Origin of the sequence: Deinococcus sp. AB2017081, assembly GCF_034440735.1 — a bacterium.
Lineage (GTDB): Bacteria > Deinococcota > Deinococci > Deinococcales > Deinococcaceae > Deinococcus > Deinococcus rufus.
The window spans coordinates 3,662,201-3,717,435 of sequence record NZ_CP140098.1 but is presented as its reverse complement, the minus strand read 5'-3'; the positions used below and the strand labels follow the sequence as shown (position 1 = coordinate 3,717,435).

The 55,235-nt window shown below is 70.3% G+C and carries 56 protein-coding genes and 1 tRNA gene (2 of these 57 running past the window's edge); 32 read left to right on the top strand and 25 right to left on the bottom strand.

Going from position 1 to position 55,235, the window contains the following annotated elements:
• Positions 1-1,185, bottom strand: partial view of an ATP-binding protein gene (locus tag U2P90_RS18160; RefSeq protein ID WP_322473231.1) — the 5' portion only. 1,683 nt of this gene lie to the left of the window's left edge; the window shows 1,185 of its 2,868 coding nt (coding positions 1-1,185); it begins with the start codon at positions 1,183-1,185; its stop codon lies off the left edge, out of view.
• A gap of 151 nt (positions 1,186-1,336) precedes the next feature.
• On the opposite strand from U2P90_RS18160, the gene U2P90_RS18155 reads away from it, so the two are divergent.
• The 11 genes from U2P90_RS18155 (at position 1,337) to U2P90_RS18105 (ending at position 11,548) form a co-directional block, all read left to right on the top strand.
• Positions 1,337-2,359: a beta-ketoacyl-ACP synthase III gene (locus U2P90_RS18155; RefSeq protein WP_322473230.1), complete on the top strand. Its 1,023-nt coding sequence runs from the start codon at positions 1,337-1,339 to the stop codon at positions 2,357-2,359.
• Between the two features lie 92 nt (positions 2,360-2,451).
• Entirely contained in the window at positions 2,452-3,540 is a 1,089-nt protein-coding gene (locus U2P90_RS18150; RefSeq protein ID WP_322473229.1) for a beta-ketoacyl-ACP synthase III, read from the top strand.
• The gene (fabD, locus tag U2P90_RS18145; RefSeq protein WP_322473228.1) at positions 3,537-4,445 is read left to right on the top strand and encodes an ACP S-malonyltransferase; all 909 of its coding nucleotides are present in this window, start codon (positions 3,537-3,539) and stop codon (positions 4,443-4,445) included. Before U2P90_RS18150 ends, fabD begins: the two co-directional genes overlap by 4 nt.
• On the top strand, positions 4,442-4,984 hold the full coding sequence (locus U2P90_RS18140; protein ID WP_322473227.1) for a DinB family protein: 543 nt from the start codon (positions 4,442-4,444) through the stop codon (positions 4,982-4,984). The genes fabD and U2P90_RS18140 overlap by 4 nt, the downstream gene beginning before the upstream one ends.
• Entirely contained in the window at positions 4,981-5,580 is a 600-nt protein-coding gene (locus tag U2P90_RS18135) for a DinB family protein (RefSeq protein ID WP_322473226.1), read from the top strand. The genes U2P90_RS18140 and U2P90_RS18135 overlap by 4 nt, the downstream gene beginning before the upstream one ends.
• A 13-nt stretch (positions 5,581-5,593) precedes the next feature.
• Complete coding sequence (locus U2P90_RS18130) at positions 5,594-6,064, top strand: hypothetical protein (protein ID WP_322473225.1); 471 nt, start codon at positions 5,594-5,596, stop codon at positions 6,062-6,064.
• On the top strand, positions 6,061-6,813 hold the full coding sequence (gene fabG / locus U2P90_RS18125) for a 3-oxoacyl-[acyl-carrier-protein] reductase (RefSeq protein ID WP_322473224.1): 753 nt from the start codon (positions 6,061-6,063) through the stop codon (positions 6,811-6,813). Before U2P90_RS18130 ends, fabG begins: the two co-directional genes overlap by 4 nt.
• Before the next feature lie 139 nt (positions 6,814-6,952).
• Positions 6,953-7,183, top strand: coding sequence for an acyl carrier protein (gene acpP, locus U2P90_RS18120; protein WP_295815253.1), 231 nt, complete (start codon positions 6,953-6,955; stop codon positions 7,181-7,183).
• 101 nt (positions 7,184-7,284) lie between these two features.
• Positions 7,285-8,529: a beta-ketoacyl-ACP synthase II gene (gene fabF, locus U2P90_RS18115; RefSeq protein ID WP_295815251.1), complete on the top strand. Its 1,245-nt coding sequence runs from the start codon at positions 7,285-7,287 to the stop codon at positions 8,527-8,529.
• 146 nt (positions 8,530-8,675) lie between these two features.
• Positions 8,676-10,829, top strand: a complete 2,154-nt coding sequence (gene ppk1, locus U2P90_RS18110; protein WP_295815250.1) for a polyphosphate kinase 1 — start codon at positions 8,676-8,678, stop codon at positions 10,827-10,829.
• Between the two features lie 2 nt (positions 10,830-10,831).
• Entirely contained in the window at positions 10,832-11,548 is a 717-nt protein-coding gene (locus tag U2P90_RS18105) for a GNAT family N-acetyltransferase (RefSeq protein ID WP_322473223.1), read from the top strand.
• A 184-nt stretch (positions 11,549-11,732) separates the two neighbouring features.
• On the opposite strand, the gene U2P90_RS18100 is transcribed toward U2P90_RS18105, so the two are convergent.
• The 3 genes from U2P90_RS18100 to U2P90_RS18090 all read right to left on the bottom strand — a co-directional run bounded on the left by U2P90_RS18100 (position 11,733) and on the right by U2P90_RS18090 (position 15,476).
• On the bottom strand, positions 11,733-12,707 hold the full coding sequence (locus U2P90_RS18100; RefSeq protein WP_322473222.1) for an aldo/keto reductase: 975 nt from the start codon (positions 12,705-12,707) through the stop codon (positions 11,733-11,735).
• Position 12,708: 1 nt separating this feature from the next.
• Positions 12,709-13,566 (bottom strand): NAD-dependent epimerase/dehydratase family protein, encoded by an 858-nt coding sequence (locus U2P90_RS18095; RefSeq protein WP_322473221.1) that lies wholly within the window; start codon positions 13,564-13,566, stop codon positions 12,709-12,711.
• 140 nt (positions 13,567-13,706) lie between these two features.
• A complete protein-coding gene (locus U2P90_RS18090; RefSeq protein ID WP_295815244.1) occupies positions 13,707-15,476 on the bottom strand; it encodes a 30S ribosomal protein S1 in 1,770 nt (589 codons plus the stop codon).
• Positions 15,477-15,752: 276 nt separating this feature from the next.
• Here U2P90_RS18090 and U2P90_RS18085 point away from each other — a divergent pair.
• A tRNA-Gln gene (locus U2P90_RS18085) sits at positions 15,753-15,826 on the top strand.
• 337 nt (positions 15,827-16,163) lie between these two features.
• Here the strand turns inward: U2P90_RS18085 and U2P90_RS18080 are convergent.
• Both U2P90_RS18080 and dnaJ read right to left on the bottom strand, forming a co-directional pair.
• Positions 16,164-17,159 carry a ribose-phosphate diphosphokinase gene (locus tag U2P90_RS18080; RefSeq protein ID WP_295815243.1) on the bottom strand — a complete coding sequence of 332 codons (996 nt, stop codon included), beginning with the start codon at positions 17,157-17,159 and terminating at the stop codon, positions 16,164-16,166.
• 204 nt (positions 17,160-17,363) lie between these two features.
• Positions 17,364-18,485, bottom strand: coding sequence for a molecular chaperone DnaJ (gene dnaJ, locus U2P90_RS18075; protein ID WP_322474725.1), 1,122 nt, complete (start codon positions 18,483-18,485; stop codon positions 17,364-17,366).
• A 374-nt stretch (positions 18,486-18,859) separates the two neighbouring features.
• Here dnaJ and U2P90_RS18070 point away from each other — a divergent pair, with 374 nt between their 5' ends.
• A complete protein-coding gene (locus tag U2P90_RS18070) occupies positions 18,860-19,882 on the top strand; it encodes a GGDEF domain-containing protein (protein ID WP_322473220.1) in 1,023 nt (340 codons plus the stop codon).
• Here the strand turns inward: U2P90_RS18070 and trpS are convergent.
• Positions 19,861-20,937, bottom strand: a complete 1,077-nt coding sequence (trpS, locus tag U2P90_RS18065; RefSeq protein WP_322473219.1) for a tryptophan--tRNA ligase — start codon at positions 20,935-20,937, stop codon at positions 19,861-19,863. The two genes, U2P90_RS18070 and trpS, sit on opposite strands and share 22 nt — an antisense overlap.
• Positions 20,938-21,185: 248 nt before the next feature.
• On the opposite strand from trpS, the gene U2P90_RS18060 reads away from it, so the two are divergent.
• Complete coding sequence (locus U2P90_RS18060) at positions 21,186-21,527, top strand: hypothetical protein (protein ID WP_322473218.1); 342 nt, start codon at positions 21,186-21,188, stop codon at positions 21,525-21,527.
• Between the two features lie 28 nt (positions 21,528-21,555).
• Here U2P90_RS18060 and tdh read toward each other — a convergent pair whose 3' ends face one another.
• Entirely contained in the window at positions 21,556-22,587 is a 1,032-nt protein-coding gene (tdh, locus tag U2P90_RS18055; RefSeq protein WP_322474724.1) for an L-threonine 3-dehydrogenase, read from the bottom strand.
• 188 nt (positions 22,588-22,775) lie between these two features.
• Between tdh and U2P90_RS18050 the strand changes: the two genes are divergently transcribed.
• Positions 22,776-22,913 (top strand): hypothetical protein, encoded by a 138-nt coding sequence (locus U2P90_RS18050; protein WP_295815238.1) that lies wholly within the window; start codon positions 22,776-22,778, stop codon positions 22,911-22,913.
• 19 nt (positions 22,914-22,932) lie between these two features.
• The gene (locus U2P90_RS18045) at positions 22,933-23,361 is read left to right on the top strand and encodes a uracil-DNA glycosylase (RefSeq protein WP_295815237.1); all 429 of its coding nucleotides are present in this window, start codon (positions 22,933-22,935) and stop codon (positions 23,359-23,361) included.
• A gap of 13 nt (positions 23,362-23,374) precedes the next feature.
• Here the strand turns inward: U2P90_RS18045 and mqnB are convergent, their stop codons facing one another.
• Together mqnB and treS are read right to left on the bottom strand one after the other, a co-directional pair.
• Complete coding sequence (gene mqnB / locus U2P90_RS18040) at positions 23,375-24,034, bottom strand: futalosine hydrolase (protein WP_322473217.1); 660 nt, start codon at positions 24,032-24,034, stop codon at positions 23,375-23,377.
• A 2-nt stretch (positions 24,035-24,036) separates the two neighbouring features.
• Positions 24,037-25,695, bottom strand: coding sequence for a maltose alpha-D-glucosyltransferase (gene treS, locus U2P90_RS18035; RefSeq protein ID WP_322473216.1), 1,659 nt, complete (start codon positions 25,693-25,695; stop codon positions 24,037-24,039).
• 61 nt (positions 25,696-25,756) lie between these two features.
• Here treS and U2P90_RS18030 point away from each other — a divergent pair, with 61 nt between their 5' ends.
• From U2P90_RS18030 to U2P90_RS18010, 5 genes are all read left to right on the top strand, one after another.
• A complete protein-coding gene (locus tag U2P90_RS18030) occupies positions 25,757-26,224 on the top strand; it encodes a GNAT family N-acetyltransferase (RefSeq protein ID WP_322473215.1) in 468 nt (155 codons plus the stop codon).
• A gap of 33 nt (positions 26,225-26,257) precedes the next feature.
• On the top strand, positions 26,258-26,626 hold the full coding sequence (locus U2P90_RS18025; RefSeq protein ID WP_322473214.1) for a cupin domain-containing protein: 369 nt from the start codon (positions 26,258-26,260) through the stop codon (positions 26,624-26,626).
• The gene (locus tag U2P90_RS18020) at positions 26,616-26,948 is read left to right on the top strand and encodes a hypothetical protein (protein WP_322473213.1); all 333 of its coding nucleotides are present in this window, start codon (positions 26,616-26,618) and stop codon (positions 26,946-26,948) included. The genes U2P90_RS18025 and U2P90_RS18020 overlap by 11 nt, the downstream gene beginning before the upstream one ends.
• 85 nt (positions 26,949-27,033) lie before the next feature.
• Positions 27,034-28,539: a pyridoxal phosphate-dependent decarboxylase family protein gene (locus tag U2P90_RS18015; RefSeq protein ID WP_322473212.1), complete on the top strand. Its 1,506-nt coding sequence runs from the start codon at positions 27,034-27,036 to the stop codon at positions 28,537-28,539.
• Positions 28,540-28,556: 17 nt separating this feature from the next.
• On the top strand, positions 28,557-29,468 hold the full coding sequence (locus tag U2P90_RS18010) for a VOC family protein (protein WP_322473211.1): 912 nt from the start codon (positions 28,557-28,559) through the stop codon (positions 29,466-29,468).
• A gap of 147 nt (positions 29,469-29,615) precedes the next feature.
• Here the strand turns inward: U2P90_RS18010 and U2P90_RS18005 are convergent, their stop codons facing one another.
• Together U2P90_RS18005 and U2P90_RS18000 are read right to left on the bottom strand one after the other, a co-directional pair.
• A complete protein-coding gene (locus U2P90_RS18005) occupies positions 29,616-31,148 on the bottom strand; it encodes a tetratricopeptide repeat protein (protein ID WP_322473210.1) in 1,533 nt (510 codons plus the stop codon).
• Positions 31,149-31,286: 138 nt separating this feature from the next.
• On the bottom strand, positions 31,287-32,750 hold the full coding sequence (locus tag U2P90_RS18000; protein WP_322473209.1) for a hypothetical protein: 1,464 nt from the start codon (positions 32,748-32,750) through the stop codon (positions 31,287-31,289).
• Positions 32,751-32,864: 114 nt separating this feature from the next.
• Between U2P90_RS18000 and U2P90_RS17995 the strand changes: the two genes are divergently transcribed.
• From U2P90_RS17995 to U2P90_RS17980, 4 genes are read left to right on the top strand one after another with little or no spacing between them, the layout of a single operon-like run.
• Positions 32,865-33,737 (top strand): fructosamine kinase family protein, encoded by an 873-nt coding sequence (locus U2P90_RS17995; protein ID WP_322473208.1) that lies wholly within the window; start codon positions 32,865-32,867, stop codon positions 33,735-33,737.
• A gap of 48 nt (positions 33,738-33,785) precedes the next feature.
• On the top strand, positions 33,786-34,649 hold the full coding sequence (locus tag U2P90_RS17990) for a VOC family protein (protein ID WP_322473207.1): 864 nt from the start codon (positions 33,786-33,788) through the stop codon (positions 34,647-34,649).
• Between the two features lie 16 nt (positions 34,650-34,665).
• Positions 34,666-35,517, top strand: a complete 852-nt coding sequence (locus U2P90_RS17985) for a hypothetical protein (RefSeq protein ID WP_322473206.1) — start codon at positions 34,666-34,668, stop codon at positions 35,515-35,517.
• Between the two features lie 40 nt (positions 35,518-35,557).
• Positions 35,558-35,869, top strand: a complete 312-nt coding sequence (locus U2P90_RS17980; protein WP_295815221.1) for a Rieske 2Fe-2S domain-containing protein — start codon at positions 35,558-35,560, stop codon at positions 35,867-35,869.
• A 150-nt stretch (positions 35,870-36,019) separates the two neighbouring features.
• Here U2P90_RS17980 and U2P90_RS17975 read toward each other — a convergent pair whose 3' ends face one another.
• Positions 36,020-36,538 (bottom strand): hypothetical protein, encoded by a 519-nt coding sequence (locus U2P90_RS17975; RefSeq protein WP_322473205.1) that lies wholly within the window; start codon positions 36,536-36,538, stop codon positions 36,020-36,022.
• A 77-nt stretch (positions 36,539-36,615) separates the two neighbouring features.
• The gene (locus U2P90_RS17970; RefSeq protein ID WP_322473204.1) at positions 36,616-37,266 is read right to left on the bottom strand and encodes an ankyrin repeat domain-containing protein; all 651 of its coding nucleotides are present in this window, start codon (positions 37,264-37,266) and stop codon (positions 36,616-36,618) included.
• A 29-nt stretch (positions 37,267-37,295) separates the two neighbouring features.
• Here U2P90_RS17970 and U2P90_RS17965 point away from each other — a divergent pair, with 29 nt between their 5' ends.
• Positions 37,296-39,014 carry an alpha-glucosidase gene (locus tag U2P90_RS17965; protein WP_322473203.1) on the top strand — a complete coding sequence of 573 codons (1,719 nt, stop codon included), beginning with the start codon at positions 37,296-37,298 and terminating at the stop codon, positions 39,012-39,014.
• A gap of 330 nt (positions 39,015-39,344) precedes the next feature.
• Here U2P90_RS17965 and U2P90_RS17960 read toward each other — a convergent pair whose 3' ends face one another.
• The gene (locus U2P90_RS17960) at positions 39,345-40,514 is read right to left on the bottom strand and encodes an acetyl-CoA C-acetyltransferase (RefSeq protein WP_322473202.1); all 1,170 of its coding nucleotides are present in this window, start codon (positions 40,512-40,514) and stop codon (positions 39,345-39,347) included.
• 242 nt (positions 40,515-40,756) lie between these two features.
• On the opposite strand from U2P90_RS17960, the gene U2P90_RS17955 reads away from it, so the two are divergent.
• On the top strand, positions 40,757-41,440 hold the full coding sequence (locus U2P90_RS17955; RefSeq protein ID WP_322473201.1) for a hypothetical protein: 684 nt from the start codon (positions 40,757-40,759) through the stop codon (positions 41,438-41,440).
• A 39-nt stretch (positions 41,441-41,479) separates the two neighbouring features.
• On the opposite strand, the gene U2P90_RS17950 is transcribed toward U2P90_RS17955, so the two are convergent.
• From U2P90_RS17950 to U2P90_RS17940, 3 genes are all read right to left on the bottom strand, one after another.
• The gene (locus tag U2P90_RS17950; RefSeq protein WP_322474723.1) at positions 41,480-43,537 is read right to left on the bottom strand and encodes a single-stranded-DNA-specific exonuclease RecJ; all 2,058 of its coding nucleotides are present in this window, start codon (positions 43,535-43,537) and stop codon (positions 41,480-41,482) included.
• An 80-nt stretch (positions 43,538-43,617) separates the two neighbouring features.
• Positions 43,618-43,983 carry a lipopolysaccharide assembly protein LapA domain-containing protein gene (locus U2P90_RS17945; RefSeq protein ID WP_295815212.1) on the bottom strand — a complete coding sequence of 122 codons (366 nt, stop codon included), beginning with the start codon at positions 43,981-43,983 and terminating at the stop codon, positions 43,618-43,620.
• 174 nt (positions 43,984-44,157) lie between these two features.
• Positions 44,158-45,351 (bottom strand): S-layer homology domain-containing protein, encoded by a 1,194-nt coding sequence (locus U2P90_RS17940; RefSeq protein WP_322473200.1) that lies wholly within the window; start codon positions 45,349-45,351, stop codon positions 44,158-44,160.
• A gap of 388 nt (positions 45,352-45,739) precedes the next feature.
• Between U2P90_RS17940 and U2P90_RS17935 the strand changes: the two genes are divergently transcribed.
• The 3 genes from U2P90_RS17935 (at position 45,740) to U2P90_RS17925 (ending at position 48,492) form a co-directional block, all read left to right on the top strand.
• On the top strand, positions 45,740-46,483 hold the full coding sequence (locus U2P90_RS17935; RefSeq protein ID WP_322473199.1) for a purine-nucleoside phosphorylase: 744 nt from the start codon (positions 45,740-45,742) through the stop codon (positions 46,481-46,483).
• 4 nt (positions 46,484-46,487) lie between these two features.
• On the top strand, positions 46,488-47,285 hold the full coding sequence (locus tag U2P90_RS17930) for an enoyl-CoA hydratase/isomerase family protein (protein WP_295819032.1): 798 nt from the start codon (positions 46,488-46,490) through the stop codon (positions 47,283-47,285).
• A 112-nt stretch (positions 47,286-47,397) separates the two neighbouring features.
• Positions 47,398-48,492, top strand: a complete 1,095-nt coding sequence (locus U2P90_RS17925) for a phosphohydrolase (protein ID WP_295819029.1) — start codon at positions 47,398-47,400, stop codon at positions 48,490-48,492.
• A 59-nt stretch (positions 48,493-48,551) separates the two neighbouring features.
• Here U2P90_RS17925 and U2P90_RS17920 read toward each other — a convergent pair whose 3' ends face one another.
• Positions 48,552-48,887 (bottom strand): hypothetical protein, encoded by a 336-nt coding sequence (locus U2P90_RS17920; protein WP_295819028.1) that lies wholly within the window; start codon positions 48,885-48,887, stop codon positions 48,552-48,554.
• Positions 48,888-48,986: 99 nt separating this feature from the next.
• Here U2P90_RS17920 and U2P90_RS17915 point away from each other — a divergent pair, with 99 nt between their 5' ends.
• On the top strand, positions 48,987-49,457 hold the full coding sequence (locus U2P90_RS17915) for a GreA/GreB family elongation factor (protein WP_322473198.1): 471 nt from the start codon (positions 48,987-48,989) through the stop codon (positions 49,455-49,457).
• A 52-nt stretch (positions 49,458-49,509) separates the two neighbouring features.
• On the opposite strand, the gene U2P90_RS17910 is transcribed toward U2P90_RS17915, so the two are convergent.
• The 3 genes from U2P90_RS17910 to prfA are packed head-to-tail and all read right to left on the bottom strand — an operon-like array spanning position 49,510 to position 51,769.
• The gene (locus U2P90_RS17910) at positions 49,510-50,184 is read right to left on the bottom strand and encodes a hypothetical protein (protein ID WP_322473197.1); all 675 of its coding nucleotides are present in this window, start codon (positions 50,182-50,184) and stop codon (positions 49,510-49,512) included.
• Between the two features lie 15 nt (positions 50,185-50,199).
• Positions 50,200-50,685, bottom strand: coding sequence for an NUDIX hydrolase (locus U2P90_RS17905; RefSeq protein WP_295819020.1), 486 nt, complete (start codon positions 50,683-50,685; stop codon positions 50,200-50,202).
• Positions 50,672-51,769 (bottom strand): peptide chain release factor 1, encoded by a 1,098-nt coding sequence (gene prfA, locus U2P90_RS17900; RefSeq protein WP_295819018.1) that lies wholly within the window; start codon positions 51,767-51,769, stop codon positions 50,672-50,674. The genes U2P90_RS17905 and prfA overlap by 14 nt, the downstream gene beginning before the upstream one ends.
• A gap of 294 nt (positions 51,770-52,063) precedes the next feature.
• Here prfA and U2P90_RS17895 point away from each other — a divergent pair, with 294 nt between their 5' ends.
• Positions 52,064-53,026, top strand: a complete 963-nt coding sequence (locus U2P90_RS17895) for a homoserine dehydrogenase (RefSeq protein ID WP_322473196.1) — start codon at positions 52,064-52,066, stop codon at positions 53,024-53,026.
• A 534-nt stretch (positions 53,027-53,560) separates the two neighbouring features.
• On the opposite strand, the gene U2P90_RS17890 is transcribed toward U2P90_RS17895, so the two are convergent.
• The 3 genes from U2P90_RS17890 to U2P90_RS17880 all read right to left on the bottom strand — a co-directional run.
• Positions 53,561-54,295 carry a cytochrome c biogenesis CcdA family protein gene (locus tag U2P90_RS17890; protein ID WP_322473195.1) on the bottom strand — a complete coding sequence of 245 codons (735 nt, stop codon included), beginning with the start codon at positions 54,293-54,295 and terminating at the stop codon, positions 53,561-53,563.
• Positions 54,296-54,730, bottom strand: coding sequence for a peroxiredoxin family protein (locus U2P90_RS17885; RefSeq protein WP_322473194.1), 435 nt, complete (start codon positions 54,728-54,730; stop codon positions 54,296-54,298).
• Between the two features lie 80 nt (positions 54,731-54,810).
• A protein-coding gene (locus tag U2P90_RS17880) for a hypothetical protein (protein ID WP_322473193.1) crosses the window boundary here: on the bottom strand, positions 54,811-55,235 show its 3' end. It continues 781 nt past the right edge of the window; only the last 425 of its 1,206 coding nucleotides appear in the window; its start codon lies off the right edge, out of view — the gene reads right to left on this strand; it ends in the stop codon at positions 54,811-54,813.

Sequence of the window (55,235 nt, the reverse complement as noted above, 5' to 3'; positions counted from 1 at the left end):
CAGCGTCGTGACCCATTCGTCCTGCAGGCCCAGACGGATGCGGGACGTGGTGATCAGCTGCACGCCCGGCGCCGCGGCGAGCAGCCGGGTCAGCAGGGCCAGCAGGCCGTCTCGGGTCTCGCCGGCCAGCAAGTGCTCGAGATTGTCCAGGGCCAGCAGTGCCGGGCCGGCCTGCAGCGCGGCGATGACCTGCGTCTCCGGCACCTCGCTGCTGCCGGACGCCAGTCCCAGGGCGGCCGCCACGGCCGAGAGGACGGCCGGCACCGAGGTCGCGGCCTCGAGGGCAACGAGATGCGCTCCGACCGGCCGGGGGCTGCTCCGCCGCAGCAGTTCCAGCGCCAGCCGGGTCTTGCCGGCCCCCCCCGGCCCGGTCAGCGACAGCAGCCGGCACGCCGGATCGTCCAGCCGTGCCAGCAGGGTGCCCAGTTCCGCCTGGCGGCCGATCAGCGGCGTGCGGGGAGCGCCGGGTCTGGGGGGCTCCGTGGCCGCGACCCGCCCGGCGCGGACGGCCCCGTACAGCGCCGTGGTGGTCTCGGTGGGCACCACGCCCAGATCCCGGCGCAGCAGCGTGCGGAAACGTTCGTAGATCTGGGCCGCCCCCGGCACGTCCCCCAGCCGGGCGGCGCAGCGCAGGCTGAGCTGCACCGCGTCCTCGTGGTACGGACTCACCGCCATGACCTGCGCGAGCCACGGCTGGGCCGCCCCCGGCTGACCGCTGGCCTCCAGCGCCTCGGCGTGGCTGAGGGCCGCGTCGATCCACAGCTGCTGGAGGTCATCGCGTTCCAGATCCAGCCACGCCTCGAAGGCGGGCAGCCCGGCCGGCCGCCGCGTTCCCAGCAGGGGGCCACGGAACACGGCGAGCGCGTCTGCCCAGCGGCCGACCCGGCACGCCTCACGGAAGGTGCGGACGTCGCTGGAGGCGCGCCACTGCACGTCTCCAGGGGTGGCCACCACGCCCGCGCCCCACGGACGGGTGCGCGCCCGGTGCAGCGCCTGTCGCAGCCGGTTGCGGGCGGCGCCCTCCTCGGTGTCCGGGTACAGCAGTTCCAGGAGTTCCTCGCGGGGCACCGCCTCCGCCGCGCTGGCCAGCAGCGTGAGCAGCCACAGGGACGTGTCGGCCGCCAGGGGCTGCGCGTGACCGTCCACAGTGACGTCCGGCTCGCCCAGAAGGCGCAGAGAGATCATGGCTGTGAGAAGTGCGGCGTCCACGTGACCTCACCGTTGTCTGGAATGCCGGGAGTCTACCGCGCCGTCCGGGTAGGGCGGCGGCCCGGCACACGAAGTTCCGTCGGGAGATTCATTGAACGCCCGTTCAAAGAATGTTAGGGTGCAGGTCATGACCGTTCCGACCTCCGGCCCCCGCCCGCTGCGTTCCGGGATCGGCATCACGGCGCTGGGGGCCTACGTGCCCGACCGCGTCGTGCCCAACAGTTATTTCGAGGCCCACCTGGAGACCACGGCCGAGTGGATCGAGTCCCGCAGCGGCATCCGCGAACGCCGCTTCGCCGCGCCGGAGCAGACCACCAGTGGCCTGGGTGTGCTGGCGGTGCGCGACCTGCTGGCCCACCGGCCGGATGCGCTGGACGGAGTGGACAGCGTGATCTGCGCGACCAGCAGCCCCGACGCCATGTTTCCCAGTACCGCCGCCCTGATCGCAAAGGAGGTCGGACTGGCGGGGGCCGCGGCCATGGACGTCAGCGTGGCGTGCTCGGGCTTCGTGTACGCCCTGAGCGTGGCGTACGGACTGGTCGCGGGCGGCGTGGCCCGCCGTGTGCTGGTCGTGGGCGCCGAGGTCATGAGCCGCGTCGTCGATCAGCACGACCGCAACACCGCGATCCTGTTCGGGGACGGCGCGGGCGCGGTCGTCGTGGGCGCGGTGCCCGACGGCTGCGGCTTCCAGAGTTTCGAACTCGGTGCGGACGCGGCGGGCGGCCCCAGCCTGTTCCTGCGCGGCGCGGCCGACCGCCTGCCCGGCGGCATGCCCATGGGCCCGTACCTGACCCAGAACGGCCGCGAGGTCTTCAAATTCGCGGTGCGCATGCTGGGGGACTGCGCCGACGCTGCCATGCGCCGGGCCGGGCGGCAGGGCAGCGACATCGACTGGCTGATCCCGCACCAGGCGAACGTGCGGATCATCGAGGCGGCGGTGCAGCGGCTGGGCCTGCCCATGACCCGCACCGTCGTGAACCTCGACCGCTACGGCAACACCAGCGCCGCCAGCATCCCCCTGGCGCTGTGCGAGGGTGTGCGCGACGGCCGCGTGCAGCACGGGCAGCAACTGGTGCTGGCGGGTTTCGGCGGCGGCCTGTCGTGGGCGGCCGCGGCCCTGACATGGTGGGGTGGGGCCGCCGAGGCGTGATCCCGGCCGGGAGCCAACAGCCCATCCCGTCCGGTCACCCACGGCCGGGTGATTCATTGAACGCCTGTTCAGGGACTGTTACGGTGGACGCTATGGATGCACCCCCCGCCCCACGGCCCCGCCTGGGTATCACTGCGCTGGGCAGTTACGCGCCGCCCCGCATCGTCACGAACGCCGACTTCGAGGCGTATCTGGACACCACCGCCGAGTGGATCGAGTCCCGCACCGGGATCCGGGAGCGGCATTTCGCAGCTGACAGTGAATTCACGTCGCACATGGGGCTGGGCGCGGTGCGCGACATGCTGGAACGCGATCCCGACGCCCTGGAGGGCGTGGACATGGTCATTTGCGCGACGGCCACGCCCGACGCCATGTTTCCCAGCACCGCCGCGCTGATCGCCGGACAGGTCGGCCTGACCGGCAGCGGGGCCTTCGACCTCTCGACGGCGTGCTCGGGCTTCGTGTACGGCCTGAGCATGGCGCAGGGCCTGATCCTGGCCGGTACCGCCCGCCGCGTGCTGGTCATCGGCGGCGAGGTGCTGAGCAAGATCGTCGACCAGAATGACCGCAACACCGCCATCCTGTTCGGGGACGGCGCGGGTGCGGCGGTGGTCGGCCCCGTGCCAGACGGCTACGGCTTTCAGGAGTTCGTGCTCGGAGCCGACAGCGCGGGCGGCCCGGCCCTCTTCAAGGGCTGCATCGCCGACCGCCTGCCCGACGGCACCCCCATGGGGCCGAAGGCCGACATGAACGGCCGCGAGGTCTTCAAGTTCGCCGTGCGCGTGCTGGGCGATAGCGGCAACGCGGTGCTGCGCAAGACCGGCCTGAGCAGCGCAGACGTGGACTGGGTGATCCCCCACCAGGCGAACGTGCGGATCATCGAGGCGGCCATGCAGCGCTTCGGCATTCCCATGGACAAAAACGTCGTGAACCTCGACCGCTATGGCAACACCAGTTCCGCCACCGTGCCCCTGGTGCTGCGCGAGGCCGTGGACGACGGCCGCGTGCAGGACGGCCAGCAGCTGCTGCTCGTGGCCTTCGGCGGGGGCCTGAGCTGGGCGGCGGCCACCATGCGCTGGTGGGGCGGAGCTCCGTCGCTGGGAGTGAAGACGGCAGAGGGCACACAACAGAGCGCAGACGGCACGGAGCAGAGCGCAGAGGGCACGGAGGTCGGGGCATGAGGATCGCAGCGTTGTTTCCGGGGCAGGGGTCGCACAGTGTCGGTATGGGCGTGGACATCGCCGCCGCGTTCCCACCGGCGGGGGAGACCTACGCCACGGCCGATGCCACACTGCCGGGCCTGCGGGCCCTGATCGAGCAGGGGCCACCCGAAGACCTGACCCTGACCGCCAACCAGCAGCCCGCGCTGGTCGCGGCCAGTGTCGCGGCGTACCGGGCGTGGGCGGCGCACACCGGTCTGACCCCCGCCTTCGCGGCTGGGCACTCGCTGGGGGAATACTCTGCGCTGGTCGCCGCCGGGGCGCTGGATCTCGTAGATGCGCTGCGGCTCACCCGCCAGCGCGGCGAGCTGATGCAGGCGGCCGTGCCGGTCGGGGTGGGGGCCATGAGCGCCATCATGGGTGATCCGGCGGTGGTGCAGGAGGTCTGCGCGTCCATGACCGGCACGGTGCAGCCAGCCAACTTCAACGCGCCCACCCAGACCGTCATCAGCGGCGAGAAGGGCGCGGTCGAGGCCGCCGGGGCCGAGCTGAAATCACGCGGCCTGAAGGCCATTGCGCTGAAGGTCAGTGCCCCCTTCCACTGCGCCCTGATGCAGCCGGCCCAGGACGGCCTGACGCCGGCCCTGAATGCCGCTACCTTCCACGTGCCCGCCTTCCCGGTGTACGCGAACGTGACCGCGCAGCCGAACACCGCCGCCGCCGCCCTGCCGAACCTGCTCGCCCGGCAGATCACGGGTGCGGTGCGCTGGGTCGAGACCATCCACGCCCTGCACGCGGCCGGCACCGACGTGTTCATCGAGTTCGGCCCCGGCACGGTGCTCACGGGGCTGGTGAAACGGATCCTGCCCGACGCCCGCACCCTGAACGTCGGGACTGCCGCGCAGGTGCAGGACTTCGTGCTGTGACCACGCCGGAGCCCGTCACGCGGGACGACCTGATCGCGGCCTTCCACGCCGCCCGTGACGAGATCGGTGCTTATTTTGCTGGCCTGCCCGCGCCGGTCTTCCTGAACGGCACGGCCGAGCGCTGGTCGCCCGCCCACCATCTGGATCACCTGATCCGCTCGAACGCCCCGGTCACCGCCGGGCTGAACATTCCCCGCCATCTGCTCGCGCCGCGCGATCCGGGCGAGGGCTCGCGCTCCTATGCCGGGGTGCGGGCCGAGTATCACGCCGCCCTGGCCCGTGGTCAGAAGGCCTTCGGACGGTACCTGCCCGAGCCACGCGACGACCAGGCGGGTCTCGTCGCCCGCTACCGGGACGGACTGGACGCGCTGCTGGGCGCACTCGGGACGTGGGCCGACGGGGATCTCGACACCTGCAACATGCTCCACCCGGTGCTGGGGAACATCAGCGTGCGCGAGATGCTGTACTTCACGCTGTACCACAACTGGCACCACCAGGACGGCGTGCGCCTGCTGTTCGGCCAGGACGCCACGCGGTGACAGACCGCGATCCGGTCACGCGGGACGACCTGCGGGCCGCGCTGCACGCGGCCTGCGGGACAGTGGGAGGATTCTTCGAGGCCCTGGACGCGGCCACGTTCACGGCGGCCCCGCCGGGCCGGTGGTCGCCTGCCCAGCACCTCGATCACCTGATCCGCTCCAACGCCCCGGTCGCCACTGGTCTGCGTGTGGCCCGGCACTCGCTGCCCAGGCTGGCGGCGCGGCTGGGGCTGGCTCGGGGTCGCCTGGAACCCGCAGCAGCGGGCCGCGCACGCCTGACGTATCCGCAGCTGCGCGACACCTACCGCGCCAGGCTTGCCGCCGGTGCGAAGGCCCCTGGGCCCTACCTGCCGCGTGTCGGGAGCGACCAGACCGCCCTGGTGGCCCGCTACCGCACCGGCCTGAGCACCCTGAACTCGGCCCTGTCACGCTGGCCGGACTCCGACCTGGACGACTGGCAGGCCCGGCACCCGATCCTGGGCGATCTGACCGTGCGGGAACTGCTGTACTTCACCGTGTACCACAACCGGCACCACCGCGACGGCGTACAGGCGACGCTGCGCGGAGATGCGGCCACGGCCACGGGAGCGGGGTGACACGATGCGGCGTATGAAGCCAGTGCTGCCTGCGGTGATTCTGCTCGCCCTGCTGAGTGCGTGCCGGGGAGACCCGGTGCCGCCGGACACGCGCGAGGCGGTCGCGTTCGCCACGGATCCCCGGATCCTGCGGGGGGTGTGGACGGCTCAGCTCGCCCTGGGCGCCGGTGACCCCACGTCCCTGACGCTCGATCTGACCGCGACGTACCACAGCGAGTCGTCCTATACCGTCGCCGGCCGCAGCACCCTGGCCGGCCAGACCTCCGCCGTCGAGGGGTTCGTGAACGGCTCGTACCAGCACCGGTACCTCCAGGCCCAGCTCTCACCAGTTCCGGCCGGGCTGTGGCTGCGGTTTCCGGACTCGCCGAACGTCACCATCACCTGCCCGGCCGTGCGACAGACCGGCAGCGACGTCCGCTGGACGTGCCGGTATCTTCAGGGCATGGCCGCCACCGACTTCACCCTGACCAGAGGAACTCCATGACTGAGACCCCCACCCGCAGAGTCGCCCTGGTGACCGGCAGCAGCCGGGGCCTGGGCCGTGCCATGGCCCTTCACCTCGCCCGCGCCGGCTTCGATGTCGCCGTCCACTACGGCCGCAATGCCGAGGAGGCCGCGAAGGTCGCCGCCGAGATCCAGGCCCTGGGCGTGAGCGCCGGGGTGTTCGGGGCCGACCTGAGCACGCCCGCCAACGCCGGCACACTCGTCGAGGACGTGATCAAGTCCATGGGCCGCCTGGACGTGCTGGTCAACAACGCCGGGATCACCCGCGACGGGCTGGCGATCCGCATGAAGGACGAGGACTGGGACACCGTGCTCCAGACCAACCTGTCGAGCGCCTTCACCGCGTCCCGCGCCGCCATCAAGCACATGATGCGGGCCCGGACGGGCCGGATCATCAACATCACCAGCGTGGTGGGCCGCAGTGGCAATCCGGGGCAGGCCAACTACGTGGCGAGCAAGGCCGGGCTGATCGGCCTGACCAAGGCGCTCGCCAAGGAGTACGGCGGCCGGGGCATCACCGTGAACGCCGTCGCGCCGGGCTTCATCCAGAGCGACATGACGGCCGAGCTCGGGGACGACGTGCAGAAGGGCTACCTGGCCAGCATCCCGCTGGGCCGCTTCGGGCAGCCCGACGAGGTGGCCGCCGTGGTCGCCTTCCTGGCGTCCGACGCCGCCGGCTACGTGACCGGGCAGACCATCGGCGTGGACGGCGGCCTGTACCCGGGCTGACACTGGACGGTGGGGGAGAGGATGACACCACCTCGTGTGCCTGCCCTCCTGCCCGCCTTTGCACCCCGTTCAGAACCGGTGACTGTGGCGCTGCACACGTGTAGACTGGCGCAGACTTAAGGACAGGAGGTAAGAAACAATGGCGACTTTTGATGATGTGAAGGACGTGATCGTCGAGAAACTCGGCGTGGACGCAGACAAGGTGGTGCCCGAGGCCCGCTTCGTGGAGGATCTGGGCGCCGACAGCCTGGAGACCGTCGAGCTGATCATGGGTCTGGAAGACAAGTTCGGCGTGACCATCAGCGACGAGGATGCCGAGGGCATCCGCACCGTGCAGGCCGCCGTCGACTACATCGAGAACAAGCAGTAAACGCGCATTCCACGCGAAGCACGCGTGGAGGTGGACGGTCGGGGCGGAGGCGCGGTGTATACCGCACTCCGCCCTGATCCGCACAGGACAGGAGGGACGGCGTGAGCGTGACGGGATTAAAGCGGGTGGTGATCACGGGTCTGGGGCCGGTGACGCCCATCGGGATCGGGGCCGCCGCCTTTGCCGAGGCGCAGCGGGCCGGGAAGAGCGGGGTCGTGGCCATCACGCGCTTCGACGCGACGGACACGGCCAGCAAGATCGCCGGCGAGGTGCAGGGCAGCCTGGACGCGTGGCTCGATCCGCGTGAGGCCCGCAAGCTCGACCGCTACGTGCAGCTGGCCCTGGTCGGCGCGGAACTGGCCGTGCGGGACAGCGGCCTGACCGAGGATGAGCTGCGCGGCGAGCGCACCGGCACGGTGATCGGCAGCGGCATCGGCGGCATGAAGACCTTCGAGGATCAGGCGCGGGTGAACGTTGAGCGCGGCCCCGGACGGATCAGCCCGATGTTCATTCCCATGCAGATCGCCAACATGGGCGCGGGGCACGTCGCCATGCGCTTCGGCGCGACCGGCCCGAGCAGCACGGTGGTCACCGCCTGCGCGACCGGCACCGGCGCGATCGGGGACGCGGCGCGCTGGATCCAGCTGGGTCTGGCCGACGTCATGATCGCCGGCGGGGCCGAGGCCAGCATCACGCAGATGGCGGTGGGCGGCTTCTCGAACATGAAGGCCCTGTCGACCCGCAACGACGAGCCCGAGAAGGCCAGCCGGCCCTTCTCTGCCACCCGCGACGGCTTCGTGCTCGGCGAGGGCGCGGGCGTGCTGATCCTGGAGGAGTACGAGCACGCCGTGAAGCGCGGCGCGAGGATCTACGCCGAGATCGTCGGCTACGGCACCAGCGCCGACGCGCACCACATCACCATGCCGGCCCCCGAGGGGCGTGGGGCCCAGGTCGCCATGCGCATGGCGCTGGCGACCGGCGGCGCGAACCCCGAGCAGGTGGGGTACATCAACGCGCACGGCACCAGCACGTACTACAACGACCTGCACGAGACGCAGGGCATCAAGCACGTGTTCGGCGATCACGCGACCGCCCTGGCCATCAGCTCGACCAAGAGCATGACCGGACACCTGCTGGGCGCCGCCGGCGCCATCGAGGCCATCGCGGTCGCGCAGGCGCTGGCCGACGGGATCCTGCCGCCGACCATCAACCTGACCGATCCCGACCCGGAACTGGGGCTGGACTACATCCCGGAGGGGGCGCGGGAGAAGCAGGTCGAGTACGCCCTGTCGAACTCCTTCGCCTTCGGCGGCCAGAACGCCGCGCTGCTGTTCAAGCGGGTCTGAGGTGTGGTGGGCGGCGGGGCCAGGGTGCGACCAGGGCACCGGGCCCCGCCGCCCGCGTGTAGGCCCTGGTTTAATGGGGACAGATCGACTGGACGTGTCGCCGCTGACCGTCTCCTGACCCCCCGCTGCTCTTCTTCCAAGGAGTCATGACTGTGCCCCGCCAGACCACCGTTGCCCCCACCACCACAGACGAGTCCGCTCCGAAGTCACGCCGGAAGGGGCGCCGGGCCACGCGGGGTGTCCAGGCGGCGAGAACGGTGGGGAGCACGCACAGCACCGTCGCCAATCCGGGCAGCCGCTATCTGAACCGCGAGCTGTCGTGGCTCGCCTTCAACGAGCGGGTGCTGGCCGAGGCCCGTGATCCCCGGAACCCGCCGCTGGAACGTCTGAAGTATGCGGCGATCTGCGGCAGCAACCTCGACGAGTTCTTCATGGTGCGCGTGGCCGGCGTGCACCGCCAGCTCGCAGCCGGGGTCAGCACCCCGGGCCCGGACGGCCTGAGCCCCCGCGAGACGCTGGATCTGGTGCGCCACCGCACCCACGACATGCTGCGTGAGATCGAGAAGGCCGCCCGCAAGACCCTGAAGGAACTGGCCGCCGATGGCGTGAGACTCATGCGCGTGCAGGATCTGGGCAAGCGGGCCCGCGCGGCGCTGCGCGAGCAGTACCTGTCGCAGATCCAGCCCGTGTTGACTCCGCTGATCGTCGATCCCAGTCATCCCTTCCCGTACCTGAGCAACCTGAGCCTGAACCTGGCGGTGCTGCTCGACGCCGGCGAGGACGAACCGGACTTCGCCCGCGTGAAGGTGCCGGTGGGCGTGCTGCCGCGCATCGTGGTGGTCGGGGACGCCCTGCTGCTGTTGGAAGACGTGATCGCCACGCACATCGGCGACCTGTTCAAGGGCCGCCGCGTGCTCGCCGCGCACGTGTTCCGCGTGACCCGCAACACCGACTACGAGTTCGAGGAGGAGGAGGCCGAGGACCTCCTCGCCACCATCGAGGACGGCCTGCGCCGCCGCCGCTTCGGGGCGGCGGTGCGGCTGGAGGTGGTGCAGGGCACGTCGCCCGCGATCGTGACCTTCCTGCAGGAGCGCCTGCACCTGGCCCCCGACGACATCTTCCTGCTGGACGGCCCGCTGGGCACCGCCGACCTGATGGGCCTGCCCGTGAACCGGCCGGAGCTGGGCTACCCGCCCTACGTGCCGGCCGTGCCGGATCTCGACCAGGACGAGGAGGGCGGGATCTTCACCACCCTGCGCCGGGGGGACGTGCTGCTGCACCATCCCTACGACGGGTTCACCAACGTCCTGAACTTCCTGGAGGAGTCGGCCCGCGATCCGCAGGTGCTGGCGATCAAGCAGACGCTGTACCGCACCGGCGACGACCCCCGGCTCCTGGGTGCCCTGCGCGAGGCGGCCGAGAACGGCAAGCAGGTCGTGGCCATGATCGAGCTCAAGGCCCGCTTCGACGAGCAGCGCAACATCAGCTGGGCGCGCAAGCTGGAACATGCCGGGGCGCATGTCGTGTACGGCATGGCGGGCCTCAAGACCCACGCCAAGGTCGCGCTGGTCGTGCGGCGCGAGGAGGGTGGCCTGCGGCGCTACATGCACATCGGCTCCGGCAACTACAACCCCAAGACCGCGCGGCTGTACACGGACTTCAGTCTGCTGTCGGCCGACCCGGAACTGGGCGCGGACATTGCCGAGCTGTTCAACCACCTGACCGGCTACGCCGAGGCCGAGTATGCGCATCTGCTGGTCGCGCCGGATACCGCCCGCGCCGGCTTCGAGGCCCTGCTGGAGCGCGAGGCGCAGCACGCGGCGGCCGGACACGACGCCTGGGCCCGCGTGAAGGTCAACCAGCTGACGGATCCGGCCATGATCGAGGCGCTGTACCGCGCGTCGGAGGCCGGGGTGCGTGTGGAACTGATCATCCGGGGCGTGTGCTGCCTGCGCCCCGGCCTGGAAGGGCTGTCCGCCAACATCCGAGTGCGCAGCCTGCTGGGGCGCTACCTGGAGCATGCCCGGATGTACGCGTTCGGCAACGCCGGCCAGCCGCAGGTGTACTTCGGCAGCGCCGACTGGATGAGCCGTAACCTCGACCGCCGCGTCGAAGTGATCGCGCCGGTGCTCGACGACACCCACCGCGACGCGCTGCTGCGCGTGCTGGACACCGAGTGGTCGGATCAGCGCGGCTCGTGGGAACTGTGCACCGGCGGCGAGTACGAGAAGCTGGCGGGCGAGTTCAGCGCCCAGCAGGCCTTCGCGCACGCCCGGCACCCCGAACTGCCGGAGACCTGAGGATGGCCGTCCCCCTCACCCTGCGGCGCGTGACCGATCCGGATGACCCTGCCATCGCCGCGTTCGGGGTCTTGCAGAACCGCACCTACTTCGAGCCGGACATGCTCATTCCGGCCACGTATATCGCCCGCCTGCTGGAGTGGCAGAGCCCGGAGCGCGTGAACCTGCTGCTCGTCGCGGAGCAGGCCGGAGAGGTCGTGGGCGGCACGGTCTTCCACGCCTTCCCGCAGGTCGGCACCGGCTTCTCCAGCTACATGGCGACCGCGCCGGAGGTGCGCGGGCAGGGCGTGGCCCGGCTCCTGCACAACCGGAGGATGGAGGAGCTGGACGCGGCGGTGGGTGGTCGCGTGGCGGGCGTGTTCATCGACGTGGTCTCCCCCCAGCGCCTGAGCGAAGATGAACTGGAAGAGGAGCGCTCGGTCGGCTCCGATCCGGCCCGTCGCCGCGCCGTGTTCGCGCACCTGGGCTTCCAGCAGGTCGATGTGTCCTACCAGCAGCCGGCGGGTGGCGAGAACGGCGGCCCCGTGACCAACATGGATCTGCTGTACTGCCCGCGCGAGGCCGCCGACACCGTCCCGGCCGCCCTGGTGCTCGGCACCATGCAGGCCTACTGGCAGGCCTGGCTGGGCGAGAAGCGCACGCAGACAGCGCTGGCCGCCCTCGACGCCCAGGCGCAGGCCGACGGGACGTTCCGGCTGATCGATCCGACGGGTTCGTGAGTGGGCTTCTTGGAGGTGATGCGGCGGGCGAACCCCTCTGCTTCGCAGCTGTGCCAGCCAGTCGCCTTCGGCGCCAGCTCCCCCTGAGAGGGGCCGGCGAGCACATCCTTGCCTCCCCTTGAGGGGAGGTGCCCCGCAGGGGCGGAGGGGTTTAACCGCCGAGTGCCGCCCCTCCACCCTCTCTTCAACTCAGCGTATTCGCCCGCGTGACATACGGCTCTTCCAGCCTCCGTGCCTCGTCGTCGCCCAGCGCCAGATCCACGGCCGCCACAGCCTGCTCCAGATGGTGCAGCTTCGTCGCGCCGATGATCGGGGCGGTCACGCCCGGCTGCCGCAGCACCCACGCGAGCGCCACCTGCGAGGCCGTCACGCCCTTCTCGCGCGCCAGTGCCTCCACCCGGCCCACGATCTCCAGATCGGTGTCGCTGCCGAACAGGTTGCGGCTCATCACGTCGCTCTCGCCGCGCGTGGTCTGTCCCGCGCTGCCCCTGCGGTTCCCGGCCAGGAAGCCGCGGGCCAGCGGACTCCACGGCAGGAAGCCGATGCCCTCCTCTCGGCACAGGGGCAGCATCTCGCGCTCCTCCTCGCGGTACAGAAGGCTGTACTGATCCTGTACGCTCACGAACCGCGACCAGCCCCGCAGGTCGGCGAGGTACTGGGCCCGGGCCACCTGGTACGCGAAGTGGTTCGACACCCCGATGTACCGCACCATGCCCAGCCGAACGAGGTCGTGCAGCGCCCCCAGCGTTTCGTCCATGGGGGTGTCGGGATCGCGGCCGTGGATCTGGTACAGATCGATGTAGTCGGTGCCCAGCCGCTTCAGGCTGGCGTGCGCGCCGTCCATGATGTGCTTGCGCGACAGCCCGCGCTGGTTCACACCGTCGCCCATGGGGGCATGCACCTTGGTCGCCAGGACGATCTCATCGCGCCTGGCCAGGTCGCGCAGGGCCTGGCCGGTGATCTCCTCGCTGCGGCCGACCGAGTACATGTCGGCCGTATCGAAGAAATTGATGCCGAGGCTCAGCGCCTGCTCGAAGAAGGGCCGCGCGTGCTCCTCGGGCAGCACCCAGTCGCGCCACGCGGGATCGCCGTACGACATGCAGCCCAGCGCGATCCGCGAGACCTTCACGCCGCTTCTGCCCAGGGTCACATACTGCATGTCAGTGCCTCCGCCAGCTGTGCGTGGGCGTGAAGCCCAGCACCGACTTCGCCTTGCTGATGTCGTAGAAGGACTGCGTGCCCGGCACGTCCTGCGTGTACGGTACGCCGGGGAAGACCTCGGCCAGCAGGTCGCGGCTGGGACGGTGCATCACGCTGTCCTCGTTGGCGATGATGAACGCCTCCATGCCCGTGATCCTCGACTCCACGCCCAGGCGTACGGCCTGCACGGCGTCGCGCACGTCGATGTATGTCCACAGGTTCCACCTCCGGAGCTGCGCATCGTCCTGCCAGCCCTCCAGGCCGTCATAATCGCCGGCGTCCGGATCGAGGATGTTCGAGAAGCGCAGGCAGATCAGTTTCATGGCCGGGTGCTCGCGGGCGTACTGTTCGGCCAGCACCTCGCCCAGCAGCTTGGAATGCGCATACGAGACCCGGCTCTCGCGCACGTCCTCGGTGATGGGCACGTGGGCGGGCGGGCCGTCGAAGGGATAACCCAGCAGCGTCTCGCTGGAGGCCCACACGACATTCCCGATCCCCAGGCGCACGCAGGCCTCGAAGATGTTGTACGTGCTGACGATGTTCTCCGCGAAGGTCACGTGATCCGGGCGCTGGGTGGGCCCAGGGATGGCCGCCAGATGCACCACGGCGTCGATGGTGCCCCGCCGGTACTGCTGGTCGATGCCGGAGAGGGCGCCCATGACCTCGCCAAAATCGGTCAGGTCGACCCGGGTGAACGGCCCCTGTGCGTCTTTCGGGGGCGCGCTGTCCAGGTTCAGCACCCAGTGTCCGTGGGCCTGCAGTTCGCGGATCGCGGCCCGCCCGAGCTTGCCGCTGCCGCCGGTGACGATGATGTTCATGGATTCCTCCTGGAAACGGGTCGCAAGGACAGACTCGATCGAGCCCCCCGACTGTACTGCCCTGTCTGTGGTTCCCGGCCCAACATCAAGAAACTCCCCGGACGCACGCGGCGTCCGGGGAGTTTCAGGACAGTCCTGGCTTACGCCTGGGTATCTTCGGTCTTGGTGTCAGCGGTGCTGTCGGTGCTGGTATCCGCAGCGGTGTCGGCCGTGTCGGCCTTCTTGTCGCCGCCCAGACCGAACTGCGCGAACAGGTCGGCGTACACGTCGCCCAGCTTGGTGCTGATCTTGCCACCCTGCTGCGCGTCCTTGGCGTTGTACGCGTAGTCCGCGTCGCGGCCACGGCCACGGCCGCCACCACCGGGGCGCGAGCCGCCGCCTGCGCTGTAGCGGTCGCTGCGGGCACCGCCGCCCTGCGAGACGTAGTCGCGGCTGCCGCCACCCGCGCCACCCTGCGTGGGGGCCGGGCCACCGCCCAGGAAGCGGCGGCGGCTGAGGCTCGCGCGCTGCTCCACGGGATCGATGTTCAGGATCATGGCCTCGATCTCGTCGCCCTTCTTGAACAGGTCGGCGGGGTTGTTCACGCGGTTCAGGTCGAGTTCGCTGATGTGGATCAGGCCCTCGATGCCTTCCTCGATCTCCATGAACACGCCGAAGTCCGTCATGCCGGTGATCTTGCCCTTGACGGGCGTGCCGGGCGGGTACCGGTCAGGCAGCGCGCTCCAGGGATCGTCCGTGGTCTGACGGATACCCAGGGAAATCCGGCGCTCCTTGGGGTCGATCCGCAGGATGACGGCCTCAACCTCGTCGCCTTCCTTCATGACCTCGTTGGGATGACGGACGCGCTTGGTCCAGCTCATCTCGCTGACGTGCACGAGGCCTTCCAGACCGGATTCCAGTTCCACGAACGCACCGAAGTTGGTGAGGTTCGTGACCTTGCCCGTGACCTTCTGACCGATGTGGTAGCGCTCGGTGGCACCTTCCCAGGGATCCTGGGTCAGGGCCTTCATGCTCAGGTTGATGCGCTCGCGGCCCTCGTCGACGTCGATGACCTGCACCTGCACCTTGTCGCCGACCTTGACCACGTCGCGGGGGTGGTTGAAACGGCCGTAGGTCAGCTCGCTGCGGTGAACGAGGCCGTCGATGCCGCCCAGGTTCACGAACACGCCGAAGTCCGTGATCTCCACGACCTCACCCTCGAACTGCGCGCCGGGGGTGAGCTGGTGCACGGTCGCTTCACGGGCCTTGGCCTTCTCGGCCTCCATGATCGCGCGGTGCGAGATGATCACGCGGTTGCGCTTGCGGTTCAGCTCGATGAGCTTGACCTGCAGCGGCTTGCCCACGTAGGGGTCGAGGTCGTTCACGCGGCGGGTGTCCACCTGGGACGCCGGCAGGAACGCACGGATGCCCTCGACCTGGGCGACCAGACCGCCGCGCACCTTCTCGAGCACCTCGACCTCGAAGGCCTCGTCGGCCTCCTGCATCTTCTCGAGCACACGCCAGCCCTTGTCCTGATCGGCCCGCTTCTTGCTGAGCACGATCTGGCTGTTGGGGAGGTCGACGCGCACGACGTACGCCTCGATCTGCTCACCCTGCTTGTACATCTCCTGCGCCTGCTCGAGCGTGACACTCTCCTCGCCGAGCTGGTTGAGGGGAATGATGCCCTCGACCTTCGCGCCGATGTCGACAGCGATGCCTTCCTGGCCGATGAACACGATGGTGCCGTCCACGATGTCACCGCGCGTGACGCTCTGGGGCTCCTGCGCCTCACTGGCGAGGATGTCCTCCATGGTCATGGCGGGGTACTCGCGCTCCTCCACGGGGGTAGGAACGGGAGCAGCGGTGGGTGCGGTGCCCGTCGCGGGCTGAGTCCCGCCGTTCTCGGCGGGGGTCTGGGTGTTGTCTTCCATGAACTCTTGTCCTCCTGGGCACGCCGCCATCCGGCTGCGGACCCTGCCTGAATACCTGCCCGCGCGAGCCTTGGGACTCGACAACGGCGCGGCAACACCTCAGTGTACCAGACGGCGGGGCCCCTCACAAGCGCGATCTGTACGCAGTGCAGCGTGATTCTGACGCGGTTCTTGCTGGCCCGGTGATCTGGACGCCCCCCATGGGCGCCTTGACGCGTTGCTGGACACCCGATATACTCTCCGTCGCTCAGGTCAGTGCGACCAGGGCACACGTGATGGGGCATCGTCCAATGGCAGGACACCAGTCTCTGACACTGTCGATCTAGGTTCGAGTCCTAGTGCCCCAGCCACCACGAAGGCCCCCGCTGCAAGGCGGGGGTCTTGCTTGTCCACCTGTTGGGGGGATGTTCCTGCGGCGTTCCAGGGGCCACCGACACCCTGCGGGGCTGGAGCATGATCCCCACCGACCGGATCGGCCGGGGAACCCGCACACGGCGACGGTTCCCCCGCCGGCCGCCACCCCGAGCAGGGCCGACACGTCGTGATGGAGGACGGCGATCCGCTCGGGGCCGACCGGTTCGCCGTCTGGCAGCCCCGGCCCCCCTGACGCGGCGGGACACACCCAGGAACTCCTGCTCCATGTGCAGCGGGGCCATGGAGCGGGCCGTGAGGCCTGAGCCGCGGGTGTCAGGTGAACAGGGTGGACACGCTCGCGCCGGTATGGATGTTCGAGATCGCGTTGGCGAACAGCGGCGCGACGTCCAGCACGGCCAGCTTGCCATTCGAGGCGGCCATCTTCTCCTGAGACACCAGCACGGTGTTGCAGCTCGCCACCTGCGTGACGTCCAGACTGGCGATGCGCTGGATGGCCGGGCCGGAGTACACGCCGTGCGTGACGGCCACGTACACGTCCTTGGCCCCCAGGCTGCGGGCGATGTTCACCGTCTCGACCAGCGACCCGGCGGTGCTGATCTCGTCGTCCACGATGAAGACCGTGCGGCCCTCGACATCCCCGATCAGGGCGCGCGGGCGCACCTCTGTGTCCGACAGCCGCTCCTTGTCGATCATGGCGAGGCCCGAGTCCAGGCGGCGGGCAATCTGGCTGGCCCGCTTGATGCTCCCGGCGTCCGGGGCGAGCACCACGCCGTTGTGGGCGTCGGGCACGCAGGACTTGAAGTGCTGCGTGAGCACCAGATCGGCCGAGAGGTGATCGACCGGCACCTTGAAGAACCCGTGAACCTGTGGGCTGTGCAGCGTCATGGTCAGGATCCGGTCGGCTCCGGCCTCCTGCAGCAGATCCGCCACGAGCCGCCCCGCGATCGAGATGCGGGGCGAGTCTTTCTTGTCGCTGCGGGCGTACGAGTAATACGGGATCACGGCCGTGACCCGGCCGGCGCTCGCGCTCTTGGCCGCGTCGATCATGAGCATCAGTTCCATGATCGAGTCGCTGACCGGGTTGCTGAAGGTCTGCACGATGAAGATGTCGCCCTCGCGCAGGGACTCCTCGTAGTGGACGATCAGGTTGTCGTTGGTGAACTTCTCGGTCTTGCTGTGGCCCAGCGGAATACCCAGGTTGTCGCAGATGGCCTGGGCCAGCGGGCGGTTGCTCTGCCCGGCGAACACCAGCAGCGGCGAGCGGCGGCTCTCGAGGATGGTGGACGGAGCACGGTGAGGGACGGACACAGGCGAGGCCTCCAGGCGGGGGTGGGGGTGGTGGGGCGAGAACCGAATCGTGAGCAGCATACCCGTCAGCGCGTGAGAGGATCGTCCCGTCACGGCGTGCCCGGATGGGGGACAGGCACAGCGCGTCCCACCGGGCACCACAGGTGGCGTCCACCCCGTGCCGGAGGCTGATCGGCACGGGGTGGACGCTGGCGCCGTGCTCGCTCAGTCGCCCCGGAAGATCTTCCCCACCTTCCCGAGGAAGCCCTCGTGCTTCTCGTTCACCTCGTCGCCGACGGCGCGGGCATACGCCAGCAGCGCCTCGCGGGCCTCGGGGGTCAGCTGGGCCGGCTTGGGCACCACGACGTCATACTCGACGATCAGGTCGCCGTTGCCGCGCCCCTGGAGCCGGGGCATGCCCTTCTCGTGCAGGCGGTGGAGTTCGCCGTGCTGCGTGCCGGCCTTGACCTCCACGCTCACCGGGCCGTCCAGGGTCGGCACCTCGATCTTCCCGCCCAGGGCCGCCTTGGCAAAGCCGATCTTTGCGGGAAAGATCAGGTGCTCGGCCTCGCGGCGCAGCTGCGGATGCTTCTCCATCTCGATGTGCACGTACAGGTCGCCGCTGCCACCCGGCCCCTCGTTGCCCATGCCCGCCACACGGATGCGGTAACCCTCGTCAATCCCACGCGGGAGCTTGACCTTGACCGGTTCGGCCTTGAGCGTGCGGCCCCGGCCCTTGCAGACCGTGCAGGGATCCTGGATCAGCTGGCCCTCGCCCCGGCAGGTCGGGCACGGCTGCTGGGTCTCGACCACGCCGAAGATTGTGCGGGCCTGGGCCCGTACCGCGCCGGCGCCGCCACAGGTCGTACAGGTCTTGGGCGGCTGGCCGCCAGGCTCGGTGCGGCTGCCGTGGCAGTGGTCGCATGCGGTCAGGCGGTCGACCTGCACCTCGATCTCCTCACCGGCGCGGGCCTGGGCCAGGGTCACGAAGGCCTCAGTCTCGAGATCATCGCCGCGGGCCGGGCCACGCCGCCCACGCCCACCCATGGCCCCGCCGAAGAGCTGCTCGAAGATGTCCATGGGATCGAAGCCCGCGCCGCCCATGCCGCCGAAGGGGTCGCCGCCGGGCATGCCTGCACTGGGCGCACTGCCGAAGCGGTCGAAGTGGGCGCGTTTCTCGGGATCACTGAGCACCGCGTAGGCCTCGTTGATCTGCGTGAACTTCTCGGCTGCGCCGGGTTCCTTGTTGCGATCGGGGTGGAATTTCAGGGCGAGTTTGCGGTAAGCACTCTTGATCTCGTCGGCGCTCGCGCTCTTGGCCACGCCCAGCAGTTCGTAGTAGTCCATGTCGTGTTCGTCGCCGGGCACCCTTGGCCGGGGTGGCAGGTGCCGGGCCTCCGCCGCACAGGTTAACACGACCACACTCAGGAAAAGTGGGCGTGTCTGGGGAAGTCCACCCCCCCCTCCTCCCCGGTTCGCCACCGTTCACGCGGGTGCGCTCAAGAGGGATGTCAGAGGGCGGGTGACAGCATGACCCATCTGGCGAGCACGCCAGAACCCCAGGAGCACGCCGGTATCCCTTGTCCCAGTCCGTCCACCACGTCCGTCCCACGCCTCCGCGATCCGGCCCGCCCGTGCCCCGGCCGGTCTGGCAGCAGCTGCTGAGGCGGTGGGCAGGCCTGTTGGCCCTGCCGGCTCCGGACAGCCCGGACGTCCGTCGTGTGAAACTCGTCGGCTATGCCTTCGCGGCGCTGGCCGCCACGCCGGGACTGCTGCTGCTGCTGCGTGAACTGGTCATGCACCGGGCGTGGCTCCAGGTCGGCACGCACGGCGTGGTCCTGCTGGGTGCGGCGCTGCTGCTCGTGTGGGGCTGGAGACAGCCCCGGCGGATCCCGCAGGCCGAACGGATCTTCGCCGGGCTGCTCGTCGTGAGCGCGGTGAGTTTTCTCCAGATGTATGCCGCGCACCCGGAGCAGATCGTGGGCCGTGACCTGCTGGGGAGCGTGCTGCTGTTCATCGTGACGGGCCTGCTGCTGATCCTGCCGTCGCGGCTGTCCATTCCGCTGTCGCTGCTGCTGCTCGGCGCGTACCGCCTGGAGGTCAACCTGCTGAGCGGGATCGACCGTGACCGCCTGCTGGTGTCGCAGTGGGTGAACACCGGGATGTTCGCCCTGCTGGTGGTGGGCGTGGTCATGCGCCAGACCCTGGCTGGCCTGACTGAGCGGCTGCACGTCCTCGAGGAACTGTCGAACCGCGATCCGCTGACCGGCCTGTTCAACCGGCGGGGGTTCGAGGCGCAGGCCCGGCTCCAGCGCACCGGCGACACGGCGGGCACGCTGCTGGTGCTGGACATTGACCACTTCAAGGTCGTGAACGACACGCACGGTCACGCCGAGGGCGACCGGATCCTGACCGAACTGGGCACCCAGTTGCTCCGCGTGATCCCGCCGGGCACTCTGACCGCCCGCTGGGGCGGCGAGGAATTCGTGGTGTACCTGCACGGGCACGACGTGCTGAATGCGGCGGCCGTGGCCGACACCGTCCGTGCCGCGGCGCAGCACACCCTGTTCGGCCACGTGGCCATCACCGTGAGTATCGGCGTGGCGTCCTGGCCCACCGACGACACCCTGCATCACGCCTTCCTGCACGCTGACGAGGCCCTGTACACCGCCAAGCGGGAGGGGCGCAACCGCGTGTGGGTCGCCGGTCAGACCGCGCCGGTTCAGTCGGGCTCTGCGGGATAGCTGGGAGCCCATCCCCGGGGGCCGTTCCCTGCAGCCTCCAGCGAGGTCAGGTTCATCGCGCCCCGCACCGCGTGCATGGTCTGGGCCACCACCTCCTGCCCCCGCTGCGTGCCGGCCCGCAGGATCGCCCACACCGATGCGGGATCGGCGGCGGACTCCGCCCGCCGCTCGCGGATCGGGGCGAGCACGTCTTCCAGCACGTCCACCAGATGACGTTTCACGGTCATGTCGCCCAGGCCGCCGCGCGTGTAGTGGTCTTTCAGGGCCTGCACGCCCGCTCCGTCCGGGTCGAAGGCGTCCAGATACGCGAAGACCGGGTTGCCCTTGACCGTGCCGGGATCGGCGGCCCGCACGTGCAGGGGGTCGGTGTACATGCCCATGACCTTGCGCCGCACCTCGTCGGCGCCGTCCGACAGGAAGATGGCATTGCCCAGCGACTTGCTCATCTTGGCGCGGCCGTCCAGTCCGGGCAGGCGCGGCACGCGGCCCACCACAGCCTGCGGCTCGACCAGAATCGGGGCGTAGAGGTGGCCGAAGCGGCGCACGATCTCTCGCGTCTGCTCGATCATGGGTAACTGGTCATCCCCGACCGGAACGAGGGTGGCTCCGAAGGCCGTGATGTCCGCCGCCTGGGACACCGGATACACGAAGAAACCGGCCGGGACGGCCTCGCCGTAGCCCTTCTGCACGATCTCGGTCTTGACTGTGGGGTTCTGCCGCAGGTGCGACACCGTCACGAGGTTCAGGAAATACACGGTCAGCTCGGCCAGTTCAGGCACCTGGGACTGGAGCACGAAGCTCACGTGGGCCGGGTCGAGGCCCACCGCGAGGTAGTCCAGCATGACCTCCAGCACGTTGTCCCGGACTTTCTTCGGCTGCTCGAAGTGGTCGGTCAGCGCCTGTACGTCCGCGATCAGCACGAAGGTCTCGTACTCGCGTTGCAGGGCAACGCGGATGCGGAGCGAACCCGCGTAGTGGCCGATGTGGAGCGGCGCGGTCGGGCGGTCGCCGGTCAGGAGGCGCGGGCGGGGGGCGGGGACATCGGCAGTCGTCATGGTGGCCTCCGGAACAGGAAAGACCGCGCCTGGATGCTCTCCGGGCGCGGTCTGGGCGGAAGTCGTGGATCAGAATTCAGCGCACAGGACAGGGGCTCCCGGACGGGCCGGGCCACCACTGGGTCTGTGCAGTGAAGGTCATGGCGTCATCGTAGGGGAGGGGATGAGCGGGGGGACGCGCCAGGTGGCTTATGTCAGGAGCCGGGGATGACGTATCGCGTTCCCGCTGCTTCAGGTACGGTCGATCCGTGACCCACCTCCACTGGTTCCAGCAGGACGACGACTGGCTGTGCCGCCTGTCGCACACGCATACCCTGACGCTTCACGGCCTCGGCCTGTACCTGAGCCCGGTCACGCCGGACGACGCGCTGTTCACGGATCACGGCGACGGCTGGTTCGAGATCGGTCTCGACTTCAGCCGCGACCCGACGGATCGTGGAATCCATCTGGATGCGGAGGCTTTCCTGTTGGGCGACCTGGCGTCCGGCCAGTCCGTCCGTCTCGCGCTGGGGGAGCGGGGGAACCCTCCACTCCTTCATGACGAGTGGACTGTGCCGCCCTTTCCCCCGGCACTCCTGGGCGAGGCCTGAGCACCGGCTCAGCGCCGGTCGCGGCGCCTCACTCCTCCCAGTTCAGGATGACCTTGCCGCTCTGGCCGCCCAGCATGTCGTCGAAGCCCTTCTGGAAGTCCGTAATGCCGTAGTGGTGCGTGATGACGGGGCGCAGGTCGAGACCCGACTGGATCAGGGCGGCCATCTTGTACCACGTCTCGAACATCTCGCGGCCGTAGATCCCCTTGATCGTCAGCATCTTGAAGATCACAGCGTTCCAGTCGATGTCCACGCGGCCGGCGGGGATGCCCAGCAGCGCGACCTTGCCGCCGTTGTTCATCACCGACACCATCTGCGCGAAGGCCTGGCCGTTCCCGCTCATCTCCAGGCCCACGTCGAAGCCCTCGTGCATGCCGAGTTCCTGGGTGGCCACCGTCCACAGGTCTTCACGGGCCACGTTCACTGCCCGCGTGACGCCCATCGTGCGGGCCAGCTCCAGGCGGTAGTCGTTCACGTCCGTGATGACCACGTTCCGTGCCCCGACATGCTTCGCGACAGCGGCAGCCATCACGCCGATCGGGCCGGCCCCGGTGATCAGTACGTCCTCGCCCACCAGATCGAAGGTCAGGGCAGTGTGCACGGCGTTGCCAAACGGATCGAAGATCGCGGCGATGTCGTCCGGGATGTCGTCCGGGAGCTTGAAGGCGTTGAACGCCGGGAGCACCAGATACTCGGCGAAGCTGCCGGGACGGTTCACGCCGACCCCCAGGGTGTTGCGGCACAGGTGGCGGCGGCCCGCGCGGCAGTTGCGGCAGTGCCCGCAGGTGACGTGGCCCTCGCCGCTCACGCGGTCACCGATCTCGAAGCCGCGCACCTCGGAGCCCATGCCGGCGACCACGCCCACGTACTCGTGCCCGACGACCATCGGCACGGGAATGGTCTTCTGGGCCCAGCTGTCCCAGGAGTAGATATGGACGTCCGTGCCGCAGATGCTGCTCCGGCGGACGCGGATCAGCAGATCGTTCGGGCCGGGGGTGGGCACCGGGACGTCCACCATCCAGATGCCCGGCTCGGGGTGAAGTTTGCTCAGGGCACGCATGGTCTGGGGCAGCTCGGCAGCAGTCACACGGGCGTTCTACCGCCCCGGTGCCGGCAGTCGCAACGGGCGCGCTCCGCAGGGCCGGACGCAGACGGCAGGACGTGCGGCGTGTCGGCCGTGCGGAATGTGGGAAGTGTCATAAGCCCACCCTCGTCCGGCCCCCACCGGGGGCGGGGTACGCTGGGCGCATGATCAAGTACCGCCGCCAGAACGCCCTGGAGCCCGAGAAGGACGCCGAGATCACCGTGAACGTGATTCCCTTCCTGTTCTTTCTGGTGGGATTTCTCGGGGTGCGGGCGATGATCCGCACCGTGCGCTCGCACTGAGGAGCGGTAGGCTGTAGCCATGACCGCCCCGACCCCCCAGCCCGAGCAGTTCCGCAGTGCGGGCAGCAACCGCTACGTCATCCCCGGCTGGACGAACCTCGTGCCCGGCACCCCCGATACCATCGAGATCCAGCTGGACGTGGCCGCGTCTGACCTGAACCGCGCCCAGGCGAGCCTGCTGATCGAGTACTGGGCCACGCCCGAGGACATGACCCTCCAGAGCCTGCTGCCGGTGCGGGCCATTCCCACCGTGCCCGAGGGCTGGTGCGTGTTCGTGCCGGCCCAGGGCCGCGTGATGGTGCGGGCCATCGACCCGCAGCCCAACCCGCCGGTGCTGGCGAGCCACTGGATCAACGTCGATCCCGCCACCCCTGCCGGCACGACCGTGCACGTGAAGGTGGACTTTCCTGGCCCCGTGAACCAGGCGCGGAACCTGCTGAACCCCTGATCCAGGGCCGCACCTACGTGGCCGCCAGTTCCTCCAGCACGGCCTGCACGCCGCGCCGTGTGGCCGCCAGCGCCTCCCCGAGGCGCCACGCGCTGCGGTCGCGGGGGCCGACGGGATTGCTCACGCCGCGCACCTCGACCACGGGCACCCCGGCGACGAGCGCGGCGTGGGCCACTCCTGCTCCCTCCATGCCTTCGGTCAGGGCACCGGGATGCCGGGCGGTCAGGGCCGCTGCCTGGAGGGCCGAGCCGGTCACGCTGCTCAGGGTGAGCAGGGGGCCAAAGGGAGCGTCAGCGCGTCTGGCCGCCTCCTCTGCACCGTCCCAGACTGCAAACCGGATGCCCTGCTGACCATCGGATCGCACCGACAGTCCCAGAGCGTCCAGCTCCAGCCACATGTCGCCGTCCCATGCTCCCAGGTCGGCGTGGATGATCTCGCTGGACACGGCCAGGTCGCCGGGGTTCAGCCCGCTGCCCGGATACGCCCCGCCGATCCCGGCGCTGATCACCAGACCGGCCGGCTGTTCCAGCAGCGCCCGCTGGGTCGCCAGCGCCGCCGCCACCGGCCCGACGCCGGACACGACCACCCGTGCGGTCAGGTCAGTCAGCCGCGTGGCCTCGCCCGCCGTGGCGACGACGATCAGGGCAGCGTCTGGCAGGGTATCGCCGGTCACGCTCAGTTCAGCCGCAGCCAGTAGTAGTCGTACTTGCCGAGGATCATCGGGTAGGGTTCCTCGCCCACCACCGGGAAGGGGCTGGCCCCGGCGAGCGTGACCGGCACACGGCCCGCGTAGGCGCCCAGTTCCAGATGCACGGCCTGCGCGTTGCCGGCGAAGTTGCTCACGATCAGCAGCTTCTCATCGGGTGTGGTGCGCGTGAAGGCCAGGATCGCCGGGTTATCCGTATCGATGAATTCCAGCTCGCCCACCGCGAAGCCGGGGTGACGGCGGCGCAGTTCGAGCTGGCGCGACATCCACTTGAGCAGGCTGCTGGGATCCTGTTCCTGGCTCTGCACGTTCACGCGGCCGTAGCCGTACACCGTGTCCCCGATGGGCGGGAAGAAGCAGTCCGAGGGCGCGGCCGTCGAGAAGCCGCCGCTTGTGCCGGCGTTCCACTGCATGGGCGTGCGCACGCCGTTGCGGTCGGCCAGACCCAGGTCGTCGCCCATGCCGATCTCGTCGCCGTAGTACAGGATCGGGCTGCCGGGCAGGGCCAGCAGGACGGTGTTCAGCAGCTCGATCCGGCGGCGGTCGTTGTCGAGCAGCGGGGCCAGCCGGCGGCGGATGCCCACGTTGATCTTCATGCGGGTATCGGGCGCGTAGGCGGCGTACATGAAGGCGCGCTCGTCGTCCGTGACCATCTCGAGCGTCAGTTCGTCGTGGTTCCGCAGGAAGGTCGCCCACTGCCCGAATGCGGGGATCGCCGGCAGGCGGCCCATGATCTCGCGGATGCTGGTCGTGTCCTCCTTTTTCAGGCTCATGTACAGCCGGGGCATGACCGGGAAGTTGAAGCACATGTGGAACTCGGGTTCCTCGTCGGTGCCGAAGTACTCGACGACCTCCTCCGGCCACTGGTTGGCCTCGGCCAGCAGCAGGCGGCCGGGGTATTCCTCGTCCACCATGCGGCGCATCCTCTTCAGGATGTCGTGGGTCTCGGTCAGGTTCTCGCAGTTGGTGCCCTCGCGCTCGATCAGGTAGGGCACGGCGTCGACCCGGAAGCCGTCCAGGCCCAGATCGAGCCAGAACCGTGCGGCCGACAGCAGTTCCTCCACGACCCTCGGGTTGTCGTAGTTCAGATCCGGCTGGCTGCCGAAGAAGCGGTGCCAGTAGTATTTGCCGGCCTGCTCGTCCATCGTCCAGTTGCTCGTCTCGGTGTCGGTGAAGATGATGCGCGCTCCGGCGTACTCGGTGCCGGTCTCGCTCCACACGTAGTAGTCGTGGTACTCGTTGGGACTGCCATCGGGCAGCACGGCCCCGCGCCGCGCCGCCTGGAACCACGGATGGTCGCTGGACGTGTGGTTGGTCACGAGGTCGCCCACGACCCTCAGCCCGCGTGCATGCGCTTCGCGCAGGAACACCTTGAAGTCGTCCAGGGTGCCGAGATCCGGGTGAATGTTCACGTAGTCGGCCACGTCGTAGCCGTCGTCGCGCAGTGGGCTGGGAAAGAAGGGCAGCAGCCACAGGCAGTCCACGCCCAGCGACTTGAGGTAGTCCAGCCGGCCGGTTAGGCCCGGAAAGTCGCCCTTGCCGTCGCCGTTCCCGTCGGCGAAGGTGCGAACCGAGAGTTCGTAGAAGACGGCGCTCTTGTACCATTCCGGCGCGGCAGCAGAAGTCATGACCGGAGTGTAATTCAGGGCAGCTCTGGGAACGCTTCCAGCAGGGGACACTTCAGGGTGAATGAATCCGAAGCTGCGCCCGTACCGTCCCACGGACCACGCTGCCTGCGTGGCGCTGTTCGACTCGAATACACCCTCCTCGTTCCTGCCCCACGAACGCGCGGAGTTCGTGGAGTGGCTGGACGGTCTGGACGCGGGGGGCAGCGATGAACACGCCGAATATCTCGTCATCGAGGACGCCGGGCAGCTCGTCGCCTGCGGCGGGATCTGGTGGACGGAGCCCGCCGCCCCGGCCGGGTTCGCGTGGGGCATGGTCGCCCGTGACCTCCAGCACCGGGGCCACGGCACCATGCTCGTCCGGGCCCGCCTGGAGCGGCTGCGCGAGCTGGGCGCGGGCGAGGTGCGGCTCGACACGTCCCAGCACACCGCGCCGTACTACGCCCGCTTCGGGTTCGAGGAGGTGACGCGCACCCCAGGCGGCTACGGGCCAGGGCTCGACCGGGTGGATATGGTGGCCCGGCTCAGCTGACGGGGCATCATGGAGCGGCGACAGGAGGACACCATGACAGCAGTGAAACGGGCGTGGCATGACGTGCAGGCCGAGGCGATGATGCCAGGGGTGACGCGGCGGTTCGTGCACGGCGAGCAGGCGATGGTCGCGCAGATCGAACTGCGGGCCGGGGCCGTGGTGCCGTGGCACGAGCACGCGAACGAGCAGATCAGCATCCTGCTGTCGGGCCGGGCACGCTTCGAGTTCGGTGGAACCGCGGCCCCGGAGGTCGTGGAGGCGGGTGCGGGCGACACCATCGTCATTCCGGGCCACCTCCCGCATCAGGTGACCGTGCTGGAGGACGCCCAGGTCATCGACGTGTTCGCGCCGCCCAGAGCGGACTGGATCGCGGCCGGCCAGGAGGCCGCCGATGCTCGATAGTCTTGATGCCGTGGCCGCCGCCCCCGAGCACCACATCGTGCTGTTCGAGGACGACCGCGTGCGCGTGCTGGACACCGTGATCCGCCCCGGCGAGGAGACGGCCGTGCACACCCACGTGTGGAGCGGCGTGTTGTACGTGATCAGCTGGAGCCCGTGCGTGCGCTGCGACGAGCACGGCACCGTGATGATGGACTCGGTGCGCGACGGTGTGTCGCCGGTGCCCGGCACCGCGATCCCGGCCGCGCCGATCCCGCCACACACCCTGAAGAACGTGGGCACGCAGGACATCCACGTGATCCTGACCGAGTTCAAGACGGCGTAGGCTGGGCCCAGACGGGAGGGCCACCGACCGGCTCGGGGGAGCCGCGCCACGGTTCAGGGCAGGCCGCTCGTCCGGAGGTCAGAGCATGACCAGCGAACCGCAGGCGGCACCCTTCGAGACCCTCGACCCGCCGGACTGGGCGCAGATGCGCCTGCTCGCGCACCGCATGGTGGATGACGCGCTGGGCCACCTGGAGACGCTGCGCGAGCGCCCCGCGTGGCAGCCGGTGCCGCCGGAGGTGGAAGCGCGGCTCCGTGCGCCGGCCCCGTGGGAGCCGCAGGGAGCCGAGGCCGCCTACGAGGACTTCCTGCGGGACGTGCAGCCGTACCCGATGGGCAACATCCACCCGCGCTTCTGGGGCTGGTACATGGGCAACGGCACGGTGCTGGGCGCCCTGGCCGAGTTCCTGGCGGCGACCATGAACCCCAACGTGGGCGGCGGCAACCACGTGGCGAGCGTCGTGGAGTCGCAGGTCATCTCGTGGGTAAAGGAGATGCTGGACTTTCCGGCCACGGCCAGCGGCCTGCTGGTCTGCGGCGGCTCCATGGCGAACTTCGTGGCCCTGGCGGTGGCACGGAACGTGAACGCGGGCTTCGATGTGCGCGAGCTGGGCATGCACGCTGCGCCGCAGCCGCTGGTGGTCTACGCCTCCACGGAAGTCCACAGCTGCATGCAGAAGACCGTGGAGGCGCTGGGACTGGGGAAGGTCGGGCTGCACAAGGTGCCCGTGAACGCGGACTACACGCTGGACGTGGCCGCGCTGGAGCAGGCCATCGCCGCCGACCGGGCGGGGGGGCGGCGGCCCATCGCGGTCGTCGGGAACGGCGGCACCATCAACACCGGGGCCATCGACGACCTGTCGGCCCTGGCCGACCTGTGTGCACGCGAGGGGCTGTGGTTGCATGTGGACGGCGCGATCGGCGCGGTGGCGGTGCTGTCGGACGTGATCCGCCCCCAGCTGCGCGGCATTGAGCGGGCGGACTCGGTGGCGCTTGACCTGCACAAGTGGCTGCACATGCCCTTCGAGGCCGGCTGCGTGGTGGTGCGGTCGGAACCCGCCCACCGGGGCACCTTCTCGCTGACCCCGGAATACCTGGCGCACGAGCAGCGGGGCGTGGCGGCCGGCGCAGTGTGGTTTTCCGACTACGGCCTGCAACTGTCGCGGCAGTTCCGGGCCCTGAAGGTCTGGATGTCCGTCAAGGAGCACGGCCTGCACCGCTTCGGGCGCATGATCACCCGCAACGTCGAGCAGGCGCATTACTTCGCCGGACTGGTCGACGCCGACCCGCAACTGGAACGCATGGCCCCGGTCGGGCTGGACATCGTGTGCTTCAGGTTCAATCCCGGCGGGCTGGCCGGTGCTGATCTGGACGGCCCGGCGCTGGACACGCTGAACCGGGAAATCCTGATGCAGCTGCACGAGCAGGGCACCGCCGTCCCGTCGTACACAACCCTGTACGGCCGCTACTGCCTGCGGATCGCCATTGCCAACCACCGCAGCGTGCAGGATGATTTCGATGTGCTGGCGCGGGAAGTCGTGCGGATCGGGCGGGAGGTCATGGCACAGACCGGGATCGCCGCACCGACATGACCACCCAGGAGGATCGCGTGACCACCAGCTCTGAAATTCATGTGAACAGCACGCCCGGCCCCGTGGCCCTGACCGTGCGCGACCTGGAGACGATGACGGCCTTCTACCGCCGCCTGCTGGGCCTGGACGAACTGGCCCGCGACGGGAACGCCGTGGTGCTGGGCACGCCGGAGGGGACGGCGCTGCTCGGTCTGCTGGAGCACCCCGACGCGCCGGAACCCGCCCCGGACGCCACCGGCCTGTACCACCTGGCGTTCCTGCTGCCCACCCGGCAGGATCTCGCCCGCTGGTTCACCCACGCCTTTCCCCTGGGCCTGCGGATCGGGCAATCGGATCACTACACGCACGAGGCCTTCTACCTGCACGACCCCGAGGGCAACGGCATCGAGGTCTACCAGGATTGGCCCCAGGAGCAGTGGCCCTTCGACCGCGCCGCCCGCCGCATGACGCCCGGCGCGGCGCAGCGCGAGGACATCCGCCTGCGCGAGCTGCTGAACACGCCGGACACGGATCAGGTCTGGGACGGTGCTCCGGCTGGCACGCGGATGGGCCACGTGCACCTGAAGATGGCCGACGCCGACGCCACACGCGACTTCATGGCCGGTGGTCTGGGTCTGAACGTCACGGCGCAGTCACCGGATCTGGTGTTCGCGGCGGCGGGCGACTACCACCACCACGTCGGCAACAACTCCTGGCGCAGCCGGGGCGGCCCGGTGCCGACCCCCGGCTCGCGTGGCCTGCACCACTGGACGCTGGAGGTGCCGGACGCGGCGGAACTGACGCGGACGGTGCAGCGGCTGGAAACAGCGGGGTACGACGTTCAGGATGCGCCCGGAGGAGTACAGTCGCTCGACCCGTCGGGGAACCGGGTGATCATCACGGCCGGGCCGGCACGGGTAGAGGACGTGCTGGCCGCGCTGAGGAACTGACCTGCAGGTTCTGGGTACGGTGGGTAGTGTGCTGCTGTCAGCCGCAGTGCGCTCCATTCCGAGACCTGCACAACAGCACCGGTGTTTCTCCATACCGCGCACTGCAGCTTCTTTGCCACCCGCCTCACGAGGGATCCGCACTCCCGGTCAGTCCGCACCGGCCGCGCGATCCCGCCACGCCTGGGCCTGCGCGGCGTCGCGCGGCACCCCCACGCCCTGCGCGTGGCGGCGGGCGAGTTCCAGCATGGCGCTGGTCTGGCCGGCGTCGGCGGCCTGGCGAAACCAGTGGGCGGCCGTGGCCTCGCTGCGGGGCACGCCCCGGCCGGTCGCGGCCAGACGGCCCAGGCTGGACATGGCGTTCACGTCGCCGCCCCCGGCCGCCCGCGTGTACCACTGCACGGCCAGGGGCAGGTTCACGCGCACGCCCTGCCCGTACTCGTAGGCCTGCGCGAGGTTCTTCATGGCGGTGACCTGACCGTGGCCGGCGGCGCGGCCGTACCACTCGGCGGCCTGCCGGAGGTCGCGCCGCACGCCGTCCCCGACGACGTAGGCGTCACCGAGCAGGTTCATGGCGTTCGCGTTGCCGCGCTGGGCTGACTTCAGGAACCACGCGGCGGCCACCGCCGGGTCGCGGGGACGGCCCCGTCCGGCCGCCGCGAACAGGCCCAGGTTCTTCATGGCGGTGGCGTCGCCGGCCTGGGCACCCTGGAGGTACCACGCCAGCGCGTCCGGATCGCTCTGGGGCACGCCGCGCCCGTCGGCATACAGGTCGCCCAGCGAGGTCATGGCGTTCGCGTCGCCCTGGGCCGCCGCCCGGCGGAACCACGCGGCGGCCTGTCCGGGATCGGTGGGCAGGCCCTGACCGCGCTGGTACATCAGGCCCACGTCGTTCATGACCCAGCGGTCGCCGGCCTGTGCGGCCCGGCGGAACCACGCGGCGGCCTGCGCGGTATCGACCGGCACGCCGCGCCCGTGGCGGAGCATGTACCCGGCGTTGCGCATGGCGGTGGGTACGCCGGCGCGGGCGGCCTTCAGGTACCACTGCGCGGCGTGGGCGTCGCTGCGCGGCACGCCCCGGCCGGTGCGGTACAGGTCGCCCAGGGCGTTCATGGCCAGCGGATCGTCGGCCTGCGCGGCCTGCTGGTACCAGCGGACGGCCTGGGCGGGGTCATCCGGCACGCCGCGCCCGCCGGCATACAGGTCGCCCAGGCGCTGCATGGCGTGGACGTGCCCGGCGCGGGCGGCGCTGCGGTACCAGCGGGCGGCCAGCGTGTCGTCCTGGCTGACCCCGCGCCCCTGCGCGTACAGGTCGCCCAGACGGGCCATGGACAGGACATGTCCGGCCTGCGCGGCCTGCTGGTACCAGTGCGCGGCCTCGCGGTCGCTGACCGGCACGCCCCGGCCCTGGGCGTAGGCTCCGGCGAGAGAGGCCATCGCCGCCGCGTTCCCGCCATCAGCCGCCTGCCGGTAGGCGTGGACGGCGCGGGCGGGATCGGCCGGCACGCCCAGGCCGGCCGCGTACATGCGGCCCACGTACCCCCACGCCTGGATGTCCCCCTGCCGGGCCTGGGCCTGGAAGGCGGCCAGCGCCTGGGGATGGCGGCCCTGCCGGAACAGCTCGACCGCCGGATTGACAGTCGAGTGCGTCTGGCCGGCCAGGAACAGGACGGCTGTGCTCACGGTCAGGGTGGCGGATTGTACGGACACGTGAGGAGACCTCGGGGGAGCGGTGACGCCGATGCCATGGTGATGTCCAGCACATTGTCACATGTGCCGGCGGTCAGCTGTGACACACGGACGGGTGTGGAATGGCTGTGGTCACCGGCCAGCGCCCCTCCGGGAACGCGCCGGCCGCAGCACGAGCAGCAGCACGGCGGCCAGCACGGTCAGGAGCAGGCCCGCGTGCCCACCGCTCAGGAAGACCAGCGGCGCGGCGCTCGCCAGCGCGAGCGGCCACGTGAAGGCGCGGCCCAGCAGGTGCCGGCCCAGGACGAGACCGGTGAGTGTGCCCAGCCCCTGCGCGGCGTCCACCGGCATGTACGCGGTCAGCACGCCGGCCAGCGTGAAGCCCAGCCCCAGGCCCAGCACGGCGGCGGCCAGTGGCACGGGCGGCAGCGGCCGGCGGCGCGTGGTCGCCCACGCCACGCACAGCAGCGCGGCCAGCACCAGTGCCAGCGGGTGCAGCACACCGATCTTGGTCAGCGTCTCGCGCATGCTGCCCTGTGCGAACACCAGGGCGATGTCCTGCGCGGTGATGACGTCCCGCAGGTTCCATTCCAGGTGGGTGGTGGTGCCCAGCGCCGGGCGCGTCTGCCGCGTCGGGAACAGCGTGGCGCGCTGGAACTTCGCGGGCCGGTTCGTGCTGACGTCCAGGCGGAAGTCGCGGATGGGCTCGCGCCGCTGCCCCAGCTCGTAGCGCCAGCTCCGGGCGCCCTGGTTGCGGTACGTGACGGTCACGCGGATCACGCCGCCGGCCGGCACCACGCCCTCCCACACCGTGCCGCGGTCAGGATCGGCGGGGCGCAGCACCTGCCCGTTCACGGTCAGCCGGAAGTCGCTCAGGGTGCCGCTGCCGGTCGGAAGCGGAAACGTGAAGCGCATGGTGGCGGGGAGGGCCGCCGGGTTGGTGAAGGCGTAGTCGGCGCTGAAGGCCGCCGCGTAGTACAGGCCGCGCCCGCCCGCCGGTTCGGTGAACTTCAGGTCGGCACGCACCGCCGACGAGTCGAGCGGAACCGGCTCCTCGGTCGTCAGCGTCACGGCTCGCGAGTACACCAGCCGGGGGCCGACCCGCGTGAAGCCCTCGCGCAGGTCGCGCACCGAGGCGCCGTCCGGCTGGCCCAGGTAGGGCAGCAGCGCCTCCCAGCCGCCCGGCACGCGGATCCGGGTGTCCACGTCGGCGGGCAGCGTCAGCGACCGGGTGTAGGTGTGGCTGCCCAGCACGCTGGCGCGCGGCGCACCCTGCACGGTCTGCCCGCCGTCCGGATCGGCGGCGTTCGCGTAGCGGGCCGACAGCTGGGTTCCCACGCGCAGATCGGTCGCCCGCCGCGACACGTGCAGCAGCACGCTGGCGGCTCCCAGCGCGAGCAGCACCAGGGCCCACCCGGCCACGTGGGGCGCGCGGCGCGTCAGCCAGCGCTGCCGCGCCCGGCGGCCGCCCGGATCAAGCCGGTGCAGCAGCCCCAGGATGATCGCGCCCAGCAGCGCCACCCCGGCGGCGGGCAGCGCCAGCCAGAGCAGGGCGTTCAGGGCGTGCTGGAGGACGTCGAGGGCCACCTGAACCATACGGAACCTCCGGATACTGAGAGCAGTGATGTACTCACCTGAGTACACACCCTGCAGACGGTCGTGGACATCCGCCTTTGGGTGCAGCCGCCGCGCGATCTGCCACCATGCGGCATGCCCACCGCGCTGCCCGCCGCCCTGCGCCCCCAGCTGGAGCTGGTGCTCGGCACGTCCGTGACTGCCGCCACGCGACTCGCGGGCGGCGACATCAACGACGTGTTCCGGCTGGACACGGCCCGCGGGCCGGTGGTGCTCAAGGCGTCCCGGCGCGGCCTGCCGGGCCTGTTCGCCGCCGAGGCCGCGGGGCTGGAACTCCTGCGCGCGGCCACGCCGCTCGCCGTGCCTACCGTCATCTCGCACGGCGACGCGCCGGGCGGGTGGGCGTACGTGCTGCTGGAATTCCTGCCCGCCGCCCCCGACACGCCCGCCGCCCAGGAGGCGCTCGGGCGGGGGCTGGCGGCGCTGCACCGCGCGCCCGCGCCGGGCTTCGGCGGCACCGCGCCGAACTACTTCGGGCGGCTGGCGCAGGCGAACGGCGCGCAGCCCAGCGCAGCCGACTTCATCTGGCACGAGCGGCTGGCCCCGCAGGTGGCGCTCGCCGCCGCGCACCTGACTCCCGCCGACCACGCGCGCTTCGAGGCGCTGCGGGGGCGGCTGCCCGCCCTGATTCCCCCGGAGCCGCCGGCCCCCGTGCACGGCGACCTGTGGCACGGGAACGTGCTGTCCACGGCGCGCGGCCCGGCGCTGATCGACCCGGCGGCGGCGTACAGCCACCGCGAGGTGGATCTTGCCCTGCTGCACCTGTTCGGGACGATGCCGGAGCACGCCCTGGCGGCGTACCACGAGGCCTACCCGCTGACGCCGGGGTGGCGGGAGCGCACGGCGCTGTGGAACCTGTACCCGCTGCTGGCGCACCTGAACATGTTCGGGGCGTCGTACCTGGGGCGCGTGCGGGCGGCGCTCGACCACGCCCTGACCCGCGGCTAGCTTTCTACACCGCTTGACTTTCTAAAGCATCGGGTGGACAGTGGAGGCATGACCACGCCCGCTGCCTTGCCCGCCACCACCCACGTCGGCCCGGTCACGCTGCTCGCCCGCGATCTGCCCCGCCTGAGCGCGTTCTACACGCAGCTCCTGGGCCTGACCCCCACGGCCGCGTCGGCGCAGGAGGTCACGCTGGCCGCGCACGGCACCCCGCTGCTGCACCTACGAGCTGCCCCGGACCTGCCCGCCGCGCCCGTCACCCGGCCCGGCCTGTACCACACCGCGTTCCTGCTCCCCACCCGCGCCGACCTGGGGCAGTGGCTCGCGCACGCCGCCCGCTCGGGCCTGCGGATCGGCAGCGGCGACCACCTCGTCAGCGAGGCCTTCTACCTGAACGACCCCGAGGGCAACGGCATCGAGGTCTACGCCGACCGCCCGCGCGACACGTGGACGTGGGTGGACGGCCAGATCCAGATGGCGACCCTGGCCGTCGACGCCGCCGCCGTGCTGGCCGCCGCCGGGCTCGACCTGGGTCACCTGGGCGACGCACCCCCCTACGCCGGGGCCCCGGCCGGCACCACCGTCGGGCACATCCACCTGAAGGTCGGGAACGCTGCGCAGGCCGCCCGCTGGTACGCGGACACCCTGGGCCTGGACGTCGTGGCCGACCTGGGCAGCGCCGCGTTCCTGTCGTGGGGCGGGTACCACCACCACGTCGGGCTGAACGAGTGGCACTCGGCCGGACAGGGACGGCCCGCCGCGCCCGCCGCGGGCCTGGGCGGCGTGACGTTCCTGACCCCCGATCTGGACGCCCTGCGCGCCCACCTGCGCGGCCGCGACGACGTGCAGGACGCCACGGATCACGTGAGCGTCCGTGATCCATGGGGCACCCGCCTCACCGTGCGCCGGGCCTGAGCGCCTACCCTGGCGCATGGCTTCCCCGCTCCTGCGCCGCGCCGCCGCGCTGGCCCTGGCGTGCTCGCTGGGCGTGCCCGGACACGCGGCCACCCCCCTGAATCCCGTGCTGGTGCGCGCTCCCGGCGAGGGCCACCCGTACCTGCTCGGCGCGTGGCAGGGCGGACGCTGGCGGCCCGGCGACGCCGCGCTGGCCCGCGAGCTGGGGGCCGCCACGTACCTCCGCGGCACCCTGGCCGGGCCGGCCGCCCGCGTGGCTCTGAAGGCCCCGGCGTCCATGGGCGACCCGTGCGGCGAGACCTTCCAGGCCCGGCTGGCCGCCCCGCGCGACGCCCGCACCTTCGAGGTGTACACGGGCATCCCCCAGCGGCCCCGCCCGGTCACGGCCCTGCCCCTCACGAGCGCCGTGTACCGCGAGGTCGTGCGGCAGGAACTCGTCCGGCGCGGCGTGCGCGCGCCCGTCGTGACCCTGACTGCCGTGATCCGCACCGACCTCGACGGCGACGGCACCCAGGAGGTCATCGTCGAGGCGGGCCGCTACCGTGAGCGCAGCGGGAACTTCCCCCCGCCCACTGGGCAGCCCGGCGACTACAGCCTCCTGCTGCTGCGCCACGTGGCCGGCGGGCGGGCGGTCACCACCGTGCTGGGCGAGCACGTCGCCCCCGCCACCCCCTGGGATCCCGGCAGCACGGAGCCCATGCCGCTCGCCAGCCTCTTCCGCCTCGCGGGCGTGGCCGACCTGAACGGCGACGGCCGCATGGAGGTGCTCACCTCCGGCACGTACTACGAGGGCGAGGCCTTCGCCGCGCGCGAGTGGACGCCCGCCGGCGGCCTGAAGCTGCGCCTGGAGACCGGCTGCGGCGTGTAGGCGGCCACCCGCCCCGGCCGGGGCGCTACACTCGCCGGCGATGAGCGAGCGGGTCGAGGTGGGACGCACGGACGCCATGCCCGAGGGCTGGCAGGGCACGGTGGACGTGGACGGCGTGGGCGTGCTCGTCGTGAAGTTCGAGGGGCAGTTCTACGCCCTGCGCAACAACTGCACCCACAAGGACTTCCCGCTGCTGGGCGGCGACGTGTCCATGGGCCGGATCACCTGCGAGAAGCACGGCGCGAAGTTCGAGCTCGCGACCGGCAGGGCGAAGACGCTGCCCGCCGTGAAGGCCGTGCGGATCTACGCCACGGAAACAGAGGACGGCGTGCTGTACGTCCGTCCCCTGTAGGTTCACATCAGACTTCAGAGGCACTGAGGGTTGCCCTCAGTGCATCTGGAACGAGCGGAGCGAGTCCGTGAGATGACAGCGGCTGGAAATGGAGCCCTGGGGCATCCTTTCAGGGCCGGGGCGGAACTGAACACCGCTGTCACCCCCGGCTCAGCGCCGGTCGAGTCCGTCGCCCTGCACCTCGTTCTGGAGTTCGGGCGTTTCGCCCTCCGGCAGGTCGCCGGGCCGCTGGCTCACGCGGGGCGGGCCCTGCTCGCTGGGCGGGGTGTAGCCGGGATTGGGGTCGATGTCGCGGTGGTGTTCGCGCACCGCCGCGCCCAGGGACGCGCCCACCCCCAGGCCCGCCGACGGCGTGACCTCGTCCAGCAGTTCGCCGCCCAGGCCATCCACGGTCTCGGCCCCCTCGAATTCCGGCACTTGGAGGGCGTGATCCATGGCCGCCACGTCACGGGTGGCGAGGTGGTCGAACTGCCCGGTCACGACCTTCGCGCTCGGGAGTTCCACCGGCGTGTACTTCGCGTGGTCGGCCGCCCCGACGTGATCGTCGGCGGGCGTGGTCGTGTACGCGGTCTGGTGGTCGTCCTTGGGATCGTGCGCCTGGAAGCCGGTCTGCGCGCCGTCCGCGCCGGTCACCTGCGGGTTGCTGCGTTCATCGTCGCTGCGGGTCATGCCCCAGTGTCCACCCTGCGCCGCCCGGCCGCATTTCCGTTCCCTTGAGACCTTCCGCGGGCTCCCTCATGCCGCCGTCACAGCATGTTCAGGACGGCCACATGCCCCTCCTCGCGCGCGAGGTCGGCGGCCGTGCGGCCGTCCGTCGTGGCCGCGTCCGCCCGCGCCCCGGCAGCCAGCAGGAACGCCACGAGCGCCGCGTTGCCGTGCTGCGCCGCGCCCATCAGGGGCGTGAAGTCGCCTTGCTGCACGGCATTCACGTCCGCGCCCGCCGCCACCAGCTCGCGGGCCAGCGCGTCGTGGTTGCCCGCCACCGCCGAGTGCAGGGGCCGCACCTGCATGGCGTTCGTGCTCACCGCGTTCACGTCCGCACCGCGCTCCAGCAGCACCCGCGCCACATCCGCCCTGCCGAAGAAGGCCGCGAGGCCCAGCGCCGAGAAGCCGTCGCCGCTGACCGCGTTGACATCCGCCTCGTCCGCCAGCAGGGCCTGCACGCGCCCGATGTCGCCCACTGCCGCCGCCTCGAACACGTCGAGCGGCGCGCCCTCCTCGACGAGCACGCGGGCCACGTCGTGTCTGCCGTAGTACGTGGCGAACAGCACCGGCGACACGCCCATGGGGCTCACGGCCCGCAGCAGCGTCGGCTCCGCGCGCACCAGGGCGCGCACCTGCGCGTCGTCGCTTGCCTGGATCGCCAGGAACAGCTCCCGCTCGGCCTCGGAGGTCATGCGCCCAGGGTAGCGGGATAGCATCGGGCATGGAACAGCCAGACGGGGCGTGGTGGCGGCGCAGCACCGTGTACCAGATCTATCCCAAGTCCTTCATGGACAGTGACGGCGACGGCGTGGGCGACCTGCGCGGCATCACCTCGAAACTCGACTACCTGCATGCGCTCGGCGTGGACGTCGTGTGGCTGTGCCCGGTCTACCCGCACGGCGGCGTGGACGGCGGCTACGACATCACCGACTACCGCGCCATCGCGCCGGAGTTCGGCACGCTCGCCGACTGGCAGGAACTCCTGGCCGGGCTGCACGCGCGCGGCATGCGGCTGGTCATGGATCTGGTGGTCAACCACACCAGCGACCGCCACCCGTGGTTCCTGGAGGCCCGGTCGTCCACCGACAGTCCGTACCGCGACTACTACCTGTGGCAGCCGGGCAGGGACAGCGGGCCGCCCAGCAACTGGGGCTCCCACTTCGGCGGCAGCGCGTGGCAGCTCGACCCCGCCACCGGCGAGTCCTACCTGCACCTCTTCGCGCCCGAGCAGCCCGACCTGAACTGGGAGAATCCCCGCGTGCGGCGCGAGGTGTACGACCTGATGACCTTCTGGCTGGAACTCGGCATCGACGGCTTCCGCATGGACACCATCAACATGCTCTCGAAGGTGCCGGGCTACCCGGACACCGCGCCCGGCGCGGACTACGCCTACCCCCTGGCCGAGGAGCACTTCCTGAACGGCCCGCGTCTGCTGGACTACCTGCGCGAGATGAGGGCAGAAGTGCTGTCAAAGTACGACGTCATGACGGTCGGCGAGACGCCCGGCACCACCCCCGAGCAGGCCGCCGTCCTGACCGACCCGCAGACCGGCCCGCTGGACATGGTCTTCCAGTTCGACCATATGGCCGTCGACAAGGACACCACGAGCGCCCGCCCCCGCTGGACGACCGTGCCCTACGCCGTGCCGGAACTCAAGCGGGTGCTGGGCCGCTGGCAGACCGGCCTGCACGGCCGCGGCTGGAACTCCCTGTACCTGGGGAACCACGACGTGCCCCGGATGGTCTCCCGCTTCGGCGACGACGGCGAGCACCGCGTCGCCTCCGCCAAGATGCTCGCCACGCTGCTGTTCACCCTCCAGGGCACCCCGTACGTGTACCAGGGCGACGAACTCGGGATGCCCAACGCGCGCTTCACGTCCATCGACGACTACCGCGACGTGGACACCCTGAACCTCTACCGCGAGGACGTCACGCAGGGGGGCCGCGATCCGGCCGAGGTGCTGGCGATGATCCACGCCAAGGGCCGCGACAACGCCCGCACGCCCATGCCGTGGACGGCCGGCGAGCACGCGGGCTTCACGACCGGCACTCCGTGGATTCCGCTGAACCCCACGTATCCCGACATCAACGCCGAGGCCGCCATCGCCGACCCGGACAGCGTGTACTGGTACTACCGCGACCTGATCCGCCTGCGCCGCGAACACCCCGCCATCGTGGACGGCCGGTACGACGACCTGCGCCCGACCCACGACACGCTGTACGCCTACCTGCGCACCCACGCGCAGGAGCAGCTGCTGGTGCTCCTGAACTTCGGCGGCGCGGTGCTCGATCTGGACGGCGTGCTGGAGCTTCCGGCCAATGCGGAACTGCTGATCGGCAACTACGCCGCGCCGGGCGAGGTGCCGCCGGGCGTCCTCCAGCCGTGGGAAGCGCGGGTGTATGTCACGCGTACGGTGGAGGAGACGGGCACACCGGGCTGAGTTTTGATCGGAAGGCACGTCCGGGTGGGCTGGTTGGTTGAGGCATGTGGAAGGTGGGCGTATGCGGCGGGCTGCCCCACCCCCAGCCCCTACCCCAGAGGGGCAGGGGAGCGAAGCGCTGCGCTCGGCATGTGGTCGCTGTTGCGTTCTGGCCGGCCTTTCTGGGGTTTGCGTCGGCGTGGGGAGGCGTAGCTGCCCTGGGCATGATCGCGTCGTTGCCCGTGCGCTGCGCGCCCGACGGCATGTGGTCAGGGTGGGGGTTTCGGTGCTTTCAAGCGGATGCACGAGGTCGCATCGGCTCTCTGCCGTCAGCCATCAGCCCTCTTCGCCCTACCTCGCCCGTACCACCATCGCCACGCCCATGCCGCCGCCGATGCACAGGCTGGCGACGCCGTGTTCCTTGCCGGTGCGGCGCAGCGCGTGGATCAGCGTGACGAGCACCCGCGCCCCGCTCGCGCCGATGGGATGCCCCAGCGCGACCGCGCCCCCGGTGACGTTCACGCGGGCCGGGTCGGCGTTCAGGTCGCGCACGACGGCCAGGGACTGCGCGGCGAAGGCCTCGTTCAGTTCGAAGAGATCCACGTCGGCCACGGTCAGGCCCGCGCGTTCCAGGGCGATGGGCACGGCCCTCGCGGGCCCGATGCCCATGATGGCCGGATCGACGCCGATGGCGGCGTAGCTGGCGATCTCGGCGAGCACCGGCAGGCCGTGGGCGTGGGCGTACTCGGGCGTGGCGATCAACAGTATGGCCGCGCCGTCGTTCAGGCCGCTGGCGTTCCCGGCGGTCACCGTGCCGTCCTTCTTGAAGGCGGGTTTCAGCTTGCCCAACGCCTCCAGGGAGGTCGCGCGGGGGTACTCGTCCGTGTCGAACACGGTCGGGCCCTTCTTTCCGGGCACCTCCACACTGACCAGCTCGGCGGCGAAATGCCGGTGCTCCAGCGCAGCGGCGGCGCGGGTCTGGCTCTCCAGCGCGAAGGCGTCCTGCTCCTCGCGCGTGATGCCCCACTGCGCGGCGATGTTCTCGGCCGTGATGCCCATGTGGTAGTCCCCGAACACGTCGGTCAGCCCCTCGGACAGGATCGAGTCCACGAGCTGCCCGTGGCCCAGGCGGTAGCCCTCGCGGGCGCGGGGCAGCAGGTACGGGGCGCGGCTCATGGACTCCGTGCCGCCCGCCACGTACAGCTGACCGTCACCGGCGCGGATGGCCTGTGCGGCGCTGATCACGGCCTGCAGGCCGCTGCCGCACACGCGGTTCACCGTCAGGCCCGGCACGTCCTGCGGCAGGCCCGCGCCCATCCCGACCTGCCGGCCCACGTTCATGCCCTGCCCCGCCTGGAGCACGTTGCCCACGATCACGTCGGCCACGTCCGCGCCGTTCACGCCCTCCAGCACGGCCTTCGCCGCCGTCACGCCCAGCTGCGCGGCCGTCACGTCCTTCAGGCTGCCCAGGAAGCTCCCGATCGGCGTGCGCCGTGCCGCCACGATCACCAGATTGTCCATGCCGGAAGTCTAGCGGCGACGAGAGATGGGGGCCGTCACTGACGGAGGGAACGCCAACACCCGCCGCGCACTCCACATGCAGGTGAGTACATGAATTCCCGTATCATTGCCATATAGAGACAGGCCCTGATCTGAGTTTCTTTTCATCTGCCCCACAGTCCGTTTGGCCGTGGACGCATCGTGCCGCTCGCCTGCTTGCTGCGTCTCCAAGGCAACGGTCAGACGATGACGGTCACCCGTTCGTGTCCCTGGATCAGATCAAGGAGCGCTTTCTGAGTGCTGGTCTCCCTGTGTACGAGCCCGTCGTTGCCTTTCAGCGCGATCTTGCTGGCCACGTCTTTTACGACGGGCTGCGCGAGAATCCGTATCGCTGGGGCATTCAGTCTCCTGTACCTGAAAACGGCTCGGATGGGCCGTATCTTGACGAATGTGTCGCTCTGACCGACGCACATCCATTTGGGTACTGGATTCGTGCAGATGGGAGCATTGAAGTCGCTGGTCACGTACACGCCTCCAGTGCCTATGTACTGGTCGAGGAGCAGGCCTTGAAGTTTGAATGGGATCTCGATGTCCGGCCGCAGACCGCAACGTACTTCCTTCGGCTGCCTGCTCGACCACCTGACGACACGGCATTCTGGCAGGCGGTCGTACAATGGGCACAAAAGTCAGGACTCACAAAAGTAGCGGCGGCGTCGGATGCGTTCAGGCAATCGTGGGTGGGATCATCCACCCGACTGCACATCGAGCCATACTACGGGTCTGGTGATCTTGCGTCCCGCTGGGCGGCGCTACAGTCCTCCTCCGGAAGGGAAGCCAGGGCTTTCCACGAGGGTTTGGCGACGTTGATGGGTTGGGACAGGCTTCACTGGTTGGCCCTTACTCGTGAGCCAAGACCAGCGGACTTCTACTACGAAGAACGGTTCTGAATTGACCGTATGCCAAAAGTAGACTGATTCCCTACTGGCTCAGTCCCCTGTGACCCCCACGAGTGCCGGTTCCGCCTCAGCCCGTGGCACGTCCAGCCCCAGCATGGCGTACACGCTGGCGCTCCAGCCGGCGTCGTCGAGCACGCGGTGGTGGTGGGCCCACTGCCAGCGGCGGTAGGCGTCGGCACTGGTCTGCATGTGCCGGTCGTCCAGCGTGGCGTCGGCCAGGGGGTTGGCCGGGGGCGCGGTCAGGTGGTGACGGGTCAGGGCACCTTCCAGCTCGGCCAGGGTCTTGGGGCCAAAGGCGAAGGCCACCCGCCCCTGCGTGAGCCAGCGGCGCAGGTCGTCCTCGCCGGGCAGGGTATACAGGATCAGCTCGCCGCCGGGATGCGGGTCGCCGGGAGCGATCAGGGTCACGCCGGGCACGTTGTCGCGCAGGTAGGTGGCGATCCCGCCCAGGGCGTATGCAGACCCGCCGGAACCCAGGCGCTGCATGGCATCCCTGGGCACCAGACGGGGCACGTCCACGCCCACCGGGGGCGCGTCCAGGGTCATCTCGGCCGGGGGGCGCAGCGCCTGGGCGTGCAGCTCCAGCCGCGTCTGCCCGCGCCACTCGCTGACCACCAGATGCGACGCGAGGTCACGGTCGCCGGGGGTGGCGTCCGGCTCGCTGTACTTCACGCCACGCAGCGGGCCGACCCGGAACTGGAGGGTGTCGCCGCGCTTGCCGACCAGCCGCGTATCGGTGAGTCCGTCGCGCACGTGCCACAGCGGCAGGGCGTGGCCCTCGCCGAAGGGTTCGAAGGCGGCCGTCTCGGTCACCAGATCCAGTGTCGCGCCCAGCACGGGCAGGGGAGCGTCCAGGCGCACGCGGGGCTGGGGAGTCGGGAACTGCCGCACGTAGTGGTGAAGACGGTCGCGCAGCGCCGCGATGTTCACGTCGTCGATGGCGAAGCCCGCCGCGCCGGGGTGCCCGCCGAAGCGCTTCAGGAGGGCGCGGCTGTCCTCCAGGGCGCCGACAGCGCTGATCCCCGGCGTGCTCCGCACCGAGCCCTTGCCCTGGGCGACGATGAACACCGGCTTGTGGTAGGTCTCCAGCAGCTTGCTCGCCACGATACCCATCACCCCTGCGTGCCAGTCCGGGTGCGTGACCACCAGCGCGGGCTCGCTGGGGTCGGCAATGGCCAGCGCGTGGGTGAACATGTCGTCCTGGAGCTTGCGGCGCTCCAGATTGCGCGTCTCCAGGTATTCCGCAAGTCGGCTCGCCTCGTGGGCGCTGGATGTGGTCAGGAGCGTCAGGGCGATGTCGGCCTCGCCCAGGCGGCCGGCGGCGTTGATGCGCGGCGCGAGGATGAAGGCCACGTCCCGCGCACTGGGACGCTTCACGCGGCCACTGTCCAGCAGCGCCCGCAGGCCCGGGAGCTCGGTGGTCGCCAGGGCGTCCAGGCCGGCCCGCACCAGGGCACGGTTCTCGCCGATCAGCGGGGCCACGTCGGCGACAGTGCCCAGGGTCGCCAGCGCGCTCAGATCGCGCGGTTCGGGTGCCCCCAGTTCCTCGTGCACGGCCCACAGCAGGTGGTAGGCCACGCCCGCGCCGGTCAGGTTGTGCAGCCCGGCGTCGTAGCCGTCCGTGAGGTGCGGGTGCACGACCAGCGCGGCTGGGAAGTCCTGACCGGGAGCGTGGTGATCCGTGACGATGACCTCGGTGCCCCGGGCCACCAGCGCGGCGACCTCGGCCACGTTCGTCACGCCGCAGTCCACCGTGACGAACACGTCACTCGCGCCGGCGTGTTCCTCGACCTTATCTGGATGCACTCCGTAGCCCTCGTTCAGGCGGTGCGGGATGAAGCCGTGAACCTCGGCCCCCACGCGGCGCAGGCCCAGCACCAGCACGGCGGTGGCCGACACGCCGTCGGCGTCGTAGTCGCCGTGGATCCGGATGCGCTTGCCGGCCCGGATGGCCGTGACCAGCCGCCGGGCCGCCTCGCGCAGCGCCGGATTCGGCGTCAGGGTCAGGGGGGGGTCGAGCAGCGCGGGTGTGAGGTGCCGGCCCGACAGCACCTGCGCCACCGGCGGCGACACGCGCCACGCCCGCATGGTGTCCAGCAGCGCCTCGCGGCTGGCCGGTGGCGCGAGGTGCCACGCCGGCGTGGGCCGCGCTGTCTCGGGGCGCGGACTCACGGCGTCTCCATGACCGGCGGCGACACGTCGGTGGTCTCGGGTTTCACCGCCGCCGGTGCTGGCAAGGCCCCCAGGCGCGCCTGCAGGGTAGCGGTCAGGCGATCCTCGACGCGGGCGCGTTCGCGGCCCTCACGGCGGCGGCGGGCCTGCTCGCGCAGAACCGGAGGCAGCAGCAGCAGCGCGGCGTACGCGGCCCCCAGCAGCAGGAACACCGTGACGGCCAGACCGACCGACAGCGTCAGCTCACCCCCGCCCAGCGGGAGGGGAAGGCGCACGGTGGCCGGGTTCTCCAGCGTGACCAGCAGCAGGTAGGCCGCGATCCCCAGCAGCAGCAGCACCTGCACGAACGAGACGAGCCGCATGCTGCCAGTCTAGGGCATGGCGTCTGGGCCGTGGAGCATGTGGAGGGCGGTGCCACGACCCACGCAGCGCGGGAATCCTGTCCGGTGGCAGACCATGACAAGACACAGGACTCCGCAAGGGAATCCTGTGTCCGGAAGCGTCTGCTCAGGTCAGCAGCGGCTCAGTGAATGGGCTCAGAAGTAGAACTTCAGGCCGGCCTTGACGGCCACGCCGAAGCCCCTGGAGTCGGTGGCCGCACTAGCGCCCTGGCCCGCACCTATTCCCTTGTTGCTCAGGTAGTACCGGCCGTCACCCTCGATGTACGCCGCGATGGAGGACGTGATGCGGTAGTCCGCACCCAGCACCAGGTTGCCGTACAGGTCGGTGGTGTTGCCCGTGCCGCTGCGGGCCGCGCTGCTGGTCAGACCCAGACCGGCGCCCACGTAGGGGCTCAGGCTGCCGCCGGCATTCAGGTGGTACATGGCGTTGACATCGGCACTCACGGCGTTGTTGCCGGGCTGGTACTCGGCGGCCACGCGGGCACCCACCGGGCCGATCACGCTGGTGCTGCCGATCATGGCGCCGGCCGTCACGCAGTAGTTCACCGTGTTGCCGCGCACGGTGCAGCTGTCCTGGCTGGTGCGGGCACCGGCGCTGATGCCGGCATACAGGCTGCTGGTGTTGGTGGCCGCTTCGGGCGCGGTGTCACCGATCACGACCGTGGTGCTGGGCACCGTGGTGTCGACCGGTGCGGGCGCCGGGGTGGTGACGGTCGCGCTGGTGCCGGCGGGGCCCGCCGGGCCCGCAGGACCTGCGGGGCCCACAGGACCCGCCGGGCCGGCCGGACCCGCAGGGCCTGCGGGGATGTTGCGGATCGCGGCTTCCAGGGCGTCCACACGGGCCTGGAGGGCCGTGACGTCGGCGCTGGCCGTGGGGGCCGCCGCGGCGTTGATCTTCTCTTCCAGGGCCGTGATCCGGGCCTGTTGGTCGGCGCTCAGCTTCTCCAGATCCGTCACGCGGTTGGCGATGGCGGCCAGCTCGGTGCTGACTTCCTGCATGCCGTTGGTGATGGTGGTCATGTCGCCGGCGCTGAACCCGCAGCTGGCGAGCTGGCCGGACTGCAGCAGACGGTAGAAGATCAGGGCCGCCTGGTAGCGGGTCAGGTTCTCGTTGCCCCGGAAGGTGCCGTCCGGGAAGCCCTGGATCAGGCCGCAGGAGACGATCTTGTCGACGGCGTCCTTGGCCCAGTGACCGGCCGGAACGTCGCTCAGCGTGACCGGGGCCGGAGCGGCGGTCGTCGCGGGCGCGGCGGGCGTCGTGGTGTCCTGGGCGCTCGCGGCGCCCAGGCTGAGGGCCAGGGTGGACATGAGGATCAGTGATTTGCGCATGGAGTCTCCTTGGGCGGCTGACCGCCAGGCTCGGGGCCCGGCCGTCGTCCTTGGCCCACCGTAGGCACGGGCAGTGAGTCCCGCGTGAACGCGGCTGCGTGGAACTTCACGAAATACATCTTCAGATCGTTTCAGAAGTCACAATGAAGACAGGATGAGAATGGCCGAGTCGTCCATGAGTCCCGAATCTGCGGCCATGTCGAGGAATTGGTCATAACCATGAGAAACCTGACGAATCCCTGGGAACTGACATCTCATGAGAACTTCGGCGGGGGTGGTGGACGGGGGTGGTGGGCCGGGCCGGACGCGGTCACGCCACCGGTCACCCCCATGAGAGGCGGCCCGTGTGGCCCGGTCGCAGGCCCGGCACGCTGCCTATACTCCCGGCATGACCCAGATCCACGTCCGTGCCCAGCCGGGCGACGTCGCTCCCTCTGTCCTGCTGCCCGGCGATCCCAACCGCGCCCGGCACATCGCCGAGACCTATCTGGACGGGGCGCGGGCCTACACCACGCACCGGGGCCTGCTCGGGTACACCGGCACATACCGGGGGGTGCCGGTGTCGGTGCAGACGACCGGCATGGGCTGCCCCAGCGCCGCCATCGTTGCCGAGGAACTCGCCCGGCTGGGGGCAACGACCCTGATCCGGGTGGGTACCCTGGGCGGAGCCACGCCCACGGTCGCGCCCGCCGATCTGGTGATCGCCACGGCCGCCGTGCCCAACGACGGCACCACGCGGCAGCTGCTGGACGGTGCCCCGTACGCCCCGGCGGCCAGCTTCGACGTCGTGCACGCGGCGGTCGTGGCGGCCCGCGCCCTGGACGTGCCACACCACGTCGGCCTCGTCATGACCGAGGACGCCTTCTATGCCAGCACCCCGGCGCACGCCCGACTGTGGGCCTCGCGCGGCGTCCTGGGCTTCGAGATGGAGGCCAGCGCGATCTTCCTCGTCGCGGCGCTGCGCGGCATCCGCGCCGGGTGCCTGACCGCGTGCAGCAACGACATCGGTGATCCGCAGCTCGTGCCCGAGGACGTCCTGGCGGGCGGGGTCGACCGCATGGTGCGGGTGGCGCTGGAGGCCACCGTCACGCTCCACGCCACGGACAGCGCCGCTGCCGCCGTGGCAGGATGAACGCATGACCCAGCTCGACGAACTCGATTTCAATACGGTGCAGATCGACCAGCACGGCCCCATCGCCGTGCTGACCATCAGCCGCCCGCAGGCGCTGAACGCCCTGAACGCCGAGACCCTGGGCGAGATCTCGCAGGCGGTCGACATGATCGTCGAGGACGCCGAGGTCGGCGTGCTGATCATCACCGGGGCCGGCGACCGCGCCTTCGTGGCGGGGGCAGACATCAGCGAGTTCCGGCAGGTGCAGTCCGTGTACGACGGACGGGAACTCGCCCTGTCGGGCCAGGACGTCATGACGCGTATCTCGACCCTGCCCATTCCGGTGATCGCGGCCGTGAACGGCTACGCCCTGGGGGGCGGCCTGGAACTGGCCCTGGCCTGCGACATCCGGGTGGCCGCGACCGGTGCCCGCCTGGGCCTGCCGGAGGTCACGCTGGGGCTGTTGCCGGGCTTCGGCGGCACGCAGCGCCTGTCCCGCCTGATCGGCGCGGGCCGCGCCCTGGACCTGATGCTCACCGCCCGCCAGGTGCCGGCCGAGGAGGCGCTGGCCATGGGCCTCGTGAACTACGTGGCCGACGATGCCCTGACCAGGGCCCGCGAGGTCGCGGAGCAGATCCTCAGGAACGCGCCGGTCGCGCTGTCGCTGGTCAAGGAGGCGGTGCGGCGAGGGCTGGACACCACGCTCGACGCCGGTCTGGAGATCGAGGCAGACATGTTCGGCCTCGCCACGGCCACGAAGGACTTCCAGGAGGGTGTGGATGCCTTCCTGAACAAGCGCCGCCCGGCCTTCCAGGGTGAGTAGCGCGGTCGTCCTGGCGCTGTTCCCGCTCCGCCTTCCAGTTCCCTCCGGCCGGATCGTCTGCCGCCGTCAGCGGCGGGCGGACGCCACCTGACCCGCACGCCCCGAGGCCCCCATGGACGAAGCCACTCCCCCCGCCACCCCGCAGCGCCGCGCCACGGATCAGAAATTCAAGCTGAGCGTGCAGGGCGGTACCGTTCAGGACGTCGAGGGCCGCCGTCTTGAGGCCCCGGACAGCGCGCCGGCCGGATCCGGACAGCGCGTCGTGGAATTCACCACCCCCCGCGCCAAGCTGATCGAGGAGGCCAATGGGGCCATCCGTTCCGATCTGGCCGAGTATCCGCGCGCCCTGGCCGCCTACGATGCCCTGCGCGGGGATCCCGAGGCGCTGGCCTGCTGGGACATGGCCAACTACGTGACCATGCGCAAGCTGGGCTACAACGACCACGGGCGTGTCCACGCGTTCATCACGGGCGCGGCCAGCATGGCCATCACCGAACTGCTGCTGGCGGGCGGCGTGAAGCCTGACATCATGGATTCCGGCGTGGGCGACGCCGACGACGTGTACCTGTGTGTGATCCTGGGCACCATGCTGCACGACATCGGCAACCAGATCCACCGTGTGGGCCACGAGGCCCACGGCGTGGCCCTGGCCCTGCCGATCCTCGACCGGATCATGACGCCGCTGTACCCTGATCCCTTCAAACGCACCAAGGTGCGGTCATTCATCCTGGGCGCGATCAACTGTCACGACCTCAACCCCGCGCCGCTCACGCTGGAGGCCGGGATCACCGCCGTCGCGGACGGCACCGACATCACCAAGGGCCGGGGCCGCAAGGCCTTCTCGCTGGGCAGCGTGGACATCCACTCGATCAGCGCCCTGGCGGTAGACGAGGTCGTGATCGAGCAGGGCCGTTCCATGCCGGTGCTGATCAACGTGACCATGAACAACTCCGGCGGCATCTTCCAAGTCGAGGAGATCCTGGCCCCGAAGGTGATCCGCACGCCCATGCGCCGCTTCGTGGAACTGCGGGCGGCCACCCGCCCCCAGGGCGACGAACAGATCCTGTCGCGCGTGCGGCTGGACGGCGACCACTTCGTCATGGATCTGGACAGTGGCGAGCGCGTTGCTGTCGAGGTCAAGGACACCCAGAAACGCGCTCAGCAGGCCATTGCCGAGCAGCTGGGCGTTCCCAGCGACAGCCGCTGAGGAGGGGCAGGGGGGGGCCGTGACGGTTGTACTGCCGGCCCTCTGCCCTGACGGGCGTGTCAGCCCTTCTTGCTTCCAGGCAACGGCGTCGTGCGGGCCGGGCCGCCGTCCACGCCGCCGGCACGGGTCACGCCGGCACCACCGTGGGCGCTGCCACCCAGATCGCTGTCGCCGTCATTGTTGGGTGTACCCTGGCGATCCTCGAAGTCGCTGCCGCCCAGCAGGCCGTCCTGGAAGCCCGGCTGGTCGTTGGGGTTGCTGCGTTCGGCGGCGGCCTCGCCACGCAGGATGTCCTCGGTGGCCATCTTGTCCTGCACGAGTTCCGGGGTCGTTCCCTCGTCGACCACGGCGCCGTCCTGCTCGTCCTGTCTGTACTGGTCATCGGATCGGGTCATGCGTGCAGCGTAGACGCCGCCGTGTCCGGGTGGTGGAGGACGCCTTCACGAAATCTGAGCCGGCTGCCCAACCCGCCCGTGACCTATACTTGACTGTCTATGAGCAACAAGAGCATTCCCATGACCCAGCGCGGGTATGACAAGCTGGCCGAAACGCTGCACCACCTGAAGACCACCCGCCGCGAGCAGATCAGCGAGAACATGGGCCGCGCCATCGCGGACGGTGACCTGCGTGAAAGCGCTGCCTACGACGAGGCGCGCATGGAGCAGAGCGAGAACGAGGCCCGCATCTCCGAACTGGAGGAGCAGCTGCACCGCGCCGTGGTGGTTCCCGAGGACGCCAGCGGCGGGGCGGGCCTGGGCGCGAGGATCACCGTGAAGGACGAGAAGGGCAACCAGCGCCAGTTCGAACTCGTCGGCACCTACGAGGTCGATGTGCTCAAGGGCAAGATCAGCGACGCCTCGCCCATCGGTAAGGCGCTGAGCGGCAAGCGGGCTGGGGACACTGTGGAAGTCCCTCTTCCGAAGGGCACTGCGAAGTTCGAGGTCGTGGCCGTAGAATACAGCTGAGGTCGGATGGGGGACGCCAGCGTGGGACGGCTCCTGCGCTGGCGTCGTCCTGTCAGTCCAGCACCAGATCCAGTGTCGCCACGCGCAGCGAACCCTCGCCCGTGTGGTGGACGCCCAGGGGGCCGGGCACCAGATGCAGCGGATGGGCGAAGTCAGGGCCATCCACCAGCACCGTGTGATACTCGCCGTTCTCGCCGCAGGCGTCGGCCCCGTGCGCCTCGATCTCCTGCACCAGCGGGGCGTCCAGTTCGCGACCGAGCAGGTCAGCGGGCAGGGCATCCTCGCGCACGGCGACGATCAGGGCGCGGAAGCCTGAACCCAGCAGTTCGTCCACCAGCGCGCGGCGCGGCTCCAGCCACAGCGGCAGCGCCGGCATGATCCCGGCCGCCGCGCAGACCTGCTCTTCCCAGTCGCGGTGGGCCTGCAGATCGATGTCGCCGAAGACCGCCGTGGACGCCCCGGCCTGTGCGGCGCGTGTCAGCAGGGCCGTGAACTCGGCCTCATAGCTGGCCCAGCTCGCGTTCGCCGTCCACAGCGGCACGCCCAGCGCATCGGCCTGGGCACGCAGCACCTCCGGCCGCAGCCCGTGCGAGCGCGTGCGCGTGCCGGTCTCGTCCAGCACGTTCAGGAGCGCCAGCGGTTGCCCACCCGCCCGCTTTGCGCGGTGGAACGCCAGCGCACTGTCCTTGCCACCGCTCCACGACGTGACGAAGGCCGCATCACTCATCTGTGGTTCCCGGCCTCACTTCAGCCCCGGAATCCGTAGCCCGCCCCGGCCATCCCAGCCCTTGAAGGCGTAGAAGCGACCCGGCTCACCGGTCGTCAGGTAGTCGTTCAGCGGCTCGCGCATGGGCGGAGACTCCAGTTTGACCAGCGCCTCCTCGGGCGTGCAGAACCGTGCCTCCACGATGAAGCCGTCCGGGTCGGCCGGATTCAGCAGGCCCTCCCACGTCGCCTCGAAGGCCACGGCGATCGCCCGCTCGCCCCGGCGCTCGTCCTCGATATGCACGGTGTACGCCATGTGCCGGATGCCAGTCAGCTTGAGCCCTGTCTCCTCGAAGATCTCGCGGTACAGCGCCTCGGGCAGCGTCTCGCCGGGCTCGACCACGCCGCCCGGCAGGGTGTGGCGCACCCGCCCGTGCCCCTGCCAGTCGTTCCCGACCAGCAGCACCCGCCCGAAGCGGTCACGCAGGATCCCGGCGGCGACCAGCAGGTCACGCCGCGCCATGCCGTCCCTCCTGGCCCATGTCCAGCAGCTGCTGCTCACGCTCGGCGCGGGCCAGGGCGGCGACGACCGGCGCAAGCGCTCCGTTCATGACCACGTCCAGGGGCGAATTCTTGTCGTCGCCCTCCAGGCGGTGATCCGTCACACGGTTCTGCGGGTAGTTGTAGGTGCGGATCTTCTCGCTGCGGTCGCCACTGCCCACCTGCGAGGCCCGCTCGGAACGCTCGGCGGCGTCCCGCGCGGCGCGCTCGCGCTCGGCCAGGCGCGAGGCCAGCACCTGCAGCGCCTTCTCGCGGTTCTTGATCTGCGAGCGGCCGTCCTGGCAGACCACCACGATCTCGTCGGGTGTTCCGGCACGGTACACGGCCCGCACCGCGCTGTCGGTGGTGTTCACGCCCTGCCCGCCCGCGCCCTGTGAGCGGTACACGTCGATCCGCACCTCCGACAGATCCAGATGCACGTCCTCCGGCTCGGCCTCGGGCAGCACCGCCACGGTGGCCGTGCTGGTGTGGATGCGGCCCTGCGACTCGGTGGCCGGCACGCGCTGCACGCGGTGCACCCCGCGCTCCCACTTGAAGGCCCGGAACGCGCCGTCGCCCGAGACCTCGGCCACGACCTTGCTCGCGCCGCCCAGATCGGATTCGCTGGCATCGAGCACACTGACCTTCAGTCCGGCACCCTCCGCGTAGCGGGTGTACAGGCGCAGCAGATCCATCACGAACAGCCCGGCCTCCGCGCCGCCCGCGCCGGCCCGCAGCTCCAGCACCACGTCCTTCTCGTCGTCGGGATCGGTGGGCAGCAGCAGCACCTCCAGCTCGGATTCGATCTCGGCCAGCCGCGCCGTGAGGGCCGCGACCTCGCCCGCCGCCAGCTCGCGCATGTCGGGATCGGTCAGCAGTTCGCGGGCGCCGTCCAGATCGGCCCTCAGCCCGTCGCGCTCGCGTACCAGCGTGGCCAGGGGCAGCAGCTCTCGGTGGCGGCGGGTCAGGCGGGCGTACTCGCGCCCGTCGGCCAGCGCGGCCGGATCCCCCAGCCGCCGCTCGACCAGTCCGAATTCGGCGGCGAGTTCCTCCAGACGGGAACTCATCCGGCCACCGGTGGGCGGCAGTGGCCCTCAGCGAGTGGGACGAGGAGATCCGGGACGGCGGGCACGGACAGGCAGGAACGACGCGGTCGCGTTCCGCGCACTCCCGCCGCAGACGCGCGGGGCGTCACGTGACATACGCCGTCCGCCCGGGCACCGGCCACGGCGAACTCACAGCCGGCCCGCACGCACGGGCCAGCAGACAGACACTTGACACAGGGAACATGGAGGCAGTCTACCGCCCACACCTAACCCGCCATGGCGGCCCTGCCCTTAGCTCGCGTTACAGTCCACGGCATGAGAACCGTCACCGTGGGCGTCCTGGGCAGCGGCACCGTCGGCCAGGATGTCCTGAACCTGATCCAGCGCCGGAAAAGTGTGTTCGATGACATCGGCGTGAAGATCGAGATTGCCGGCGTGCTCGTGCGCGATGTCAACCGTCCCCGGAACGTCCCCGCCGGCACCCGCGTCACCGACACCTGCGACTTCCTGCAGGAATGCACCGTCGTCATCGAATGTATGGGCGGGGTCGACCGGCCGCTGGAACTGCTGCGGCCCTACCTGCGCAGCGGGCGACCCCTGATCACCGCCAACAAGGCCATGCTCGCCGAGCGCTGGAGCGAACTGCGCGACTACGCCCTGGCCGGCAACCTGTACTACGAGGCAAGTGTCATGGCGGGCACCCCGGTCATCGGGCCCATGAGTACCGTGCTGCGGGCCAGCACCTTCGTGCAGCTCCACGCGATCCTGAACGGCACCTGCAACTACATCCTGGGCCAGATGGAACAGGGCCGCGACTACGCCCAGGCGCTGGCCGAGGCGCAGGCCCTGGGCTACGCCGAGGATCCGCCCACCCTGGATGTCGGGGGCTTCGACACCGCCCACAAGCTCGCCGTCATGGCCCGCTTCTGTGCCGACGGCGACTTCGACTACGGCCGCGTGCAGATCCAGGGGATCGAGCACGTCACCGCGCAGGACATCGCGGACGCCCACGCGGCCGGCGAGCGGATCAAGCTCGTGGCCAGTCTGGAGAAAGAGGGGGACGGCTGGGCCGCGCGGGTCGCGCCGCAGCGCCTGCCCGCCGACCACCCGCTGTGCACCGCCGGCGAGAGCCGCAACGCCCTGGTCTACGAGGCCGAGGAGAGCGGCACCCTGATCTTCGCCGGGGGCGGGGCCGGGGGGATGGTCACGGCCTCGGCGATGGTCGGGGATCTGCTGGACTACCTGCTGGGGTTCCCTGGGCACGTGCCGCTGCACTGAGTCCTGAAGGTCAGCGTAGCGATGGATTGCCCACCCCCCAGCCCCCTACCCAGAGGGCAGGGGGAGCTAAGCGCTGCGCTCGGCAAAGTGCGAGTTGGGCAGCGCTGGTGGCCGTGTTCTCGGAGCTGTGGAGGCGGCGTCTCTGCCTATTGCATTCACGCTGTCAGCGCCCGTGCGCTGCGCGCCCATGAGCGGGTCAGCCTACGTTGATGGAGCAAGAGGAGCGAAGGGCCGCCCCTGAGCGGATGGGGCCACGTGCGATGGCATTCAGTCAGGGGCAGGGGAGGGGGCTTCGTCTCTTACCTCCTCCCCTTTGCGACGCCTGGTGTGCATTGCAGAGAATGACGGCTGGGACGCCCTTCTTTTCGCTCCTCCCCCCTTGCGGGGGAGGCTGGAAGGGGGGTGGCGAGCGGAGCTCGCCCATAGGCTGGATGACGCGCTGCGTCGGTCATTCCACCTGATGCGCCTGCGGGCCGGCAGACACGCCCCCATCCTGAACCCCCGATCCCACCCGGCCTCCGGCGCCACTCCTCCTCACCGCGACTGCCGCTCCAGTTCCGTCTGCACTGCCGCCGTCTCTTCCAGGAAGGTCAGGTTCTGGAGGGCGGGAACCGCGTTCACCAGCGCGGTCTGGGCACGTCGATCCACGCCGAAGGCCATGCCCACGGCGAACACCACCAGCACCACGCCGAACGCCTGCTGGATGCCGCCCAGACGGCTGAGCAGCGCGGGCCGATGCAGCACGCGGCGGCCTCCCCACATGACGCCCAGCATGGGCAGGGCGACCCCTGCAGCGTAGGCCACGGTGGCCGCGACCGCGAAGCCGGTGACCTGACCGCTCAGGGCCAGGGTGGTCACGCTCGCCAGGATCGGCCCCACGCACGGCGTCCAGACCACGCCCAGGGTGGCCCCGACCAGCACGCCGCCCAGAAAGCCGTCGACGTCCCGGCCCTGACGCTGCGGCACGGCGCGGGCCATGACCAGCTCGAACCGGGTGTGCAGGGCAGGCACGGCCAGCGTCAGGCCGAAGCCCAGCAGCAGGAGCGTGGCCACCCAGCGGATCACATCGGGGCTGAGGTTCAGGGCCCCCACGATGCTCGCCAGGAACAGGGTGAGCAGCACGAAACTGGCAATGAATCCGGCGATGATTCCCGGCGGACGGCCCCGGCCCCCGACGGTGCCGGACAGCAGCACCGGCAGTACCGGCAGCACGCACGGTGACAGGACGGTCAGGACGCCGCCCACGAAGGCCACGAGCAGCAGCAGCATCTACATCTTCTTCGCAGCGGCGGCCGCAGCCATGATCTCCTTCAGGCCACCGCCCGCCCACTTCTTCAGGGCCTTGCCCTGCGCGTCCACCAGCACGAAGGTGTGCTGGTACGCGATGCCGTACTGTTTTTTCAGGGCCGTTTCCCGGTCGTAGTCGGTCTTGAAGACGACGATGCCGGCCGGCAGCTTCGCCAGGTTCTTCGTGATGTCCGCGTCAGCCCGTTTGCAGTTGGGGCACCACGTGGCATGGAAGAACAGCACGCGCTGCGTGGTTCTGGCGGCGTCGAAGGCCGCCTTCGAGTAGACCTGATAGCCCTTCATGTCATGCATGCCGCCCATGTCGTGGTCGGGCATGCCGGTGGGCGGGGTCATGCCGGCCACGGCGGTGGCGGCCATCAGGGCCAGGGTCAGGGCGGGCGGCAACACTCTGTTCATGGACAACCTCCGGGGAGTCGAGGCCAGGGGCAGGACGACCTCTCCTCTGACAGCAGTACGGCGGGTGAGTGGCGGACGGTTCAACGGCTGCCCTCGATGCTGGCGGTCGTCCGGAGCTCCGTGTCCAGGACGCGCACGCCCAGCCCGCCCTCGGCCACGGCGAAGCCCCCGTCCGGCAGGCTGACCACGTCCATGGGATGTGCCAGTCGGGCCCGCTCCAGCTGTCCGGTGCCCAGATTCACGCGGGTGACGGTGCCGCCCCGGTCGGTCAGGATCGCCACGTCGCCGTTCACGCCCAGCTTGTCGGGGTGGCCGCCCACGGCCCAGGTCTGGACGACCACGCCATCCAGATCCAGCTGCAGCAGCCGGCCGGTCACGTCCAGCGCCAGGATGCCGCCCGGAACCGCCTCCAGCGCCACCGGCATCCCGCCGACCGCCACGCGCCGCCGGACGGCCAGCGTCCGGGGATCGAGCACGCAGATCTCGCCGCTCAGGTGGTGGGTCA

Excerpts from the sequence above, each read along its gene's own strand:
- U2P90_RS18130 (WP_322473225.1), top strand. The coding sequence starts at position 5,594 with ATGAAGCCAGTGCTGCCTGCGGTGATTCTGCTCGCCCTGCTGAGTGCG.
- U2P90_RS17965 (WP_322473203.1), top strand. The coding sequence starts at position 37,296 with ATGGAACAGCCAGACGGGGCGTGGTGGCGGCGCAGCACCGTGTACCAG.
- fabG (WP_322473224.1), top strand. The coding sequence starts at position 6,061 with ATGACTGAGACCCCCACCCGCAGAGTCGCCCTGGTGACCGGCAGCAGC.
- U2P90_RS17945 (WP_295815212.1), bottom strand. The coding sequence starts at position 43,983 with ATGCGGCTCGTCTCGTTCGTGCAGGTGCTGCTGCTGCTGGGGATCGCG.
- prfA (WP_295819018.1), bottom strand. The coding sequence starts at position 51,769 with ATGAGTTCCCGTCTGGAGGAACTCGCCGCCGAATTCGGACTGGTCGAG.
- U2P90_RS17885 (WP_322473194.1), bottom strand. The coding sequence starts at position 54,730 with ATGAACAGAGTGTTGCCGCCCGCCCTGACCCTGGCCCTGATGGCCGCC.
- ppk1 (WP_295815250.1), top strand. The coding sequence starts at position 8,676 with ATGACTGTGCCCCGCCAGACCACCGTTGCCCCCACCACCACAGACGAG.
- U2P90_RS18100 (WP_322473222.1), bottom strand. The coding sequence starts at position 12,707 with ATGCAGTATGTGACCCTGGGCAGAAGCGGCGTGAAGGTCTCGCGGATC.
- U2P90_RS17935 (WP_322473199.1), top strand. The coding sequence starts at position 45,740 with ATGACCCAGATCCACGTCCGTGCCCAGCCGGGCGACGTCGCTCCCTCT.
- U2P90_RS18105 (WP_322473223.1), top strand. The coding sequence starts at position 10,832 with ATGGCCGTCCCCCTCACCCTGCGGCGCGTGACCGATCCGGATGACCCT.
- tdh (WP_322474724.1), bottom strand. The coding sequence starts at position 22,587 with ATGCGTGCCCTGAGCAAACTTCACCCCGAGCCGGGCATCTGGATGGTG.
- acpP (WP_295815253.1), top strand. The coding sequence starts at position 6,953 with ATGGCGACTTTTGATGATGTGAAGGACGTGATCGTCGAGAAACTCGGC.
- U2P90_RS18015 (WP_322473212.1), top strand. The coding sequence starts at position 27,034 with ATGACCAGCGAACCGCAGGCGGCACCCTTCGAGACCCTCGACCCGCCG.
- U2P90_RS17925 (WP_295819029.1), top strand. The coding sequence starts at position 47,398 with ATGGACGAAGCCACTCCCCCCGCCACCCCGCAGCGCCGCGCCACGGAT.
- U2P90_RS17940 (WP_322473200.1), bottom strand. The coding sequence starts at position 45,351 with ATGCGCAAATCACTGATCCTCATGTCCACCCTGGCCCTCAGCCTGGGC.
- U2P90_RS17970 (WP_322473204.1), bottom strand. The coding sequence starts at position 37,266 with ATGACCTCCGAGGCCGAGCGGGAGCTGTTCCTGGCGATCCAGGCAAGC.
- U2P90_RS17910 (WP_322473197.1), bottom strand. The coding sequence starts at position 50,184 with ATGAGTGATGCGGCCTTCGTCACGTCGTGGAGCGGTGGCAAGGACAGT.
- U2P90_RS17920 (WP_295819028.1), bottom strand. The coding sequence starts at position 48,887 with ATGACCCGATCCGATGACCAGTACAGACAGGACGAGCAGGACGGCGCC.
- U2P90_RS17915 (WP_322473198.1), top strand. The coding sequence starts at position 48,987 with ATGAGCAACAAGAGCATTCCCATGACCCAGCGCGGGTATGACAAGCTG.
- fabD (WP_322473228.1), top strand. The coding sequence starts at position 3,537 with ATGAGGATCGCAGCGTTGTTTCCGGGGCAGGGGTCGCACAGTGTCGGT.
- U2P90_RS18030 (WP_322473215.1), top strand. The coding sequence starts at position 25,757 with ATGAATCCGAAGCTGCGCCCGTACCGTCCCACGGACCACGCTGCCTGC.
- U2P90_RS17895 (WP_322473196.1), top strand. The coding sequence starts at position 52,064 with ATGAGAACCGTCACCGTGGGCGTCCTGGGCAGCGGCACCGTCGGCCAG.
- U2P90_RS18000 (WP_322473209.1), bottom strand. The coding sequence starts at position 32,750 with ATGGTTCAGGTGGCCCTCGACGTCCTCCAGCACGCCCTGAACGCCCTG.
- U2P90_RS18155 (WP_322473230.1), top strand. The coding sequence starts at position 1,337 with ATGACCGTTCCGACCTCCGGCCCCCGCCCGCTGCGTTCCGGGATCGGC.
- U2P90_RS18045 (WP_295815237.1), top strand. The coding sequence starts at position 22,933 with ATGACCGCCCCGACCCCCCAGCCCGAGCAGTTCCGCAGTGCGGGCAGC.
- U2P90_RS18025 (WP_322473214.1), top strand. The coding sequence starts at position 26,258 with ATGACAGCAGTGAAACGGGCGTGGCATGACGTGCAGGCCGAGGCGATG.
- U2P90_RS17930 (WP_295819032.1), top strand. The coding sequence starts at position 46,488 with ATGACCCAGCTCGACGAACTCGATTTCAATACGGTGCAGATCGACCAG.
- treS (WP_322473216.1), bottom strand. The coding sequence starts at position 25,695 with ATGACTTCTGCTGCCGCGCCGGAATGGTACAAGAGCGCCGTCTTCTAC.
- U2P90_RS17990 (WP_322473207.1), top strand. The coding sequence starts at position 33,786 with ATGACCACGCCCGCTGCCTTGCCCGCCACCACCCACGTCGGCCCGGTC.
- U2P90_RS17950 (WP_322474723.1), bottom strand. The coding sequence starts at position 43,537 with ATGCGGGCGTGGCGCGTGTCGCCGCCGGTGGCGCAGGTGCTGTCGGGC.
- U2P90_RS17960 (WP_322473202.1), bottom strand. The coding sequence starts at position 40,514 with ATGGACAATCTGGTGATCGTGGCGGCACGGCGCACGCCGATCGGGAGC.
- U2P90_RS17975 (WP_322473205.1), bottom strand. The coding sequence starts at position 36,538 with ATGACCCGCAGCGACGATGAACGCAGCAACCCGCAGGTGACCGGCGCG.
- U2P90_RS17995 (WP_322473208.1), top strand. The coding sequence starts at position 32,865 with ATGCCCACCGCGCTGCCCGCCGCCCTGCGCCCCCAGCTGGAGCTGGTG.
- U2P90_RS17905 (WP_295819020.1), bottom strand. The coding sequence starts at position 50,685 with ATGGCGCGGCGTGACCTGCTGGTCGCCGCCGGGATCCTGCGTGACCGC.
- dnaJ (WP_322474725.1), bottom strand. The coding sequence starts at position 18,485 with ATGGACTACTACGAACTGCTGGGCGTGGCCAAGAGCGCGAGCGCCGAC.
- trpS (WP_322473219.1), bottom strand. The coding sequence starts at position 20,937 with ATGACGACTGCCGATGTCCCCGCCCCCCGCCCGCGCCTCCTGACCGGC.
- U2P90_RS18150 (WP_322473229.1), top strand. The coding sequence starts at position 2,452 with ATGGATGCACCCCCCGCCCCACGGCCCCGCCTGGGTATCACTGCGCTG.
- U2P90_RS17980 (WP_295815221.1), top strand. The coding sequence starts at position 35,558 with ATGAGCGAGCGGGTCGAGGTGGGACGCACGGACGCCATGCCCGAGGGC.
- U2P90_RS18050 (WP_295815238.1), top strand. The coding sequence starts at position 22,776 with ATGATCAAGTACCGCCGCCAGAACGCCCTGGAGCCCGAGAAGGACGCC.
- U2P90_RS17985 (WP_322473206.1), top strand. The coding sequence starts at position 34,666 with ATGGCTTCCCCGCTCCTGCGCCGCGCCGCCGCGCTGGCCCTGGCGTGC.
- U2P90_RS18090 (WP_295815244.1), bottom strand. The coding sequence starts at position 15,476 with ATGGAAGACAACACCCAGACCCCCGCCGAGAACGGCGGGACTCAGCCC.
- U2P90_RS17890 (WP_322473195.1), bottom strand. The coding sequence starts at position 54,295 with ATGCTGCTGCTGCTCGTGGCCTTCGTGGGCGGCGTCCTGACCGTCCTG.
- U2P90_RS18095 (WP_322473221.1), bottom strand. The coding sequence starts at position 13,566 with ATGAACATCATCGTCACCGGCGGCAGCGGCAAGCTCGGGCGGGCCGCG.
- U2P90_RS18020 (WP_322473213.1), top strand. The coding sequence starts at position 26,616 with ATGCTCGATAGTCTTGATGCCGTGGCCGCCGCCCCCGAGCACCACATC.